The sequence below is a fragment of the Nostoc sp. FACHB-892 genome (genome assembly GCF_014698795.1).
Taxonomy (GTDB): Bacteria; Cyanobacteriota; Cyanobacteriia; order Cyanobacteriales; family Nostocaceae; genus Nostoc.
This window is the reverse complement of record NZ_JACJTR010000017.1, coordinates 57,672-115,342: the sequence shown is the minus strand read 5'-3', so window position 1 is coordinate 115,342 and position 57,671 is coordinate 57,672. Positions and strand designations below refer to the sequence as shown.

The 57,671-nt window shown below is 41.6% G+C and carries 51 protein-coding genes and 1 pseudogene (1 of these 52 only partly in view); 36 read left to right on the top strand and 16 right to left on the bottom strand.

Annotated elements, in window-relative coordinates:
- Together H6G96_RS21820 and H6G96_RS21815 are read right to left on the bottom strand one after the other, a co-directional pair.
- Positions 1 to 276, bottom strand: the 5' portion of a protein-coding gene (locus H6G96_RS21820; RefSeq protein WP_190913388.1) for a DUF1822 family protein. It extends 669 nt beyond the left edge of the window; only the first 276 of its 945 coding nucleotides appear in the window; it begins with the start codon at positions 274 to 276; the stop codon falls past the left edge of the window.
- Positions 277 to 291: 15 nt separating this feature from the next.
- Positions 292 to 942: a sigma-70 family RNA polymerase sigma factor gene (locus H6G96_RS21815; protein ID WP_190913387.1), complete on the bottom strand. Its 651-nt coding sequence runs from the start codon at positions 940 to 942 to the stop codon at positions 292 to 294.
- Positions 943 to 1,486: 544 nt separating this feature from the next.
- Here H6G96_RS21815 and H6G96_RS21810 point away from each other — a divergent pair.
- From H6G96_RS21810 to H6G96_RS21800, 3 genes are all read left to right on the top strand, one after another.
- Entirely contained in the window at positions 1,487 to 1,771 is a 285-nt protein-coding gene (locus H6G96_RS21810) for a hypothetical protein (RefSeq protein ID WP_190913386.1), read from the top strand.
- A 275-nt stretch (positions 1,772 to 2,046) separates the two neighbouring features.
- Positions 2,047 to 2,172 (top strand): hypothetical protein, encoded by a 126-nt coding sequence (locus H6G96_RS41490; protein WP_347242262.1) that lies wholly within the window; start codon positions 2,047 to 2,049, stop codon positions 2,170 to 2,172.
- A 152-nt stretch (positions 2,173 to 2,324) separates the two neighbouring features.
- Complete coding sequence (locus H6G96_RS21800; RefSeq protein WP_190913385.1) at positions 2,325 to 2,924, top strand: class I SAM-dependent methyltransferase; 600 nt, start codon at positions 2,325 to 2,327, stop codon at positions 2,922 to 2,924.
- A 100-nt stretch (positions 2,925 to 3,024) separates the two neighbouring features.
- On the opposite strand, the gene H6G96_RS21795 is transcribed toward H6G96_RS21800, so the two are convergent.
- Complete coding sequence (locus H6G96_RS21795) at positions 3,025 to 3,366, bottom strand: hypothetical protein (protein ID WP_242063357.1); 342 nt, start codon at positions 3,364 to 3,366, stop codon at positions 3,025 to 3,027.
- A 392-nt stretch (positions 3,367 to 3,758) separates the two neighbouring features.
- Here H6G96_RS21795 and H6G96_RS21790 point away from each other — a divergent pair, with 392 nt between their 5' ends.
- The 4 genes and pseudogenes from H6G96_RS21790 (at position 3,759) to H6G96_RS21775 (ending at position 7,944) form a co-directional block, all read left to right on the top strand.
- On the top strand, positions 3,759 to 4,559 hold the full coding sequence (locus H6G96_RS21790) for an RMD1 family protein (protein WP_190913384.1): 801 nt from the start codon (positions 3,759 to 3,761) through the stop codon (positions 4,557 to 4,559).
- Positions 4,560 to 4,740: 181 nt separating this feature from the next.
- Positions 4,741 to 5,079, top strand: coding sequence for a hypothetical protein (locus H6G96_RS21785; RefSeq protein WP_190913383.1), 339 nt, complete (start codon positions 4,741 to 4,743; stop codon positions 5,077 to 5,079).
- A 437-nt stretch (positions 5,080 to 5,516) separates the two neighbouring features.
- Positions 5,517 to 6,788 (top strand): annotated as a pseudogene (locus H6G96_RS21780) (FAD/NAD(P)-binding protein).
- A 118-nt stretch (positions 6,789 to 6,906) separates the two neighbouring features.
- Positions 6,907 to 7,944, top strand: a complete 1,038-nt coding sequence (locus tag H6G96_RS21775) for a GTP-binding protein (RefSeq protein ID WP_190913382.1) — start codon at positions 6,907 to 6,909, stop codon at positions 7,942 to 7,944.
- A gap of 55 nt (positions 7,945 to 7,999) precedes the next feature.
- Here H6G96_RS21775 and thrS read toward each other — a convergent pair whose 3' ends face one another.
- Positions 8,000 to 9,835: a threonine--tRNA ligase gene (thrS, locus tag H6G96_RS21770; protein ID WP_190913430.1), complete on the bottom strand. Its 1,836-nt coding sequence runs from the start codon at positions 9,833 to 9,835 to the stop codon at positions 8,000 to 8,002.
- A gap of 499 nt (positions 9,836 to 10,334) precedes the next feature.
- Here thrS and H6G96_RS21765 point away from each other — a divergent pair, with 499 nt between their 5' ends.
- The 6 genes from H6G96_RS21765 (at position 10,335) to H6G96_RS21740 (ending at position 15,836) form a co-directional block, all read left to right on the top strand.
- A complete protein-coding gene (locus tag H6G96_RS21765) occupies positions 10,335 to 10,652 on the top strand; it encodes a DUF2605 domain-containing protein (RefSeq protein ID WP_190732537.1) in 318 nt (105 codons plus the stop codon).
- 354 nt (positions 10,653 to 11,006) lie between these two features.
- Positions 11,007 to 11,336 carry a DUF2973 domain-containing protein gene (locus H6G96_RS21760; RefSeq protein WP_190913381.1) on the top strand — a complete coding sequence of 110 codons (330 nt, stop codon included), beginning with the start codon at positions 11,007 to 11,009 and terminating at the stop codon, positions 11,334 to 11,336.
- A 299-nt stretch (positions 11,337 to 11,635) separates the two neighbouring features.
- Positions 11,636 to 12,502: an inositol monophosphatase family protein gene (locus tag H6G96_RS21755; protein WP_190913380.1), complete on the top strand. Its 867-nt coding sequence runs from the start codon at positions 11,636 to 11,638 to the stop codon at positions 12,500 to 12,502.
- A gap of 2 nt (positions 12,503 to 12,504) precedes the next feature.
- Positions 12,505 to 13,485, top strand: coding sequence for a 2-dehydropantoate 2-reductase (locus H6G96_RS21750; RefSeq protein ID WP_190913379.1), 981 nt, complete (start codon positions 12,505 to 12,507; stop codon positions 13,483 to 13,485).
- Between the two features lie 142 nt (positions 13,486 to 13,627).
- A complete protein-coding gene (locus H6G96_RS21745) occupies positions 13,628 to 15,109 on the top strand; it encodes an ABC transporter permease subunit (RefSeq protein ID WP_190913378.1) in 1,482 nt (493 codons plus the stop codon).
- Positions 15,102 to 15,836, top strand: a complete 735-nt coding sequence (locus tag H6G96_RS21740; protein ID WP_190913377.1) for an ATP-binding cassette domain-containing protein — start codon at positions 15,102 to 15,104, stop codon at positions 15,834 to 15,836. Before H6G96_RS21745 ends, H6G96_RS21740 begins: the two co-directional genes overlap by 8 nt.
- A 140-nt stretch (positions 15,837 to 15,976) precedes the next feature.
- Here H6G96_RS21740 and H6G96_RS21735 read toward each other — a convergent pair whose 3' ends face one another.
- Genes H6G96_RS21735 through H6G96_RS21725 form a run of 3 tightly spaced genes read right to left on the bottom strand, consistent with a single transcriptional unit; the run spans position 15,977 to position 17,389 of the window.
- Positions 15,977 to 16,312: a XisI protein gene (locus tag H6G96_RS21735; protein WP_190913376.1), complete on the bottom strand. Its 336-nt coding sequence runs from the start codon at positions 16,310 to 16,312 to the stop codon at positions 15,977 to 15,979.
- The gene (locus H6G96_RS21730) at positions 16,300 to 16,716 is read right to left on the bottom strand and encodes a XisH family protein (protein ID WP_190913375.1); all 417 of its coding nucleotides are present in this window, start codon (positions 16,714 to 16,716) and stop codon (positions 16,300 to 16,302) included. The genes H6G96_RS21735 and H6G96_RS21730 overlap by 13 nt, the downstream gene beginning before the upstream one ends.
- A gap of 46 nt (positions 16,717 to 16,762) precedes the next feature.
- Positions 16,763 to 17,389 (bottom strand): Uma2 family endonuclease, encoded by a 627-nt coding sequence (locus H6G96_RS21725; protein WP_190913374.1) that lies wholly within the window; start codon positions 17,387 to 17,389, stop codon positions 16,763 to 16,765.
- A gap of 73 nt (positions 17,390 to 17,462) precedes the next feature.
- On the opposite strand from H6G96_RS21725, the gene H6G96_RS21720 reads away from it, so the two are divergent.
- From H6G96_RS21720 to H6G96_RS21700, 5 genes are all read left to right on the top strand, one after another.
- Entirely contained in the window at positions 17,463 to 18,143 is a 681-nt protein-coding gene (locus tag H6G96_RS21720) for an NAD(P)-binding domain-containing protein (protein ID WP_190913373.1), read from the top strand.
- A 96-nt stretch (positions 18,144 to 18,239) separates the two neighbouring features.
- Complete coding sequence (locus H6G96_RS21715) at positions 18,240 to 18,986, top strand: SDR family oxidoreductase (protein ID WP_190913372.1); 747 nt, start codon at positions 18,240 to 18,242, stop codon at positions 18,984 to 18,986.
- Positions 18,987 to 18,992: 6 nt separating this feature from the next.
- Positions 18,993 to 19,910: a gluconolactonase gene (locus H6G96_RS21710; protein ID WP_190913371.1), complete on the top strand. Its 918-nt coding sequence runs from the start codon at positions 18,993 to 18,995 to the stop codon at positions 19,908 to 19,910.
- 70 nt (positions 19,911 to 19,980) lie between these two features.
- Complete coding sequence (locus H6G96_RS21705) at positions 19,981 to 20,541, top strand: antibiotic biosynthesis monooxygenase (protein ID WP_190913429.1); 561 nt, start codon at positions 19,981 to 19,983, stop codon at positions 20,539 to 20,541.
- Positions 20,542 to 20,558: 17 nt separating this feature from the next.
- Entirely contained in the window at positions 20,559 to 21,272 is a 714-nt protein-coding gene (locus H6G96_RS21700; protein ID WP_190913370.1) for an SDR family oxidoreductase, read from the top strand.
- Positions 21,273 to 21,416: 144 nt separating this feature from the next.
- Here the strand turns inward: H6G96_RS21700 and H6G96_RS21695 are convergent, their stop codons facing one another.
- The 3 genes from H6G96_RS21695 to thrB all read right to left on the bottom strand — a co-directional run bounded on the left by H6G96_RS21695 (position 21,417) and on the right by thrB (position 25,084).
- Positions 21,417 to 23,030 carry an NAD(P)H-quinone oxidoreductase subunit 4 gene (locus H6G96_RS21695; RefSeq protein ID WP_190913369.1) on the bottom strand — a complete coding sequence of 538 codons (1,614 nt, stop codon included), beginning with the start codon at positions 23,028 to 23,030 and terminating at the stop codon, positions 21,417 to 21,419.
- Positions 23,031 to 23,617: 587 nt separating this feature from the next.
- Positions 23,618 to 24,127, bottom strand: coding sequence for a hypothetical protein (locus H6G96_RS21690; protein ID WP_190913368.1), 510 nt, complete (start codon positions 24,125 to 24,127; stop codon positions 23,618 to 23,620).
- A gap of 42 nt (positions 24,128 to 24,169) precedes the next feature.
- Positions 24,170 to 25,084, bottom strand: a complete 915-nt coding sequence (gene thrB / locus H6G96_RS21685) for a homoserine kinase (protein ID WP_190913367.1) — start codon at positions 25,082 to 25,084, stop codon at positions 24,170 to 24,172.
- Positions 25,085 to 25,284: 200 nt separating this feature from the next.
- Here thrB and H6G96_RS21680 point away from each other — a divergent pair, with 200 nt between their 5' ends.
- Both H6G96_RS21680 and H6G96_RS21675 read left to right on the top strand, forming a co-directional pair.
- Entirely contained in the window at positions 25,285 to 25,698 is a 414-nt protein-coding gene (locus tag H6G96_RS21680; protein WP_190913366.1) for a VOC family protein, read from the top strand.
- Between the two features lie 19 nt (positions 25,699 to 25,717).
- Positions 25,718 to 26,530: a MerR family transcriptional regulator gene (locus tag H6G96_RS21675; RefSeq protein ID WP_190913365.1), complete on the top strand. Its 813-nt coding sequence runs from the start codon at positions 25,718 to 25,720 to the stop codon at positions 26,528 to 26,530.
- 132 nt (positions 26,531 to 26,662) lie between these two features.
- On the opposite strand, the gene H6G96_RS21670 is transcribed toward H6G96_RS21675, so the two are convergent.
- Together H6G96_RS21670 and H6G96_RS21665 are read right to left on the bottom strand one after the other, a co-directional pair.
- The gene (locus H6G96_RS21670) at positions 26,663 to 28,351 is read right to left on the bottom strand and encodes an NAD(P)H-quinone oxidoreductase subunit 4 (RefSeq protein WP_190913364.1); all 1,689 of its coding nucleotides are present in this window, start codon (positions 28,349 to 28,351) and stop codon (positions 26,663 to 26,665) included.
- 178 nt (positions 28,352 to 28,529) lie between these two features.
- Positions 28,530 to 29,249, bottom strand: a complete 720-nt coding sequence (locus tag H6G96_RS21665; protein ID WP_190732494.1) for a response regulator transcription factor — start codon at positions 29,247 to 29,249, stop codon at positions 28,530 to 28,532.
- 578 nt (positions 29,250 to 29,827) lie between these two features.
- On the opposite strand from H6G96_RS21665, the gene H6G96_RS21660 reads away from it, so the two are divergent.
- Positions 29,828 to 30,928 (top strand): hybrid sensor histidine kinase/response regulator, encoded by a 1,101-nt coding sequence (locus tag H6G96_RS21660; protein ID WP_190913363.1) that lies wholly within the window; start codon positions 29,828 to 29,830, stop codon positions 30,926 to 30,928.
- A gap of 194 nt (positions 30,929 to 31,122) precedes the next feature.
- On the opposite strand, the gene H6G96_RS21655 is transcribed toward H6G96_RS21660, so the two are convergent.
- Both H6G96_RS21655 and H6G96_RS21650 read right to left on the bottom strand, forming a co-directional pair.
- Entirely contained in the window at positions 31,123 to 31,332 is a 210-nt protein-coding gene (locus H6G96_RS21655; protein WP_190913362.1) for a hypothetical protein, read from the bottom strand.
- A gap of 162 nt (positions 31,333 to 31,494) precedes the next feature.
- Entirely contained in the window at positions 31,495 to 31,677 is a 183-nt protein-coding gene (locus H6G96_RS21650) for a CsbD family protein (RefSeq protein ID WP_190913361.1), read from the bottom strand.
- A 1,016-nt stretch (positions 31,678 to 32,693) separates the two neighbouring features.
- Here H6G96_RS21650 and H6G96_RS21645 point away from each other — a divergent pair.
- The 6 genes from H6G96_RS21645 (at position 32,694) to glp (ending at position 40,009) form a co-directional block, all read left to right on the top strand.
- Positions 32,694 to 34,322, top strand: coding sequence for a hypothetical protein (locus H6G96_RS21645; RefSeq protein ID WP_190913360.1), 1,629 nt, complete (start codon positions 32,694 to 32,696; stop codon positions 34,320 to 34,322).
- 354 nt (positions 34,323 to 34,676) lie between these two features.
- Complete coding sequence (locus H6G96_RS21640) at positions 34,677 to 35,003, top strand: RNA-binding protein (protein ID WP_190732485.1); 327 nt, start codon at positions 34,677 to 34,679, stop codon at positions 35,001 to 35,003.
- 119 nt (positions 35,004 to 35,122) lie between these two features.
- On the top strand, positions 35,123 to 35,311 hold the full coding sequence (gene rpsU / locus H6G96_RS21635; RefSeq protein ID WP_012407716.1) for a 30S ribosomal protein S21: 189 nt from the start codon (positions 35,123 to 35,125) through the stop codon (positions 35,309 to 35,311).
- A gap of 692 nt (positions 35,312 to 36,003) precedes the next feature.
- Positions 36,004 to 37,755, top strand: coding sequence for a serine/threonine-protein kinase (locus H6G96_RS21630; RefSeq protein ID WP_190913359.1), 1,752 nt, complete (start codon positions 36,004 to 36,006; stop codon positions 37,753 to 37,755).
- Between the two features lie 335 nt (positions 37,756 to 38,090).
- A complete protein-coding gene (locus tag H6G96_RS21625; RefSeq protein ID WP_190913358.1) occupies positions 38,091 to 38,726 on the top strand; it encodes a PEP-CTERM sorting domain-containing protein in 636 nt (211 codons plus the stop codon).
- Between the two features lie 44 nt (positions 38,727 to 38,770).
- A complete protein-coding gene (gene glp, locus H6G96_RS21620) occupies positions 38,771 to 40,009 on the top strand; it encodes a gephyrin-like molybdotransferase Glp (RefSeq protein ID WP_190913357.1) in 1,239 nt (412 codons plus the stop codon).
- A gap of 97 nt (positions 40,010 to 40,106) precedes the next feature.
- On the opposite strand, the gene H6G96_RS21615 is transcribed toward glp, so the two are convergent.
- On the bottom strand, positions 40,107 to 41,339 hold the full coding sequence (locus H6G96_RS21615) for a cysteine desulfurase-like protein (protein ID WP_190913356.1): 1,233 nt from the start codon (positions 41,337 to 41,339) through the stop codon (positions 40,107 to 40,109).
- A 466-nt stretch (positions 41,340 to 41,805) separates the two neighbouring features.
- Here H6G96_RS21615 and H6G96_RS21610 point away from each other — a divergent pair, with 466 nt between their 5' ends.
- Complete coding sequence (locus H6G96_RS21610; RefSeq protein WP_190913428.1) at positions 41,806 to 42,027, top strand: DUF4327 family protein; 222 nt, start codon at positions 41,806 to 41,808, stop codon at positions 42,025 to 42,027.
- Between the two features lie 333 nt (positions 42,028 to 42,360).
- Here H6G96_RS21610 and H6G96_RS21605 read toward each other — a convergent pair whose 3' ends face one another.
- Positions 42,361 to 42,612, bottom strand: a complete 252-nt coding sequence (locus H6G96_RS21605) for a hypothetical protein (protein ID WP_190913432.1) — start codon at positions 42,610 to 42,612, stop codon at positions 42,361 to 42,363.
- A gap of 748 nt (positions 42,613 to 43,360) precedes the next feature.
- Between H6G96_RS21605 and H6G96_RS21600 the strand changes: the two genes are divergently transcribed.
- The 8 genes from H6G96_RS21600 (at position 43,361) to H6G96_RS21570 (ending at position 57,659) form a co-directional block, all read left to right on the top strand.
- Positions 43,361 to 47,644, top strand: coding sequence for a PAS domain S-box protein (locus H6G96_RS21600; RefSeq protein WP_190913355.1), 4,284 nt, complete (start codon positions 43,361 to 43,363; stop codon positions 47,642 to 47,644).
- A gap of 318 nt (positions 47,645 to 47,962) precedes the next feature.
- Positions 47,963 to 48,331 (top strand): response regulator, encoded by a 369-nt coding sequence (locus H6G96_RS21595; RefSeq protein ID WP_190913354.1) that lies wholly within the window; start codon positions 47,963 to 47,965, stop codon positions 48,329 to 48,331.
- A gap of 8 nt (positions 48,332 to 48,339) precedes the next feature.
- On the top strand, positions 48,340 to 49,794 hold the full coding sequence (locus H6G96_RS21590) for an ATP-binding protein (RefSeq protein WP_190913353.1): 1,455 nt from the start codon (positions 48,340 to 48,342) through the stop codon (positions 49,792 to 49,794).
- A 73-nt stretch (positions 49,795 to 49,867) separates the two neighbouring features.
- A complete protein-coding gene (locus tag H6G96_RS42430; RefSeq protein WP_277883758.1) occupies positions 49,868 to 49,999 on the top strand; it encodes a hypothetical protein in 132 nt (43 codons plus the stop codon).
- Positions 49,986 to 50,372, top strand: coding sequence for a sulfur transferase domain-containing protein (locus H6G96_RS21585; protein ID WP_190913352.1), 387 nt, complete (start codon positions 49,986 to 49,988; stop codon positions 50,370 to 50,372). Before H6G96_RS42430 ends, H6G96_RS21585 begins: the two co-directional genes overlap by 14 nt.
- A 202-nt stretch (positions 50,373 to 50,574) precedes the next feature.
- Positions 50,575 to 52,983, top strand: a complete 2,409-nt coding sequence (locus H6G96_RS21580; RefSeq protein ID WP_190913351.1) for a sucrose synthase — start codon at positions 50,575 to 50,577, stop codon at positions 52,981 to 52,983.
- Positions 52,984 to 53,201: 218 nt separating this feature from the next.
- Complete coding sequence (pgmB, locus tag H6G96_RS21575; RefSeq protein WP_190913427.1) at positions 53,202 to 56,198, top strand: beta-phosphoglucomutase; 2,997 nt, start codon at positions 53,202 to 53,204, stop codon at positions 56,196 to 56,198.
- Between the two features lie 111 nt (positions 56,199 to 56,309).
- Positions 56,310 to 57,659, top strand: coding sequence for an ATP-binding protein (locus tag H6G96_RS21570; protein WP_190913350.1), 1,350 nt, complete (start codon positions 56,310 to 56,312; stop codon positions 57,657 to 57,659).
- Positions 57,660 to 57,671: the final 12 nt, after the last annotated feature.

The window sequence follows — 57,671 nt, the reverse complement described above, 5'->3', positions numbered from 1 at the left end:
AAGGCACTCGATCTTACCTTGACCAATAACTTCTAAATCAGCGACATTCATTACTGTTTGTATTGCTGAGTTCCAACTTAAACTTGCTGACCAATTTGTTTCAACCCCCATGCAACAAAGGTAGAATTTTACCGCAGATACCGCTAAAGTATTGAGATAAACTTGCTTGGCTTTTTCTGGACTGTTATGCTGAAAGCGAAACTGTTCTGCTAATGTACGATCTGACAAACTAATAGGGACGGTAAAGGTTAAAGATTCTGAACAGTATGTCATCATTTATTAATCTCTGATTTAATTTACATCACTAACACAATACTCTTTTAACTTTGAAGAAAACTTATTTATGCATCGGTAATAAAAGCTGCTGACTGTAGGAATTTTTATTTTAAATTCCGTAGAAATATCTTTCCAGGATTTTCCCAATAGTCGTCGTGTCGCTAATGCTTGAAAGTTGACTTGAGGAAATTTTTCTATATATTCATTTTTAAAAAGATTTTCTGGATCTGATTCTATACATTCTTTTAGGATATCTGTAAGGTTTTTTGGTTCTTCCGGCGAGGCAATAAAATTATCTAGGTCAGTAATTGTTATTATTTGTATATTTGGCGAACTCTGAACTTTTTTAATAGCATTTTTAAAAAACCTCCGTTCTAAAAGCACATTGACCCACGCCATGACACTACCGCGTTCTGCATCGTATTTGTCAATTTTCTCACAAATATAAAGTAAGAGTTCCTGACGTGCCTCATCATAAATATTTTCATAGACAGCAGCTGAAAATTGGCTTTTTTGTGGATGGCAAAGCCTACAGGAGCGCACAATACCATTAATCAGCTTTGTTAAAGCGAGTCGCCGTTCTAGCGATCGCGGTGGGTATTGTTGAGCCGAAATAGCCAGTTGTAGTAGATGTGAATCTAGTTTATCTTGTTCGGGATGATGCATTTGAGACTGCAAAAGCAAAAGTGAATCTCTATTTTTCTCTCGCTTCCCATCTCGAAATTTTACGCCAAACAATTGTTTTCGTTATAAATCTTTACCTTTAAAAGCTTTTGCAAATACGATGAGCTGTTCTATATAGTAATTAGACAGCCAGAGGATATCGCTAAACAAATGTAACCCTCGCGTATCCTTCATAGTTCCATTACTACCATGCTGGATAAAAATAATGGTAATTACCTCACGGGAGCAAAGATTTAGCCACCGCACTAAACCTCATACGTTGAGCAAGTATGATCACCATCGCTCCAGATGGCAAAATACTTCCGATAGATATCTTGACGGATTTTATATAAGTATGCCTTTCAACATAGTCATATATGAATATATTTTTTCGCTCTAATCTCAGCAATTAGACACTTGGAAAGAAAGTTTTGAATATTTTAATATTATTAATAAATTTGCAACTTAGATACAAACCTCTTCTTAAGAGAGGAGCCAGTTGTTTTTCTAAGTTAATTATTTGTTTGTAGCTAGGTAGTAATTAAAAATGACGCAAAATACATTGGTTGATAAAACCTTCCGCGACAACGATGGCAATATTGTTATAGCTCAGATGCCCAATCTACCGCTTATTGTTTGGATAGTAAGTAGTTCACTAACCCTAATTTTTACAAGCGGCAAAATCAATACAGCATTAGACGTAGTAGCAATCGGCTCTTTGTTTACTTGGGCGTGGCTGGAATTATTTCAAGGCGTTAATTATTTTCGGAGAGCGCTAGGTCTTGCCGTATTGATTAGTCTTATCGTTTTCAAAAGTATTTATTCATACTAATCGATTAAGCAACATTAGTATCCCCTCAGAAAATCCGGGTAAGCAGTAAAAGTAGACTCTGCACAGAATAACTCCCTACCCCGGAATTTTCAGGGGCTACACACATAAGATATCGAAACTAAATGCTGACAAAAAAGCAATTATTCAGTCAGTCTTAGAGGAATGAAAGCAGGTCAGCGTTGAGTTGATCTTTGTGCGTGTCGGTCAGCCTGTGGGATGTGCAGATTGGTTAGTGCTTACAGGTTTTAACAAAGCATACAGGCTGTGTTTGGTCAGTGAACTTTAGTCCCGATGGTCAACGGTTGGCAAGTGGCAGTGACGATCGCATAATTAAGCTGTGGGATGTCGTAACCGGACGCTGTATTCGGACGTTAATGAGTGTCTGCTGTATCAAGTTATGAATATTCAAGGGGCAAGGGGATTAACGAACGCTCAAAAAGCGACATTGAGATCGTTCTTGAGATCGTTAGGGGCGATCGCGTAGTTTGTATGTAGAGTGAGGAAAGATTTTAATTGCTCTGAAAATCTTCATCCGCACTTATGAGGTCACTCTATGGAGCCAAATGATACATCTGCCCGTTACGACCGAATTGCCCAATGGTGGCAAACTGAGCATCAAGATTCAACCTACGGGATTGCCCAATTAGAACGAGCGATCAAATTTACTTTTAAGCAGCACGCAGCACTTGATGTCGGGTGTGGAAGTAGCGGGCGTTTTATTAACAGCTTATCCAAGCATGGATTTCAGCCTGAAGGACTTGATATTTCTAGTGAAATGATCAATTTAGCCCAGCGCCTACATCCAGAAATCGTGTTTTACCGGGAAGACATTTGTAATTGGCTGCCGCCAAAACTTTATAGCCTGATTGCAGCGTGGGACAGCACTTTTCATCTGCCACTCAACAGGCAAGTGCCTGTGATAAAAAAGCTATGCGATGCACTTGAACCCGATGGAGTGCTTCTATTCACTTGTGGCGGTGGACATACAAGCAGCGAGATTTCAGGAGCATTTCAAGGTCAGGACTTTGAGTACAGCACTTTGGGCGTAGATACTTTCCTGCAAATTCTGGCGGAGCATCATTGCACCTGCCGCCATCTCGAATATGACCAATATCCTGAAAATCATGTTTATATTATTGCTCAAATATTATGAAAAAGATGCTTCCGGTGATTGAATAAGAAGCTTGAGGGGAGGGGTTCTTGTACCTCATAAGGGCCGAGAATCGCTATATCAGACCTAACCATTTCTTCAGCTAATTTCTCAATAAATCAATCTCTTTATTATATTTGCGATGAAATTTCAATAATTCTAGATAAGCAAATGGTACTATTATTGGCCAGAAAATAGTGATTAAAACTAAAATTATCTTAGAAAAAAAGCGCTTTTCTGGACTCATTTCTTTATCATCCATCAAGAAAAATAACCATTGGCTAAATAAACATCTTGCAAATGCTAAATAAACGATGATGCCAAGAGAAGTCAGAAGTAAATGTAACATTAAGCCTCTAATACTAATAGTAAAGTTTTGGTCAGCATCAAAAATTTTGATTGCTTTGCCAATATCCTTAAACTTAGTGGTAGATAAATATGCCACTAGCAAACACTTATAAGTTCGTTAAGGTTCCTCCAAAGTAAGAACTCTCAACCCTTTATTATCAGGCTAAAATGAGTATAAAACATAAACCTGATGTATGCTAGTTGGATTGGGTAAACCAGGCTGGCAGATTTGTGATATTTAGCTGGATATCCGCGTGGATGATTTCTGTGGGGCAATTACCCTGATGCTCAAGTGTTGCATTGTAGATTTTATCGAAGCCTCTACTTCAAAACTACGGTGATGCGTACTAAGGTAGTACTGGATAGATTTCTTGGTAAGCTGAGATTGTAGCGATCTTCAACAACAGATATGAATTGCGACGCCGAATAGCCCGTCGTAGACATCGCTACTTAAGCAGTTCAGCAGGCAGAATAGAGCATAGGGCGACAATGCAAAAACTCCTTTTTAATGATAGAGATAGATTTAGAGCGCAGGCCCTATTCCTTGGTAAAAATATTAACTTACAGAACTTGGAGAATTACGTTTGCTTGGCGACTATGCCAGTAATAGTTTCAGTCGGTGAACACGGCTGTGCGGTACTGCTCAACTATGGTGCAGTTGTCCTGTTTAACCTTGAGCCTGTGGAAAAGGTAGCCTTTTTGACTAAACTATCCTCTCAAGTTAGCGGCTCTTTCGCCAACCCAGAAACAGAAGAGGTAGAAATTCATCTCAACGTAGCAGAAAGTGAGCGAGTTAAAGAAGGAACAATTTCGCTGCATGAATTTAGTGTAGAACGCTTGCAGATAGTGGCTGATATTCTCGCCAAGAGTGTTGTGCTGTCTCACTATGAAACCAGTCTAGCGGGTGTATTTGATCAAATTGAACCCTTTGCAGCTAGTCTCCAGCGTGAAAACAGGAGTAGACGCCAGAGCCGGGAATTACTACGTCAACTTGGGACTACTTTATTAGTTCAACATAAGATTGTCGGTCAAGTAGAAATTATCGATAAGCCGGAGTTACTCTGGGAATCCCCACAGCTAGAAAACTTATATCTGCGCTTGGAGGATGAATACGAAATCCGTGAACGTCACCATGCCCTAGAACGCAAACTAGATTTAATTGCCCAAACTGCACAAACGGTGCTGGAGTTCATGCAGCATAGCAGTAGCCAGCGAGTAGAGTGGTATGTGGTGATTCTAATTGTGGTGGAGATTCTGCTGTCACTATACGACATCATTTTCAAAAGCTAACGCTAAATTTGGAGAGCGTAAACCTATTGGACTAACTGAAAACCGCTATATTCTACCAGACGATTTATAATCACCTGGGCTAGGTGCAAAATGTTAATTAAAAACATTCTTCCCTACGAACGTGATAGAAAATACTTGTATGATTTATGATTTTTGACTCATAGTGTAAGGATTACAGATAATGCACGTTCTCAAAAGATCCATCAAACCAGCTACCTATATATCGTTCCTCCACATTTACCAAACTACTTGGGGCACTGCTGGTGATATTTGTTTAATCCGTGAATCTGTAGCTAATGAGAGTACAGCAAAGTTTATCGGTCACAAAATCCAACTAGCAATTCCAAGAGGGTTGGAGCGCGATCGCATCGCCAATTGTCCGATAATCAAAGTTGCAGGTAATGTCGGCGACGGACATCCTAAAGAGCATCCATTGGAATGGGAGGTTTATGAAGGCGTAGATCCAGAACTAGCTCTAGCAGCTCTCAAACCTTGGGGCTTCAAGTTAATTGAACTATAATATAGCGATTCTAAATAAATTAGGGCTTACGCAAAATACCTCTCAAACTCTTATTACCCCGTGTTTGCTGTGCATCTGTGGTTTAATTTTTCGTTACCTATGCGTAAGTCCTATAAATTACGAATTTTGAATAATTAAAAAGCGATCGCTCTTTTTCATTTTTCCCTTTATCCTACTGTCGACTTTTGACTTCCCCGAACGCGAAGAGCGTCTCCAAGAGTTGGGGCTTATCTACCTTGGGCGAGTGCAAAAGAAGCGCCAAAGCAAAAGCCAGAAGCGTGGCAGATTAACGGTATCATAATTGCCCTTGATGACGAACACGAGCTGAGTCAAGGGTTAGTATTGCGAGTCATGTCGAAAAACTTTACCTTGCTGGTCTAAGCTTACCCATATAGAATGATAACTATTATCATAAAAGCCAGATTGTTTTTCCAGTAATGCAATTTACGACTACTGTTCCTGCAACAATTGACTTGGCGATTATTGGTGCTGGGCCTCATGCTCTGACCTTGACTACTCATCTGCTGCAAAAACGGCAAAAAATCAAGGGGAAATTTTTAGTATTTGACCCTAGTGGCAGATGGATGAGTCAATGGGAACACCAATTTAAAGCTTTAGAAATTCCTCATTTACGCTCCCCTGCCGTCCACCATCCCGACCCAAACGCTTTTGCTTTAAGGAAATTTGCAGAATCTCGTCCTGATGAGTTATTTCCCCCCTATGATTTACCAGGGACGCAATTATTTGAGGATTTTTGCCAGGATGTAATTCGAGTTTGGCAGTTGCAAGAACAAGTTATTCCTTTAGCAGTCAAGAGTATTGAACCCTTTTCTCATCATTTACGTTCTCGGTTCCGGTTGTGCTTGCAAGACGGACAAGAAATCATTGCCCGGCGGGTAGTGTTGGCAACGGGTAACGCTCAAATTCAAATCCCTGATTGGGTAAACCAGATTCAGACAGTCTACCCACAAGATAGACTTTGCCACTCCCAAACGATTGATTTACGAAAATTGCAGTTGATGGGTAAGAGAGTATTGATTGTGGGTGGTGGCTTGACGAGTGGACATTTGGCAGTGGGTGCTATTTCTCGCGGCGCAAAGGTTCATTTGATGATTCGGCGTAATTTATCAGAAAAATTATTTGATGCTGAACCGGGTTGGTTAGGGCCAAAGTACCTAAAGGGATTTTTTGCTCAACCGGATTGGGAGCAACGGGTAACGATGATTCAGCAAGCTAGAAATGGTGGCTCTATGACACCTGCGTAGGCGTAGCCCGTCGTAGACATCGCTACCCAACTACGGCAACAAACGCGTCGTGGTAAAATCAGAATTAATGAAAATTGTCAAGTAGTAAAAGCCGAATGGTTAGGTGAAAATTGGCGTGTGGAATGTAGCGATGGTAATCAAGATGAGTGCGATTATATTTGGCTTTCCACTGGCACTAAATTCGATGTCACCACTGAACCCTTGTTAAAAGATATTTTAGCGGCTTACCCGATCAAAATTGTTAAAGGTTTGCCAGTTTTAGATACTTGTCTGCGTTGGCCTAGTTGTGAACTATTCATCATGGGTGGCTTGGCTGCAATGCTTGTGGGGCCAACAGCACGGAATTTATCGGGTGCGAGAATGGCTTGTGAGAAAATTGTCCCAGCTATTGTAAAGCCAAGTGTAGCTTTTTCTCATAGGCTCAACGAACTACAAGCAGGCTGACCAAAAACCCTAGTCTACACTAAACCCACGCCGGGAATAGGGAAGTAAAAATTTGGTTAGTAAGACTTTTAAAAACTAACTACTAACAATTTTGAATTTACAGGAGGTTGAATTGATTATGGCTCAACTAACAGCATTGACTTCAAGCCCAAGTTTTGATATTCCTAAACAGGGAATGCCTGTTACGATTATCACAGGATTTTTAGGTAGTGGCAAAACTACGCTACTAAATCAAATTCTCAAAAACAAACAAGATTTAAAAGTTGCCGTACTCGTAAATGAATTTGGTGATATTAATATAGACAGCCAATTGCTAATTTCTATAGACCAAGATATGGTCGAACTAACTAATGGCTGTATTTGTTGTACTATCAATGATAATTTAGTTGATGCAGTTTATCGAGTTTTAGAACGAGAAGACCGCATTGATTATCTAGTCATTGAAACAACTGGTGTTGCTGACCCTTTGCCAATTATCTTAACTTTTTTGGGAACAGAATTAAGGGATTTAACAAACCTAGACTCGATTATAACTGTAGTAGATTCTGAATCATTTGATGAAGCTCATTTTGAGAGCGAAGCTGCTTTAAAACAGATTACATACGGAGATATTATTCTTTTGAATAAAACAGACCTCGTTACTCCAGAAAAACTAGAAAGCGTAGAAAATTTTATCAATGATATAAAAAATGGTGCGAAAATTTTGCACACCCAACATGGAGAAGTGGCGTTAGCATTAATTTTAGATGTAGGTTTAACTCCAAAAGATGAGTATATTGCTAATGATGGGGAAGATACTCACGAGGATGAACAGCATCATCATGATCATAATCATGAACATCATCATCACGAACATCACTCACATCATTTAGAAAATGATGGATTTGTTTCGATTTCTTTCCAAACTGATAGACCATTTGATGTGCATAAATTTGAGAATTTTCTTACCGAAGGAATGACACAAGATGTATTTCGAGCTAAGGGAATTTTGTGGTTTAGTGATAGTGAGTTACGCCATATTTTTCAGATGAGTGGACTTCGCTATAGCTTACATGGTGATGAATGGCAAACTCCACCTAAAAATCAGACAGTTTTTATTGGTAGAAAGCTGGATATTAGCCAAATTTACTCACAACTTCACAACTGTTTGGCATAATTAAACTAAACAAAACGCACACCAAATATAATTAGTGTGCGTCTGCGGTTAGATTTTAGAAATTCTCGAACTTAGCGATCGCATCTTTCATTTTATCCACCACCTCATCGACAGAGATAACTCCCAATTCCCCAGAGGCGCGGGTACGGATACTTAAGGTGTTTGTTTCCACTTCCTTAGCTCCCACCACAGCCATCACGGGTATTTTTTCTTTCTCTGCATTGCGAATCTGTTTACCCAAGCGATCGCCACTGGTATCAACTTCTGCACGGATGCCCAACGCTCTCATCTTCGCCACCACATCTTTAGCAAAGTCTAGCTGTGTATCACCCACTGGGAGTAACCTAGCTTGCACTGGCGCTAACCACAAAGGAAAATCGCCGGCATATTCTTCAATTAAGATCCCAATCAGCCGTTCTAGCGAACCAAAAGGCGCACGGTGAATCATCACTGGACGTTTGCGAACACCATCTTCAGCGACGTATTCCAACTCAAAGCGTTCTGGCAAATTGTAATCTACCTGCACAGTTCCTAATTGCCACTCCCGATCTAGGGCATCACTAAAGATAAAGTCAAGTTTGGGCCCATAAAAAGCCGCTTCCCCAATTCCTTCAAAATGTTCCATCCCCAAGGTTTCAACTGCACGGCGAATTGCACCTTCGGCTTTGTCCCAAACTTCATCGGAACCCATGTACTTATCACTAGTAGGATCGCGGAAACTCAGTCTAGCTTTAAAGTTCTTTAGTTGCAGACTATTGAATACCGACAAAATCAAGTCCACTACACTGAGGAATTCGCTATCTAGCTGTTCTGGGGTGACGAACAGGTGAGAATCATCCACAGTAAAACCGCGCACCCGCGTTAAACCGCCCAATTCGCCTGATTGTTCGTAGCGGTAAACAGTACCAAATTCCGCCAGTCGCATAGGTAATTCTCGATAAGAGCGTAACTCACTCTTATATATTTGGATGTGGAAAGGGCAGTTCATCGGCTTCATAACGAAGCCCTGTTCCTGTGCAGCCGATTCTTGATCATCTGCCATTAAGGGGAACATATCTTCTTTATATTTCTGCCAATGTCCAGAGGTTTTAAATAAATCTACTCTGGCAATGTGAGGTGTTACTACAGATAAGTAACCCCGTTTTAGCTGTTCTTGCTTAAGGAAATCTTCTAAAGTACTCCGCAACAAAGTACCTTTGGGTGTCCACAAAGGTAAACCCGGCCCCACTTGGTCAGAAAATATAAATAAACCCAATTCCTTACCAAGTTTGCGGTGATCTCGCCGCAGCGCTTCTTCTTTCCGTCGCTTATATTCAGCGAGTTGTTCTGGGCTTTCCCAGGCGCTGGCATAGATGCGTTGTAGTTGGGCTTTGGTTTCATCCCCACGCCAATAAGCGCCAGCAACGCTTTCTAATTCAATTGCCTTGGGGTTTAATTCACTGGTATTTTCCAGATGAGGCCCCCCACACAAATCCCACCATTCATTGCCCAGATGGTAAATCGTGATTGGTTCGTTTTTGATATCTGCCAGGATTTCTAACTTGTAAGGTTCCTTAATTTCCTGAATCCGGCGTTCGGCTTCTTCGCGGCTAACTTCTTCTCGAATAACCGCCAATTTGCGATTGATAATCTTCACCATCTCTTTTTTGATGGCTTTGAGATCATTTTCGCTAAATGGTTCTGGATTGTCGAAGTCGTAGTAAAAACCGTTTTCAATCCAAGGGCCAATTGTAACTTGCGCCTTGGGAAACAGCTTTTGTACTGCCATTGCCATTACATGGGAAGCAGTGTGGCGAATCTTCTTTAAGTTCTCCGATTCGCTGGTACGCGGTAAATAAATTTTTTCAACTTGTTCTGACTGTTGTGACTGATTTGATGAATTTGACGACATTGGCTGCTGAACCGTTGGCGAAGTGATTACAAAAGGTGATTTATCTAAATCTGTAGGCTTATTCAACTATAACGACTTTGGTTTTTGCCAGTTCAGCTTTATTCAAGAAAGAATTCAGGAGTCAGAATTCAGCATGAATTGGAGTCTGATGGTTACTGAGCTTGTCGAAGTACTGGCAAACGCAGCCCGTTCGCTCTTAGCGTCTTAAAAAGAAGGTGTCTGCGACACGCTTTTGCGAATGTAGAGAGCGTCTGAATCAAAGAATTTAAGCCTCCCACTGAATATGCAGATTTAGTGGTTCTTCTTCAGCTATACCTATAGACGCCTCTCTAAAGGATCTGTACAAACCCATTAGGAAGATTATATAATAAATTCTGTATCCTTTGTTACATAACTGTACATATTCTAAAATGATAAAATAAATAATTAATAAGAAATATGTTAAGAAACGTAAATAAGGTTAATATTAGTAAGAAAGTTGGAAATATGCTTCTCATTTATGTCAGACTCAAATTTACCAGGGACTGAGTTGCTGAAAACGGTTTTAGAACCCTTGCTGGAAGATTTTCATCATTGGTTTGTGCGATCGCGCCATTTACTCGAAACTGAACAGCTATCATTTATGAGTGACCAAGAAAAATCTGACTTGCTCTTACGTGTTAAACAAGCGCAAGATGAACTAAGTACGGCAAAGATGCTATTTAATGCTACTGATAAACAAGTCGGGATTGATATGGCAACGTTAATGCCTTGGCATGAATTAGTAACAGAATGCTGGAATGTGGCAATGCGCTTTCGTCAAACGCGTGAAGCATAAATCGTTGATGGCAGTATCTGCTATATTTTGCCCTTGACTTTGAATTTTGAATGAATTCGGAGCAAAGCTACCTGACTTACCTCTTTGCGTCTACACCAGATGACAAATAACCCATTCATTAAAGAAATAGTACAAATCTCTTAAGATTTTCTTAACATTATTTGGATTAACAAAGTAATGTATCCTATGCTACCGTAAGTGGAATAACGGTTGACAATTAGCTCCATATAAATGTAAGCGCACAAAGAGTGCCAAAAATGCTTGTCCTAACTGTAAGTTACAGTGTCGGCGAGACAAAACGTTACAAAATAAAAGATAAAAGTTTTAAAAATTGCTGTCCTGGAGGAAAATTCAATGTTACACCTACTTTACATTCTTGCTTTTACAATCCTTGCATTTATAGCTGTTGGCAACTTGATTCGTAACCTGATCATGTTCAGTTTTGATCGGGAGCGAACTTATCCGACGAATTCCTCGTCAGTGAATAATCAAGGCAGCTATGGTTATTATTCATCAAAAAAACAGTTTGTACCCCATCCAGAATTATTAGATAACGCGGGCAACTTAATTAAAGAGCCACTTTTGGTAATGCGTTCGATTAACGTTGAAGATGCGCGTCAACATCTCGATGCACTTTACGAAGCATCCCCAGGACATAAAAGAGAGAATTCTGAAGAAGCGTAAAAGTTAGGTATTAGAAGTTTGGATGTAAATTATTGTTGCTTTTACATCCTTAATCTTTCTCTTGGCAGAAATTTATGAGAAGTGATGCATAAAACCCCGAATAAAATTTGGGGTATATAAAATCGATGGATGAATTTGTGCATCCATCGATTTTATATTTAAAGCTTAACCAGATACACAGATTAGAGTAATATAACAACGATGGTATCATTGCGTCAAAATGATACCGTAATTTTGTTTAGATATAGAATTCTATCGTCCTGCCAACGGTAGATTACTTCTAAAAGGAGTTTGCTGCAATGCCCATAACACCTACTACTCGACTGATTTTGGAGACTTTACTCCCCCATCTCAAAGTAGCAGCAGGCTATGCCCGTTTTCTTCAACCAAAAATTGCTGCACTTCCTGCTAAAGAACAAGGAAACTTTTTTAGTGCTGCGCTTACTGATGCGGATGTGGCGATTCAAAACTTAGTAGAAGTAGTACTACTGGGCACTTTCCCAGATATTCGCTTTTATGGTGAAGAGTACGAAAGTTCTAACAACACCAAGTATTTTCGTGCTACCGAACTCGGTTTAGAAGGTGATTACTTAGTCACACTCGATCCAATCGATGGTACTAAGTTTTACATGGATGGGCATTCTAATTATCAAATTATTCTCAGTATTCTAAATTCAGATGACTTTGAAGCAGTACTCGCTATTTCCCCTGCCCAAAATATTTATTTTTACGCCCTTCGAGGTGAAGGTGCTTTTAAAGGGACTCTGGAGATGAGTTTAGAAACCTGTGCCCCATTACACATAACATCCACCAAACCTTCTATTTTGTTGGGATGGGGAATGAATTTTATCGCACATTTACTAAAAGATCGATATCAAGTAATCGATATAGAGACTGATTATTCTAGTGATATTCAAATTCCCAACCTGAATGGTATTCTGAGTGGCGACTTGAGTGGAGCAGTCATCAAATCGGGTAAATTTATTGATGGTGCTGCACTTGCTTTTATTGCAAGAGAGGCTGGCTGCATTGTAACTACTCTGGACGGTTCGACTTTACCGCCACTGCATACTTGTCGAAACTATAGCCTGCCTGGATTGATAATAGCTGCCTCAAAATCTGTTCATCAAGACCTACTGAAAGCGATGCAAAGCGTACCTGTTTGAGGATGAAAATTTGTATTGTTGGCGCGGGTGCCATCGGTGGATATTTAGGAGCAAAATTGGCGTTGGCAGGTGAAGCAGTGACGCTAATTGCGCGTGGTTCTCATTTGAAGGCAATTCAAAAAGATGGGTTGAAGTTGCTGATGGCAGATGGTTCTGGCCAAATTGTTACTCCGTCTCTAGCAACTAGCGAGATTCAGGAAGCAGGGGTACAAGATGTAGTAATTTTAACTCTCAAGGCTCACAGTTTGCCTGCGATCGCTCCTTCTCTCCCGGCACTCTACGATGCTCACACGATGGTGGTAACAGCCCAAAATGGCGTTCCTTGGTGGTACTTTCGCAAGTATGGCGGTGAGTATGAAGGTACGCGGATTCAATCTGTTGATCCAGATGGGATTATTGAAGCTAGTATCGGTGCTGACCGCGCCATCGGTTGTGTTGTTTACCCGGCAACTGAGATAATTGAACCAGGTGTGATTAAGCATATTGAAGGCGATCGCTTTACTCTTGGTGAAATCAACGGCACTAAAACCGAACGCATCCAATTATTGGCACAAACTCTCAAACGGGCAGGATTCAAAGCACCAATCCGCAATCAAATTCGCACAGAAATTTGGATTAAGTTGTGGGGAAATGTGGCGTTTAATCCGATCAGTGCGCTGACTGGTGCTACTCTAGAGGATATTTGCCGTTATCCCCTCACTCGTGAACTAGCACGGCAAATGATGACAGAAACTCAAGCGATCGCTGAAAATTTGGGTATAAAGTTTGGCATCACTTTAGAACAGCGAATTAATGGGGCAGAAAATGTGGGTGCCCATAAAACCTCTATGCTACAAGATATTGAAGGCGGACGCACAACGGAGATAGATGCTATTGTTGGTGCAGTCGCAGAATTGGGAAAACTCACTCAAACTCCCACACCTTATATTGATGCTATTTATGCCAGCGTTAAGTTGTTGGAGGCGACCAAAGTAAGAATTTGACACTCGCTAATTACAACATTTCATTACTCTGCGTACCTCTGCGCTTACCCCCGCGTTCCTCTGCGTTTAAATTTCACCCCTCAATTCCCCACGATTTTACGCGTTTCAGGTGCAGAATTGAAATTATATAATTATCAAGTTCATGAAGAAAAAGAAAATATGGCTATCAACCATACTAGTTGTAGCATTAGTAATCAGCATCATCGGACATAGTAATTCTCTAAAAGCTGTCTCATCTTTAGGTAAAGACACGCTAACAATGATTACTTCCCCAGATTACCCTCCTTATGAGTTTTATGATACGAAAGGAGGCGATCGCCAAATAGTTGGCTTTGATATAGATATTGCCAAAACCCTTGCTCAAAAACTAGGGTTTAAACTTCAAATAATGGAATCTGATTTTAATGGATTGATTCCTGCACTCCAAGCAAATCGCGCTGACTTTGTAATGGCTGGGATGACTCCGACTCCAGAACGTCAGAAGAATATTGATTTTTCAATTATTTATTACGAAGCTAAAGATACCATTGTCGCTCCTAAAGGCAGCAACTTAAAGCAGCCCCAAGACTTATTAGGAAAAAAGGTTGGGGTACAACTAGGAACGATACAGGAACAAAATGCTCAGAAAATAGCTAAAAAATTTGCGGGTATTCAGCTAAAGCAACTCAACAGAGTCCCGGAAGTAGTTCAAGAAATCAAATCTGGGCGAATTGATGCAGCAATTATTGAGGATACCGTCGCTAAGGGATTCGCCCAAGCTAACCCAGATTTAGAATTTAATACAATTCCCTCAGAGGAAGCAAGTGGATCAGCGATCGCTTTTCCTAAAGGTTCTTCTTTAGTAGAACCGTTTAACAAAGTCCTTCAACAAATGAAGAACGATGGCACATTGAATAAACTTGTAGCCAAGTGGTTTTCACAGAATACCGCCGAGCCTGCATTATCAACTCCTGCCAAAGGTGGATTGAATCTCGACTTCACCAGAATTCTTCCAGACATTCCCTTTATTCTTCGGGGAATCCCTTTAACTTTGTTGTTTACGCTATTATCTGTATCTTTGGGCTTAATCTGGGGAACAATCCTGTCTCTATTAAAAATTATCGGAATCAAGCCGCTTACCTGGGTTGCTAACGCCTATACCTCTGTTTTTCGAGGCACACCTTTGTTATTACAGTTGGCGTTGGTTTACTACGCAACACCCCAGCTTACAGGCTATGACATTTCAGCATTGCAGGCTGGGGTGCTAACTTTTACCCTGAATTCTGGTGCTTATATGTCAGAAACCATCAGGGGTGGAATTCAGGCGGTGGATAAAGGGCAAAGTGAAGCGGCGATGTCTATGGGTGTTCCCTATTGGTTGATGATGTGGGATGTGATTTTACCCCAAGCATTGAAGAACATTCTGCCAGCATTGGTAAATGAAACTATTGGATTACTCAAAGATTCCGCGCTAGTGTCAACGATTGGGGTGGTGGAAATATTACGCAGCGCCCAAATCGTTGGTGCAAATAAGTATATTTATTTTGAACCACTGCTATTTGCAGGGTTAATTTACTATGTTTTAGTAATGGGTATGACCTTGGGTGCATCCGCTTTAGAAAGGAGGTTACGGGAAAGTGAATAATGTAGTAATTCGCACGGAATTCTTATGTAAATCCTTTGGTAAACTCGACGTACTCAAAGATATTTCTACTGAGTTTTATCAAGGGGAAGTGGTTGCCATACTAGGCCCTTCTGGCTCAGGTAAGTCTACCTTTCTGCGATGCATAAACTTGCTAGAACAACCCACCAGAGGAAGAATTTACTTTCACAAGCAAGAAATCACCAATCCCAAGGCGAATATCGCTAAGGTGCGCCAGCAATTGGTGATGGTATTTCAACATTTTAATTTGTTTCCCCACATGAATGTGCTGCAAAATGTCACCTACGCACCGATAAAGGTGAAAGGAATCAACAAGCAAAAAGCACAACAACATGGCTTAGAATTGCTTGCCAAGGTAGGTTTAGAGCCAAAAGCGTCTGTCTATCCTTCCAAACTATCCGGGGGGCAAAAACAGCGAGTAGCGATCGCTCGGGCATTAGCAATGGAACCTGAGATGATTTTGTTTGATGAACCCACCTCTGCGTTAGATCCAGAGATGGTCAAAGATGTGCTAGAAGTGATGAAAGCTTTAGCGCTATCTGGAATGACAATGGCGATCGTTACCCATGAAATGGGCTTTGCCAGAGAAGTTGCTAATCGGATTATGTTCCTCGACCAGGGAATTTTAGCAGAAGATAGTACCCCTGGGGAGTTTTTCCAAAATCCTAAGTGCGATCGCGCCAAGCAGTTCTTGGAAAAAATGCTCTAGAACAATTAAAATTCGCCGCTTTTTTTGTATTCTTGAACTTTTCTAAAACAGGGCGATCGCTCAGAGTTACATACCATGATGCAGGTCTATCAAGAAGGACTTAAAAGCCACTGCCTTAAGCGAAGCAAGAAGAGGCCATCTTAACCAACAGCAAACTCAGTAAATTGTCGTTTAAAAGGAGAATGAAAAGCCAAAACGATGTCTTTTTTGGGTATACCTCGACTAATAAGTTCATTGGCAATACCTCCTTCTGTACCATCGTGTTGAATCCAAATTTTTTCGTTTTTAATATCTAAATGTAAAACACAGCCATATACGCGGCGCTTATTTGACCACCCCGCGTGAACAACTTGATAGCGGTCGCGTTCTCTATCAAAAATAACTTCTGCTTCGACTTCTTCGTTGCTGGCTTTGATTTCGCTGTAAGCTAGCAACAGTTCTTGAATAAGTTGACGGTACTGTTCTACTTTTGCCATTTTACGATCGCCTCCTCTTCTGGATCGAAAACAATCAGCCAAACTTGGTAACGTTGGATTAATAAGCCTGGCAGTTCTAAAGTGAAAAAAGAACGATAGGTGTCTAAAGGAACTGCTAAATATAGAAGTCTCTCAGGTTGTTCTTCTTCAAGTGCTAATTGATATTTGAGATACTGTCCTAAAGCAGTACTAAATTCAGTTGTAGTAGATGGAGCAACAAAGCTTTTAACTTCAACCGCAATTTTTTCTTGATTTCGTTCAGCTGCTAAAACTTTCTCTGCACCAAGGTCGATGTACATATCCAAACCACCAAAACGCAGAAAAAGCGGGTCATTAGTGATGAGCCAACCCTCTTTCTCTAAAGCGCGTTTTACTGCATCATGGAATATGTCTTTCGCCGCCATAGATTCCTAGAATTTTGATTTCGGTACTATAAAACTAGATTACTCCCTACCAAACCTGACTTAAATCCAAAACAAACCCAAGTAGCAAAGGTTCACCATAAAGTGTCTTAGGATTATCTAGTTGTTCAACTGCAATATTAGGACGATAAATAAAAACTCGGTGCTGTTTTCTATCAATTAACCAACCAAGTTGCGTGCCATTATCAATATACTCTTGCATCTTATCTTGTAAAACTTGCAAGCGATCGCTTTCAGAACGCAATTCAATCACAAACTCAGGACAAATCGGTGCAAATTTTTTTCGCAGTTCTGGTGGTATGGCTTCCCAGCGATCGCGTTTTATCCACGCCGCATCTGGAGAACGCACCGCACCATTCGGCAAAGTAAACCCACCACTCGAACCAAACCCTACACCTGTAACATTTTGCTTTGTCCAAATACCTAACTGACCAATAATTTCAAAGTTACGTTGGCTAGTTTCCGCATCTGTTAGAGACATAATCACTAATTCTCTCACAGCATTACGTTCGATGCGAAAATCACCGTTTAGTTGACAAAGTTCATAAAACTGGTCGTCGGTTAGTGCGTAGGCGTAGCCCGTCGTAGACATCGCAGGTTGCAATTGCAAAACCACTGGTATAATTTCTGTGGCTACAGGTAAGTTGGTGGTCATAATGGCTTTGTGGCTACTTCACCTGCTTTAACTATAATCTTTTCACAATCTACGGTGGAATGAGGGTTAACTCATGAAGATTGGAATTATTGGCAGTGGAAACATGGGGCGCTCTCTAGGTATACTCTGGGCAGAGCAGGGGCATGAAGTATTTTTTGGCTCTCGTGATGCCGAAAAAGGAAAAGCAACAGCAGAGTTCGCCGGACGCGGAACGCAAGGTGGTACAAATGATCAGGCGGCGGCGTTTGCTGATGTAATTTTGTGGACAGTACGCAGCATTATGCCAAAACAGTTGCTTTCTCATCCTGAAGTTCTCAACAATAAAATTATTATTGATTGCAATAATCAGGATATTCCTGAAGGATTTGCTTATCCACCAATAGTAGAATCTCTAGCCGAAAAGCTTGCTAAAGATATACCTCAAGCGCGGGTGGTAAAAGCTTTTAATACGATGGCGCAGGAAGTCTTTGAATTAGCACCTGAACCACTAAAGGATTATGGAGTTTCTGTTTTTGTTGCAGGAGATGATGAACAAGCCAGAAAAATAGTGATGGGACTTGCCCAAGAAATCGGATTTTTAGCAGTAGATTCTGGTGTTTTACGTAATGCTCGATTGGTAGAAGGCTTAGGAGATTTTATTCGCCTGATCATGATTGGTCAAAAACAAGGTGTTTATGCAACTATCTCTGTCAATGTCTTACCTACAGCGTCAGAACAACGCTTAGGTGGACGACAAGCTTCGAGTTTGAAGTAAGTCAAAATCATTGATTGAATACATTGCTGCAACCGACTTGCTTAATTCATTGCATCTCAGTACAGTAAAATCAAAAGCAGTTTTAAGGTCATAAAAATGACGACTCAAAAAAGGATTGCTGTGGTAACAGGCAGTAATCGAGGGCTAGGCTATGCTATTTCCCGTCAATTATCCCAAATTGGCAACCGCGTAATTCTGACGAGTCGTAATGAAACAGATGGTCTTGCTGCTAAAGGGCAGCTTACCAATGAAGGGCTTGATGTTGACTATCACACGCTGGATGTCACGAATGATGGAAGTGTGCAACAGTTTACAGAGTGGCTGCGTGAAACTTACGGCAAGGTAGATATTCTGGTCAATAATGCAGGCGTAAATCCCACAACTAAGCCGGAGGAGTCCAGCTTACTAACTGTGGAACTGGAAACGATGCGATCGACCTTTGAAACCAATGTTCTAGCGGTACTCAGAATTTCTCAAGCATTAATTCCGTTGATGAAGATGCAAAACTACGGTCGCATTGTCAATATCTCAACGGAAATGGCATCTCTAACATCAGTTCCCACTGATTACTACCCTTTAGCGCCTTCTTATCGACTCTCAAAGGTGGGGGTAAATGGACTAACTGTGCTTCTTGCCAAGGAACTCCAAGGTACTAATATTCTCGTAAATGCCTATTCTCCGGGTTGGATGAAGACAGACATGGGGGGAGATGATGCCCCGTTCACGGCAGAAGAAGGAGCCGAAACTGCTGTCTATTTAGCAACACTTCCCGATGGGGGAGCGCAAGGATTGTTGTTTGCAGAGATGCGAAAGTTTGGTGGCCCCATTCAATTACAATGGTAGGTTAATATGGGAAATTCCACAGGTTTACCGTCTATTTACGCAGATAAGCCGATTGAATTAGCACGTGCTAAAATTATTACCTCGTTCCCGGTCAATACTTTTTTGGAAAATCTAGCAATCGCAACAGATGGCACGATTTTTGTAAGCAATCACGAAGTTGGCGAGATTGTTCGCATTACCCCAGATGGTAATCAGCAGATTCATGCCACTGTTGAAGGCAAAGTAAGTGGTCTTGCTTTTACTACCAACGGCGATCTGGTGGCAACAGGCTGGAATGCTGATTCTATACCCGTGGTTTCTCTAGTTAAAAGTGATGGCACGGTGGAAACGTTGCTGACACTCCCAGACGCAATGTTTCTCAATGGCATCACGCCACTTTCCGACACTCAGTATTTGACAGCAGATTCCTATCGTGGTGCAATCTGGCTAATTGATGTTGCTCAACCCAGTGGATCAATTTGGCTAGAACATCCAATGCTTGCTCGTAGCAATTCAGAGAGTATGTTTCCGGCTGCTAATGGCTTGAAGCGTTTTGGTGATTTCCTCTACGTTTCAAATACAGAAAAAATGTTGCTGTTGCGGATTCCTGTTGATAGCACTAATAATCCAGGTGAGCCGGAAATCTTTGTTGAGCAAACTAATATTGATGACTTTGCCTTTGATGTGGAAGGCAACCTTTATGGAGCAACGCACATTTACAACAGTGTGATCCGAATTGCGCCCGATCGCACTACTACTATCATTGCTCAAGGCGAGGCAGGTGTAATTGGTAGCACAGCAGTGGCTTTTGGTCAAAGTAAGGGCGAACGTACTGCAATTTATGTTGTAACTAATGGTGGAATGTTTTTACCTCCACCTACTGGTGTCCTTCCTGCTAATGTTGTTCGGCTTGAAGTTGGAAAAACTGGGTATTCCTTAATTTGAGAATGACTCAACCATGCTACGGTTGCAAAAACTTACAACTATTAACTTGATGGTGACATAACTAATGGAGATGGAACAGGACGAGCAATTTGTAACCGTGGTCATTACACAAGTTGTAAAGCCAGGATGCGAAAGCGCTTACGAGGCTTGGTTGAAAGATATTACCAGAGTTGCCAGAACCTATATAGGTCATCTGGGAACAAACGTGATTCGTCCCCAACTTGGAGTGCGAAATGAATATGTGATCATCTTCCGGTTTGACGGTTATGAAAATTTAAAGGCGTGGATGACATCGCGCGATCGCGAATATTGGCTGAATCAAGGTAAACATTTGGTTGAATCTGATCCTGATGTTCAACAAATCTGTGGATTAGAAGCTTGGTTTTCTCTTCCCGGTCAACCACTGAAAACTCCACCACGCTATAAAACAGCATTGTTAACTTGGGGAGCTGTATTTGTGTTGATTAATTTGTTGAATACATTTATAACGCCCCTGCTTCGCGGCTTACCTCCCTTAATTATTTCGTTGATCATTACCATTACTATGGTTTTGCTATTAACCTATGTTGTCATGCCTAAAGTTAGCCGTTTGTTTAGTTCTTGGCTATATCCTAAATTACGAAAAGTTTAGGAATTTAAATTACTTATATGGATTCACAAAAAGTAGCGATTATTACGGCTGCTAGTCGAGGGATTGGCGCAGGTTGCGCGCGAGAGTTAGCAGCGCAGGGTTATAGGGTTTCACTGATGGCGCGATCGCCACAGATTCTGGATTTAGCAGATGAATTGGGCGGTATTGCTACTCAAGGATCAATTACTAATTTTCAAGACTTACAGCGATTAGTAGAGACAACTTTAACTCAATTAGGTCGTATTGATGCAGTAGTAAATAGTTTTGGAGATCCACCCCGACCAGATTTACTATCTATTTCTGATGAAATGTGGATAGAAAACTTTGAAATGCTGTTTTTGAGTGTTGTCCGCATCGCCAAACTAGTTACAGAAGCAATGCAATATTCAGGAGGCGGTGTCATCGTGAATATTTCCGCGTGTGACTCCCATGAACCAGAATTAGGGACACCCTTTAGCGGTACACTCCGCGCCGCAATGGAAGGGTTTACAAAACTTTATGCCAAACGTTACAAAGCAGATAGAATTCGCATGGTTTCCGTAGCGCCTTTTTTTGTCGCAGATTCAATCGCAGAGTTAGAGGGATGGAATGTGCCTTCGGATTTGATGCTTGGTCGTCCTACTACCTATGCAGAGTTTGCTAAAATAATTGCTTTTCTGATTTCTGATGATGCCAAGTTTATTACAGGCACAACTTTGAAGGTGGATGAAGCCTATTCTTCTGCTATTTAGTTTTATTTCTAGGTCGGGAAATACAAGCAATCGCACCTGATCGCCCCTCCAAAAAGCCAAAATGTTAGGGGTAGTTAGATAACTACCCCTTTATTGCCCTAATAATTTAGAATTTACTTGCAGACCCCTTAATGGGAAGTTAATTTACTCAGAAATATTAATCGAACTTTCAACTTCAGAAGTAGCCAATGTTGGTGCAGATAAAATCCGCGAGTACAGACTTGATGGTTGCTGATGAGCAACAACTGGTAGAACTTCACGAGCATGGGCGGCTAATTCTACTGCCTTCACATCATAAGTCTGCGTTGCCAATTTGGGATAAAACCCGATACCGATGATTGGCAGCAGCAAACAAGCGGTAATAAATATTTCGCGGGGTTTGACATCAGATATTAAAGCATCCAAGTACAACTCTTGACTTTGTTCGCCGTAAAACACTTGACGCAGCATCGACAGTAAATAAATAGGTGTCAAAATCACGCCAACTGCTGACAGTAGCACGACTACAATTTTGAAGCTGGAACTATAAACATCACTGGTGGCGATACCCAGAAATACCATCAACTCACCCACAAAACCACTCATTCCGGGTAAAGCGAGAGAAGCCATTGAACCGATGGTAAACAGAGCAAAGGTTTTGGGCATTACCTTTGCCATTCCACCCATTTTATCCATCATCAAGGTGTGGGTGCGATCGTAAGTTACGCCAGACAGGAAGAACAAGCTAGCAGCAATCAAGCCGTGGGAAACCATCTGTAACACTGCACCGCTTATACCTAGTTCTGTGTAAGAGGCAATCCCAATCAGCACAAACCCCATGTGGGCAATTGAAGAGTAAGCCAAGCGGCGTTTGAGATTGGTTTGGGCAAAGGCACAGCAAGCACCGTAGACAATGTTAACCACACCCAAAATTGCCAGCACTGGGGCAAAAGTCACATGAGCATTGGGTAACATTTCCACATTGAAGCGGATGAGGGCATAACCACCCATTTTTAACAAAACACCAGCCAAAATCATCGAACCGGGTGCTGATGCTTCACCGTGGGCATCAGGTAGCCAAGTGTGTAAAGGGAAAATCGGTAATTTTACACCGAAGGCAATTAAGAAACCTGCATAAACCAACAATTCCAAGGTTTTGGGGTATTCTTTCATTCCCAGAGTCGCCATGTCGAAGGTGACGGTATCTCCAGAGAATGCCATTGCAAAACCGGCAATCAAGATAAATATTGATGCGGCGGCGGTGTAGAGAATGAACTTGGTAGCCGCATAACGGCGGTTTTGTCCTCCCCAAATGGAAATCAGCAGGTAAACCGGCACTAATTCGATTTCCCACATTAGGAAGAACAGCAGCAAATCTTGGGCGACAAATACGCCAAGTTGGGCGCTGTACATCGCTAACATCAAACCATAAAATAATCGCGGCTTGGTAGTAACTTTCCAAGCCGCGAATATTGCGAGGGTATTTATTAAGCCTGTTAGAAGCAGCAAGGGCATCGATAAACCATCAACCCCCACAGCCCAATGCAAACCTAACTGCGGTATCCAAGGATAGTTTTCTACAAATTGAAGTCTTGAACTTTGGAAGTCGTATTTATACCAAAAGGCATAAATCATCAGTGCAAAGTCGGCGATCGCAACTCCCAGACCATACCACCGGACAGTTTTACCTTCTTTGTCTGGGATTAGGGGAATGGCTAAGGCAGCCACCAAGGGTAAGAGGATTATGGCTGTTAGCCAGGGAAATTCAATAGCATTCATCACTTCTGACAATCAATTTGGCTTCTCGCTTTTAATTTCATTATATTAAGGAATCAATACTTTTGTAAACATTCCTTAACCCTAGAATATTAAATTTTTGGCATAGATAAGAATATATACTCATCGAATTCCAAATTCTCAGGATAAATAAGAATAAATACTTATCGAATTTTGCCGATTCCATTCTAAATGTAAACTTTTGCAACGTCAACAAAAAACGGCAGCTAAAGCCACCGTTACAAAACCGTCATATTTTCTAGCCCAATTGTCAGGGCTATTTAGTCTACGCTTCTAAGTTGAGTCATAGACCTAACCCCCAGCCCCTTCCCTTATAGGGAAGGGGAGTAAGATTCAAAGCCTCTCTTCTCTTAGGCTACGCTGTACACACATCTCTCTAAAACCAAAATGTCGTAGATCCTCCTAAATCCTCCTTAAAAAGGAGGACTTTGAGAGGTTTTTGCCCGCCAATTTATCGGGGGGTTGGGGGGATCAAAAGGTTATGGGGCAACTCTTAAAGACTTGTGTGTACACCGTAGTCTCTTAGGAGAGAGGTTTGGGGAGAGGTTAAAAGTACTTGGGGCTGACCATTAAACAATCCGGTTGACAATTGTCCACACTTCCCCATCAGAGCGGACATAAGGGACGGAGATTGTCTTAAACCCAGTGATGAAGGGCTTGTAATAAATCCGCCAATACATTGGACTCAATTCATTGGCACAACGTTTAAGGAGGCGGACTTCTGTTGCCAGTTCACTTGCTAGTTGATTAATGCGTTGAGCATGAATCTGTGCTATTTCTTTGGCTTCTTCTAGCTCCTGCTGTTGGATAAGTTCTTTTGATACAACTTGCGATCGCACTAACTTACCTTGTTTTTGTTTTATCTGGCCTTCCAAAGCTGCGATCGCTGCATCTATGCCTTGTAGTTCAACAGATAATTGGGCATTTTCCCTGGCTTGACGGCGATACGCTTCAACCATTGCTTGGGGTGAATCATTCTCGCTAGAGATTACATTATTAATAGTGAGTGCAGCGCGTTCTTCTAGGAGAATCTGAATTTGAGATTTAAGCGCCGCCATTTCATCCTGAATTTGCTCCATAAATCGAGTTTTAAGTGCTGAGTAAAATAGTCATCGGATTTTTTAAAAGCTTTTTGCGCCTTGGGTATCGAGAGAAAGCGATCGCACCTCGGCTGTAATTCCTTCTTCTTGCCAAGCAGCTAACATCGCCGCCTCCACAGCCTTTGAGTGTAATTTATCTGCCAAAGCTAACAGTGTCGGCCCCGCACCACTAATCACCATACCATAAGCACCAGCACTAACAGCTGCTATGTTGAGAGCATCATAACCAGGAATCAAAGCTTTACGATAGGGCTGATGCAACTTATCTTGCAAAGCTGTCTTTAGCCATTGTCCGTTACCAGTTTCCAAACCGCGCAACAATAAGCCCAAATGTGCTGTATTAAAAATTGCATCGGCGCGATTCACTTCAGTTGGAAGAACACCCCGCGCTTCTGAAGTGGAAAGTTCAAAATTAGGAATAGCTATAACTGGTACAACATCTTTATGCCAGGGAATATCACAAATTTCCCAAGCTGCGCCACTGGTAGCAGCAAGACGACATCCTCCCAACAAAGCTGGAACTACATTATCAGGATGTCCTTCCATTGCGATCGCTAACTCCATCACCTGTGACTGAGAAAGAGTTGCACCTTCAAGTTGATTAGCAGCAACTAAGCCACCAACAATTGCTGTCGCCGAACTACCCAAACCCCTCGCCAACGGCACATCTAACTTAATCTCTATTTTCACAGTCGGCGGTGTCTGCTCTATATGTTGATAGAACTTGACAAAGGCTTGGTAGAGGAGATTGCTTTCATCAGTTTGGACACGTTCAGCTTCGGTACCAGTGACATGAATAGTTAACCCACCCTCTTCTTGGCGAGTAAACTTAAACTCGTTGTACAGCTTTAAAGCTGCACCGATGCAATCAAAACCAGGCCCCAAATTTGCAGTTGTGGCAGGAACGGTAACAGTGATGGCAGAAACAACAGACATTGGCAAAACTCACTAATCAATCAACAAGCATCTCATGTAATAGGAATTCGTAATTCGTAATTCGTAATTCGTAATTAAGAAAGTTGTATTTGCTGACAACCAATGTTGTGGTTTTTACAACTGCTTTTCCAATCGCTCTTGACTCTACCCTTACGGGATAGTGTTTAGTTTAAAAAGCTAAGGATATGAGGCAAAAAATTATGAAATTGGGAGCTATCAATCACATAGCCCTAACTGTATCTAATTTGAAGCGTTCTGAGGCTTTTTACAATACTCTACTTGGATTCTTGGGTTATGAACAAGGAGAAAAAACAGAGCATTTAATCCTCTGGGCAAGCTATAATGGTGTGATCACCATTTCCCTAGCAAATCCGCGATCGCTCAATAAAAATCACGATCGCTATTCTCCTGGATTACATCATTTAGCTTTTAGTGCAGATAGTCGAGAAGAAGTGGATCGGCTTTACCAAAATCTGATGGAGTGTGGAGTAGAGATTTTAGATCCTCCTGCTGAATACGATTATTTGCCGAGTTACTATGCTTTCTACTTTTTAGACCCAGATGGCATTAAGCTCGAATTAACACACACTCCTAATTGGCCGCCTGAGTTGTAGTCAGTAAGGAGCAAGAAAAATGCTAAAAATCGGCGACTTTTCCAAACTTAGCCTGGTGACAGTGAAAGCACTACGCCTCTATGACCAACTAGGATTGCTTAAACCAGCGCATATAGACCACTTTACAGGCTATCGCTACTATTCGGCGAACCAATTACCAAGACTCAATCGCATATTAGCACTCAAAGACTTGGGTTTTTCTCTAGAGCAAATTGCCAAGTTACTAGAAGATAACTTGCCATCAGATCAAATTCGCGGAATGCTGCGACTCAAACAAGCAGAACTTCAAAGGTTAGTTGAAGAGGAACACGCAAGGCTATTAAGAGTCGAAGTGCGACTCAAGCAAATTGAACAGGATGATAGTATGCCCAACTACGAAGTTGTTTTGAAAAAAGTTGATCCGATCAAAGTAGTATCGATTAGAGAAATATTACCAGATTACCCAAGTGTCGGTAGTCTTTACGATGAGTTATTAGGATATCTCAAGCAGCAAGGAGCTAAAGAAGGAAGTTACTGCGCGGGGATTTGGCACGATCCAGGATACAAAGAGTCTGATGTCGATGGTGAAGCTGTACTTTCAATTGAGAGTTCAGTACAAGGCAATGAACGGATAAAAATATATGAATTACCAGGCTGGGAAACAATTGCTTGCTTAGTTTACAACGGTAGTTACAAGACTATTAACCAAGCTTATGCTGCTCTAGTATCTTGGATTGAAGCTAACGGCTATAAAATTATCGGCCCTAACCGTGAGGTTTATATAATTGGTGGCAACCAGCAAGATAACGATACGTATGTAACGGAGGTGCAGTTTCCAGTTTCCAAAGCTTGATGCATAAAATATTAATTTATGGCTTAGAGATAAACACTGTGTATGAATAAGTGTTTATCTCTAGTCATATTGCCATAAGTTACTGAAGTTAGCGATCGCTCTTTTCCACAGAAGAAATAGATTTCGAGAAGATTACTTGAAAGTTCCTAAAACTGGAGCTACCTCGACCTCAGAAATTTGCGGAACCAAGAATCCCTTAGCATAAATCTGGGGATTTGTTTGCGAAACTATGGCATAAGACTGACGAACATTTGCATTGACTGCAACAGTTTTCACATCGTACATTTGCATTGCCATCTTGGGATACAAACCAATGCCAATAATCATCAGCAGGAAACAAGCGGCGATAAACACCTCACGGGGTCTAGCATCCTCGTAGACTGCATCTTCTGGCACGAGACAGTCTGTACCAAAACAAACTGTTCCCTCATCTTCTTGATTTTCTAAGCTGGCATTATTAATGTCGCATAGGAGTGCTGCACCTTTACCATAAAATACCTCTCGCAGCATAGAAAGTAGATAAATCGGCGTAAGGATAACTCCAACTGCGGCGAGAAAAACCGTGACAGTGCAGAAAGTCGAACTGTAAACATCACTGCTTGTCATCCCAACAAATACCGAGAGTTCGCCAGCAAAGCCGCTCATACCGGGAAGTGCTAGGGATGCCATTGCTCCAATTGTAAATAGGGCGAAGACTTTGGGCATGGCTTGACCGATACCGCCCATATCTTTCATTACCATTGTGTGGGTGCGATCGTAAGTAACGCCGGCTAAGAAGAACAGCACAGATGCAATCAAACCATGTGAGAGCATTTGCAACATCGCGCCGTTGATTCCCAAATCAGTGAAGGAGGCAATCCCAAGCAGCACAAATCCCATGTGAGAAATTGACGAATAAGCCAAACGGCGCTTCATATTCGTCTGAGCAAAGGAGTTCAATGCACCATAGATGATGTTGACAACACCCAGAATGGCTAAAACAGGCGCAAAGTAAATATGTGCATCGGGAAGCAACTCAAGATTCAGGCGAATCAGCCCGTATCCGCCCATCTTCAGCAATACACCAGCTAAAATCATCGACACAGGAGAGGATGCTTCGCCGTGGGCATCAGGCAACCAAGTATGCATCGGGAAAACAGCAAGCTTGACACCAAATGCAATCAACAACCCTGCATAAAGTAGGAGTTGTAGAGCAACGGGATATTCCTTCTTGGCGAGGGCGGTGATATCAAATGTCATATCACCACCGCCGTATAGCCCCATTGCTAGGGCTGCCACTAAAATAAATATAGAAGCAGCTGCGGTATATAACAAAAATTTCGTAGCCGCATAACGCCGTCTTTGTCCACCCCAAATGCAGACTAGTAGGTAGACGGGAATTAGCTCTACTTCCCACATAATGAAAAATAGCAGCAAGTCTTTGGCAACGAACACCCCTACTTGTGCAGAATACAGCACCAGCATCAAAAAATAGAAGAGGCGAGGGCGATGATCAACTTGCCAAGCCGAAAACATCGAGAGTGTGGTGACAAATCCTGCTAGCAGCACAAGTGGTACTGATAGTCCATCAACTGATACCGCCCAGTTCAAACCCAACTGAGGCATCCAGGCATAATTTTCCACCATTTGAAAACTAGCACTACTGGCATCGTAATGCTTCCAAAAGGCGTAACACATCAAGGCGAAGTCTGCGATGCCTATACCCAATGCATACCATCGAACGCGCTTACCATCTTTATCAGGCAGCACAGGGATAAGCAGGGAAGCAATGAGTGGCAGCAAGACAATTGCGGTAAGCCAGGGAAATTGATCTGCTATCATGTATATGAGAAAAAATACTTATTTGGGATGATGTCATTGTACTAAACTTTGTAACAATTTCTTCATAAGCATTTGTCCCAGTTAACCATAAAGATTTGTCCCAGTTAACCGCTTTGACTCAAAGACAATTGACTTGAAAATGGCGACTGGGGACTGGGGAAGAAAGATTTTTAGTTGCTCACGGTACTAATCCAGCCCGCAAGGCACGGACGGCAGCCTGTGTCCGGTCAGCAACACAGAGTTTATTGAGAATACCTCGAACATGAGTTTTTACAGTACCGACTGTTAAATAGAGCCTTTTAGCAATTTCTGCATTGTCACACCCAGCGACAATCAACTCTAAAACATCCATCTCCCTATGAGTTAAAGGATAGCTGACTATACTTTTCTCAGTATCTGGGTCAATACCTTCAATCAAGACTCTTTTGCCAGATGCCCCTCTGCTACCATCGGGGAAATCTTGACGTATTTGCTGTAGTACAAGGTCTGCGATCGCAGGATCGATCCATGAGCTACCTGCAAAGGTCATTCGCACAGCCTCAACTAGTCTCTCAGTTTCAATATCCTTCATGCAATAAGAATCTGCACCTGCTGCAAATGCCGCTAAAACTGCCTGTTCGCTATTTTGCATGGTTAAAATTAGCAGCTTTGTAGTATAATCTTCATTCTCTGCTTGATATTGCCTAAATGTGCGTGTTAGCTCAATACCATCCATGTCAGGCAAACCAATGTCAATAGTGGCAACATCAGGCTTGAGAGTTTTCAGAAGGTTAATGCCGTCGGCTGCATTGGCTGCTTCACCAACAATGTTAAACTCTGGCTGGGTTTGTAGGGCAGCCCGTAAGCCAATTCTTGTAAGGTTGTGATCTTCAATCACGAGGATCTTGATTTCATTCATAGTTGCTTAACTTTACTGTTATCTATCTAAAGTACACATTAAAATAATCTCGTTCTTTTATTCGGGATCTTATACAAAAAGCAATGCAGTTGGTATTGTTACCCGAACTTCATCTACCATTAGACATAAATAACCTTATCTCGGAAGTTTTTCTAAAGCAAGAGTTTCGATATGACAATAATAAGTTAGTAAAAAAATATTTTTATACATTAATCTCAGGATAAGTATTTCATGGTAAACAATTTTTCATTGAAAATCCGGTAGCGAGTAAGAGTCGGGAACCATTAATAGTTGCTCTTGTAGTGGCTATGATGATTTATATAAAAAGGACTAAACTATCTTACCCTTAGACCCAGACATAGATATTGTTTGGATAATCAGACGGCTAAGATATTTAAAAAACAATTTATTTAATACATAAATTAAATAACCGCCCAGTACAATTACTTAGAAAAGTAAGGTGTAAATTCAGAAAACTTTAAAGGAAAATGTGAATCCTTAATAATCTCAGTGCCGATAAAGTAAGCTATTACTAGATTTGCGAGGGATAGCCAAGCACTTCTTTTTTTTATTTACCCATGTCTTTAACTAAAACTGTCAAAAAAGATAAAATTCTCGCTGTCGATGATGTTTTTGACAATCTACTGGTCTTAGAAGCAGTCCTAGAAGATGAGGACTATGAAATTAGCTTAGTGGAAGATAGCAAAATCGCTCTGGCTATGGTTGAGGAATCACCGCCAGACTTAATTCTCTTAGATGTAATGATGCCAGAGATAGATGGGTATGAATTTACTCGACGCATCCGGCAGAATCCGGCGTTGCCATTTATCCCCATTCTACTGCTCACGGCTCACTATCAGTCTAGCGTTGTGGAAGGACTTGATGCTGGTGCAGATGACTTTATTCGGAAACCATTCGATCCTGATGAGCTTCATGCACGAGTGCGATCGCTCCTGCGTCTCAAACATAGCATCGACGAACGAGATCAGATGGCTAACCTGCGGGCAGATTTTGTCTCCCGTTTTACTCACGATTTACGCATACCCCTGGTAGCCTCCAACCGCGTATTAAAATTATTGTTGGAAGGCAGGTTTTGCGAAGTTTCGCCACAATTGCAAGAAATAATTGATACCATGATTGGCAGTAATCAAGACCTGCTGGAAATGGTAAATACTTTACTAGAAGTTTATCGTCATGAAGCGGGCTGTAAAACTTTAAAGATTTCTCCCTGCAATATTCAGGAATTAGTTGGTGAAGTTTCGCAAGAATTAACTCCTTTAGCTGAAGAAAAAGGATTAACTGTAAATATTGATCTAGGTGAAACGGCAAGCAGCGTCATGGGCGATCGCCTAGAACTGCGGCGAGTTTTGACAAATATCATTGGTAATGCTATCAAATTTACAGATGAAGGTTCTGTAAATATTCACTGTTATCCTACTCCGGTAGCTGTGACTATTGATATCCAAGATACAGGGCCGGGAATTTCTAAACAAGACCAGGCAATATTATTCGAGCGATTTCGCCAGGGTAAACACCAGCGTTCTGGTAGCGGTTTGGGACTATATCTATCTCGCTGCATTATCGAAGCACATCAAGGCACAATCGATGTAACATCTGAACCAGGTCAGGGTAGTACATTCACGATCCGTCTACCTGTAGCTAGTGAAAACCAAAAGTAGGGATTCATCGGAAAACCCGATCTGGGCTAAAAGTCTCCTTTGTTAAAATGAATTTAGCGGGATCTGTGTATGTAGCGGATTCTTTTTTGAAGTTGATCCCAATGCACAAATGGGTATTTTGAATCAAAAATAGTGTTCACAGATAAAATCCGTGAACACTAACACTAATATATGGGAGTCAGACAAAAATATCTTTAGTTATCAATTTCTGGAATAATATCGGGACGCTCTTTATCTTCCCAGCCTACAGGACGTTTGGAGTTGTACCAGGCAATTGAACCTATAGTTACAGCAGCGATAAAGCCCAATCCTAATAATGCTGTCAGCACAACAGAATAGCTAGAATTACCTTGTGATGCCACAGATATGTCTGTTAAAAGATAGGTAAATAGAAGATTAATCATGAATCTACACCTTTATAAAAAACCAGTGATTTGAGTAAATGTTTTAGAAACAGTATTGTAAAAATGCCTAAAGCAAGGGAAAAAGCAGATTTGATAAATGAAGAAGGATCAGTAAATTAAATAATTATTTTACCTACACCTTCTTCATAGATAAACTTCAGCCTAGTCTAAAGTCTTTTTAACTTCATCTTTGAGATTTTCAGCAGTGTGGCGGACTTGGGCTTCAGCTTGTTTAGCTTTACCTTCAGCTTTATCATTAGGGTTGCCAGTTACTTCGCCAACTCCCTCTTGTACTTTACCTTCTACGTTTTTAGCAAAAGCTTTTGCTCTATCTTCGATACTCATATTTTTTGTTCCTAAAGTATGTTAATTAGTGATTATTTATTGCTTGCTTGAGAAGCGCTGCAATATCTATAGATTACTTTTAGACAAATTTTAATGCTTCTATCTGACGATGTTTTTATGAAGAATATTTGTATCCGTTGTACATAGTTATTTAAAGTTTAAGTTCATCTTTGAGAATTCAAGCAATATCCAAAAGATAGAAAGGAATGATTCTATTGTTCTATCTTGAGAGAAAATCATTTACTATAGCAGTCCTAAATCAGTCGTGAACAATAAGATCCCCGACTTCTCTAAGAAGTCGGGGATCTGAGTCTCTCGTGCTATATCTCAGCTAAAACACCAATTCAGTGGTCACTAGTACTATTATAGTTATGAAGTCACTTCTTATACTTTAAAAAGTAATTACTTAAGCCATAGTTAGGAACAACTGGCACAACAAAATAGCTTAAATATCGGCAAATCTTCTAAGATTCGGTGCTTGCGGCACAAAAAGTTGTCACAAATCTTATGCAGAAATCAACATAATTTTTCAAGTTTTAACTGAAGAGTACTTTAGCTAGTGCAAAAAGGCAGAGAGAAGTCCAAAAAAGAGGCAGCAACAAAGCTTGTAAATTAAGCTTTTGTTACTTCTTTCAACTGGATAGCTATTTTCGTAATGCTGCACTAGTAAAACTTGTGACTAATTTCTGAGCAAAGACAGCAGGAACAAGTATTTAAGTTTATTTTTGGCTTCTTACTTACAGCTATTGATGAAGGGATTTATGCGATCGCATTCTACTACTCAACTAACGACCAGTTCCCAATATGTAGACTCTAGGATGCAAACTAATGAATCTGTTAACATTTTTTTCGGATTTTCTATTTTGACTCTAATAGTTGTATATGCGGGGTTTAATATCATATAAGAAACACTGGGCTGCTGTTCTTTGCCAGCAAATTGCCTCATTAGAGAAACTGTGGCATTTAAATATAAAGAAAAAAAAGCTTGAAAAAAAGAAAAGAATATAAATAATGAAATGAAATACTTATTTATAATTTGGGTGCTTATACTCTCTTTAGTCGCTCCTAATGCGGCAATAGCTCAAACAAGACAGCCCTATACTTTAATATCTGGAGTTGGGACAATCCACCATCCAGTTTCCACTGCTAATCCCCAAGCGCAAGAGTTTTTCAATCAGGGATTAAATTTAATTTATGCTTTTAATCATGATGAGGCGGTGCGTTCTTTTCAATACGCTGCCAAACTCGATCCGCATTTGGCGATCGCATATTGGGGTATCGCTCTAGCTCTAGGCCCTAATATTAACTTAGCAATCGACCCCAACCGAGAATTAGCTGCTTACCAAGCGGTACAGCAAGCTTTAGCACTTTCCACTCAAGCATCTGCTCAGGAACGAGACTACATTACCGCCTTAGCAAAACGTTACTCCCAAGATACTGGTGCAAACTTGTATCAGCTAGCGGTAGACTACGCAAAAGCAATGGCAAACCTAATCGAGCGCTATCCTGATGATTTGGATGCAGCGACGCTTTACGCTGAAAGTTTGATGGATCTGCATCCTTGGCAGCACTGGACTAAAGATGGCAAACCACAGCCAGATACAGAAAAGATTGTAGCTATTTTAGAATCTGTTCTCAAACGTAACCCGAATCATACCGGAGCTAATCATTACTATATTCATGCAGTGGAAGCCTCGCTTTCCCCAGAACGGGCCCTTGTGAGTGCCAACAGACTAGGAACCCTAGCGCCATCGGCTGGACATTTGGTACATATGCCTTCGCATATTTATTTTCGCGTGGGTGATTATGAAGGGGCAATGCAAGCAAACGAGCAAGCGATCGCACAAGATGATATTTACATCAATAAATATCAAGTTCAGGGCACTTACCCCATGATGTACTACAACCACAACATAGATTTCCTTATGGTGGCTAGCAGTATGGCAGGAAGATATGAAGATGCTCTCAAATCGGCAGAGAAGTTAGTTGCAAATGCTACTGCTATTGACCCATATGCACCTATGCTTGAGGGATTTCTGGGTAGCAAAATGCTGATTCAGACACGCTTTAGTGACTGGGATGCCATCTTAAAAACTCCTGCCCCCGATGCTAAATTGCCTACTACCACAGCACTTTGGCATTTTGCTCGTGGCATGGCGAGAGCAGCCACAGGCAAACTTGAAGATGCAGCACGTGAAAGTCGGGCATTACTTGCCGCCAAACAGGGAATTTCCTCCGAAGCAACCATTGGATTTAGTCCTGCCAGTCGCATTTTAGACATTGCTTCAGAAGTTCTAAACGCCAAAATTGCTAGAGAAAAGCATGATTATGAATCTGCTATTCAATTGTTAGAAAAAGCGGTGGCAGCAGAAGATGCCCTCGATTACATGGAACCACCAGATTGGTATTTACCCACACGGGAGTCTTTGGGCAGTGTGCTTTTAGCTAAGGGTGACTATGTACAGGCTGAGAAAGTCTTTCGTGCTGATCTAAAAAAGTATCCCCATAATGGGCGCTCTCTATTTGGCTTACAGGCAAGTTTGCAAGCACTGGGTAAAGATGAGGCTGCTCAACTTGTCAAAGCCGAATTGGAAACAGCTTGGAAAGGTGATAATAAGCAACTTGACATAGCCAAAATGTATTAAACCTCTTTACTTGACATCCCCCACTTCCCCTGCCTCCCCTGCCTCCCCTGCCTCCCCTGCCTCCCCTGCTCACTTTATTTGTTGCCTGACTTTGCCTTTCATATTAAAATTTGGGAGTAATACTTTGTGGTTAATGCAGTCAAACGTTCAATTCGGATATTAAAGCATCACTGCTTAATTATCTGTTAACTATTTACAGGATGCAGAGAGTTGGCTCATATGTCATCCTAGATTAGGAGAGTTAATTTAGTGATGTCTTTGGTTTTAGTATTGAAAGGCTTTTTTCCTTTTAGTATTTACAGACTTATCAGAGAAATTAAAATCTCTACACAGTGATGATTTTGGAGAGAATCGATGTCAATTTATGTAGGTAACCTCTCGTATGACGTTACACAAGAAGATTTAAGTGGTATTTTTGCAGAATATGGTACTGTAAAGCGAGTTCAAGTACCTACTGACCGTGAAACAGGTCGTCCACGAGGCTTTGCTTTTGTGGAAATGGGAACTGAAGCGGAAGAAACAGCTGCTATTGAAGCCCTTGACGGTGCGGAGTGGATGGGTCGTGACCTGAAAGTGAATAAGGCTAAACCCAAGGAAGATAGAGGTGATAGAGGTTCCTTTGGTGGTGGAAACCGAGGAGGATACGGCGGTGGCGGTGGCGGACGCGGCGGACGCTACTAACCTTGGAAACAAAAAAAAATTACCAAGAGTCTTAAGGTCAGACAAACAAGAGTCTGTCTTTTTTTTGTAATGTTACCGCCTGCATACCCATTGATTAAGTCAACTTAGTAGGAGAAATAATGACCCAAGTAATTGTCGGTGACAATGAACACATTGAATCAGCTTTACGACGATTTAAGCGAGAAGTTTCCAAGGCTGGAATTTTTCCAGACATGAGAAAGCATCGTCATTTTGAAACACCCTTAGAAAAACGTAAGCGCAAAGAAGTTGCCAAGCACAGACAGAGTAAGAGAAGTTTTCGTAACTAAGGGCTGACATAAATATAAAGCAATAGACTTGGGTTAGTGATATTTCGTCTCGGAAGCTCCCCCCAACCCCTCTTTAAAAGGGGGCTTAATCCCCATTTTAAGGAGGGGAGGATAAAGCCTTAATCCAAGCAGCGTATTCAGATATAAACGAAAACCCTCATAAATTCTATGAGGGTTTTCCTTTGCCTATTTAAAAAATCAGGAAACTTAAAGAAACGCTAAAATCAAGTCAGCCTTTGTATTGTAGCGGTTGTGTCCCACATCACTTAAAGTGCGGTTCAGTGGAAAAATCTTGATTTTATAGCATAGTGCCTGTAATTCAGTTGATTTTCGACTAAAGTTCAATCCGAATCAGAATGTAAAGAAGTAGTAACTGATGTAGGAGCTTTTTTAATGTTCATTTTCTCACTCACCTTTACCCTGCCTAAAACGGTTTTTCAATTTTTTGGCTATTTTCCTTAAAAAATCGAGTTTTTTTCAGTTCTGACTCTCATATTCCTAGTTGTTTAACAATTTATTTAACAACTAAAAACATAAGAGATAGAGTGAAGTATGACTGTTAAAAACGAGCATTCAATGAGCATCAAATTTGAGTATTAATTTATACCAAAAGCGGTATTCTATCATTTAAAGTTGAGCTTTTGAGCATCTGTTGAGCATTTTACTACGAAAAATGCCTAAATTTATTGATTATGCGTTCTCTCTCGGTTCACTGCATAAATCCTGATTGTCAACGTCCTTATCCCCAGCCTTGGGGAAACAAATTTTGCAACAGTTGTGGCGCACCGCTAGAGCTGTTAGACCGCTATGTTCCACTTCAGCCTTTGGGATCAGGAGGATTTGCTCAAATTTACACGGTTTGGGATGAAAGAACTCAAACAGAGAAAGTGCTGAAAGTGTTGGTAGAAGATTCATCGAAGGCACTGGAGTTATTTACCCAAGAAGCGGCGGTTTTATCTAATTTGCACCATCCAGGTGTCCCCAAAGTTGATGCAGAAGGGTATTTTCAGATACAACTGTTTAACCCCAAGCCGCACCAGTTACCTTGTCTGGTAATGGAAAAAATCAATGGGCGGACTTTAGAGGAGATATTAAAAAAGTTTCCCCAAGGCTGTCCAGAGAGTTTGGTTGTAAACTGGTTTGCCCAAGCTGTAGAGATTTTACAAGAATTACACAAACGTCAGATTATCCACCGGGATATTAAACCTTCTAATTTAATGCTGGGCAACTCTTCGCCAACTGTAACCCCCCCTCAAGGGCAAATAGAGGGCGATCGCTTGGTACTAATTGATTTTGGCGGAGCAAAACAATTTAGCCCCTCTAAGCTGCGTTCTCAGTCTAGTTCCACGCGATTATTCTCTTCTGGCTACAGTCCACCAGAACAAGTGACTGGAAGTATTGTCGGGCCAAGTGCCGATTTTTATGCACTTGGTCGAACGATGATTGAACTACTCACAGGTAAATACCCGCTAGAGTTAGAAGATCAGCAAACAGGGAAATTGAAGTGGCGAAATACGGTAAATGTCAATCCCCAATTGGCAGATTTGCTGGATGAGATGGTGCAAGAGGATGTGCGATCGCGTCCAGCAAATGCAGCTATGATTCAAAAACGTTTGGCGAAGATTTCTCAACCATTACCGCCGCCAAGATTATTTGCCCAACTAGGAAACAAAGGGAAGCTTGCTTCAACGCAAGTTTCTCAGAGATATACACAGTTAATACAAGCTATTAAACAAGGTTTAGCTAACTTTAGCCAAGCTGTAACTAAAACCGTTACTTTCATCGCTCAGGCAATCATCAAAATTTTGCAAGCTTGTTTGGCGACGATTTGGGCGATGATCCTGGCTTATGTTGGCGCTTGTTTTGGTGCGATCGCAGGTTTTATTTTGGCATATCGCACAAATTTGGGTCGTCAGATTGTGGAATTTATTGGGAGTCAGCTAAACCAATTAGTGCCAAATACTCAACCCGTTTTCGGGACAGATATTTTGGTGTACGTCGCAGCAGGCTGGGGAACTGCTTGGGGACTGACAGTATCCGGGTGTTTTGGTCAACGGCGGCGCTTTTTAGTAGCATCGCTGATGGGCATAATTAGCTATGGCTTCGGCTGGTTTATTTTACAATTAATCACACCAAAAGATAGCGGTGAGGGCTTAGTAGCAGTAATTTTAGTAGCAGTTTGCCTACTCACCTTGAGTTTAGGTCTTCGTAGCCATCACATAGTGTACGCTGTCTTCGCTGCCTTTGGTAGTGCAATCGCCTATGCAGCTATGATTCTTTTGAGGTTAGCACCTCCGATCTTCCAATTCTCTAGTCAACCAGGCTGGTCAGAGTTGCAGTTACCTCTGATTTTTTTTGGTTCTGTGGGCATCTTTATCAGCTTTTGGTTAGCAGTGACTTACTACCTAATCGTCCCTGGATTGCGTTTTTTAGGGTGGCGATAAAAGAGATATACAATATGCTGTGGGTTGTGAGACTCCCACGATATTGCATTGGTGTCCATTGGTGTAAACTTAAGCTCAAACGTTTATTCCCCGGATTTCTCACCAAATTTATGAAACCCAAGTCCAGAGGCTGTAGGGGCGGGTTCACAAATATGCTTCAATCATTCACGAATACCTCGTGAACCCGCCCCTACCGTTTTGTGAGAAATGCGGGATTCCACAATTTCAGAATGAAAGCTTAAGCAACCAAAGATTAACCTGAGCTTTCATTTTATTTTTGGGAAATATTGTATTGTTGTAGAAACTTAATTTTAATAAATTTGGAAATTGTATCTATGACACATCTATTTGCTAAAACAACTATTAGTATGGCAACCACTACTGGTTTAATGTTAGCGATCGCCATAACCACTAACGACCTAGCTTATGCTACTGAGTTCCAATTTAACTGGAAAGGAGACACTGGTTATTCAGCTAAAGGTTTATTTAACTACGATACTACAACTGCTCCAAACGTCATTTCTGAAGCAGGTTTGGGAGCTACCAACAATTTGCAGTCCATCTCAATTTCCTTCTTTGATCCCTTGAATAATCTAATAAATAGTTTCACTCCAGTGCTTAGTGGTGTATCTAACTACAGCTTTTTGAGATTCAACTTTGATAGCACTAAAGAGCAAATCTTTGGCCCATTTGATGTCGGCAAGGATGATGAACTTCCTGGCGACACATGGCTTAATAATAATCTTGCACTTATAGACGAAGGTTTTAGCGATGAAGTTTTAGCTAAAGAATTTGGTTTTAATAATAGAGATGCAGCAGGCACAAAGCAAATATTAGATTTAAGTAACAATTCTGTTCAGGTATCGAAAGTCCCCGAAGGAAGCATAATTATAGGTTTACTAGCAGTATGGAATTTGGGATTTACCTTCAAGCAGAAATTCAATCCAAAATCCAAAATCCAAAATTGCTAAGTGTTACTTTACAGGGATAAAGAAAAAAGTCGGAGGCGATCGCTATGGTATCAGTCAGCGATGCACAAGCAATTATTTTAAATTTAGTACAACCGTTAAATCATCAGCGTGATACAGAAGTTATCGATTTATTAATAGCCAATAGCCGGATTTTGGCAAAACCTGTCACCAGTCCCCTAGATTTTCCCCATTGGGATAATTCGGCAATGGATGGCTACGCAGTTCGCTACGAAGATGTACAGCATAGTAGCGAAAACCCAGCCATTTTAGAAATTGTTGAAGATATTCCGGCTGGGTATCAGCCTAAATTTACGATTCAACCAGGGCAAACTGCGCGGATTTTTACAGGTGCAGTGATCCCAGCTGGTGCGGATACTGTAGTCATGCAAGAAAAGACACGCCGGGAGGAAAACCGCGTATTTATTCTAGATGCGCCAAAACCGCAAGAATTTGTCAGACACAAAGCATCTTTTTATCAATCTGGAACACAATTACTACCAGCCGGAATTAAGTTAAATGCCCCAGAAATAGCCGTATTGGCGGCAGCACAATGTCCACAAGTAAGTGTTTACCGCCGTCCGCGTGTGGCAATTTTTTCCACTGGTGATGAGTTGATGACAGTTGATCAACCGTTGCAACCAGGGCAAATTGTGGATTCTAATCAGTATGCGCTAGCAGCTTTGGTGAGACAAAGTGGTGCAGAACCAATACTTTTAGGCATTGTCAAAGATGATCCAGTTGCTTTAGAGAAAGTCATTGCCCACGCTGTTGCGATCGCTGATATAGTTCTCTCTTCTGGTGGTGTCTCAGTGGGAGATTATGACTATGTTGATAAAATTTTAGAGTCACTAAGAGCAAAAATCCACATTCGATCTGTGGAAATGAGGCCAGGCAAACCCCTCACCGTCGCCACTTTCCCAACTCAAAACTTTCCACTCTATTTTGGTTTACCAGGAAACCCTGCTGCTGTACTGGTCACATTTTGGCGCTTTGTGCTACCAGTAATCAAGAAACTTTCGGGAATTACTGAAGGTTGGGAATCAGTGTTTTTGAAAGTGCGATCGCATCATGAATTGCGATCAAATGGCAAGCGCGAAACTTACCTTTGGGGTAAATTGCATTTAATTGATGGAGTATACGAATTTCATCAAGCTGACGGTAGTCAAAGTTCCGGCAATTTAATTAATTTAGCTCAAACCAACGCTTTAGCTGTTCTCCCGGTAGGTAAAACATTAATTTACCCGCAAGAAGAGGTGCAAGTTTTGCAGTTGAGTAATGGGTAAGAGGGAGTGGGGAGTAGGGGGATGGAGCAGGGGAGGCAGGGGGAGAAGAACAATTTATGATTATTTACGATTATTCACCCATGCCCAATCCCCAATTTTAAAATACTTTCTCAAAAGCTTCAATCAAGCTGTTAACTTCCTCAAGGGTGTTGTAATGCACCATACTCACCCGAACTATTCCACCTTGGGACGCTAAACCCAGGTAATCAATCAGCCGTTTAGCATAAAAGTCTCCGTAGCGAATTGCAATATAATGTTGGTCGATTTTTACCGGAATGGTTGAGCTATTTACTCCATCTACTACAAAAGATATAGTTGGCACACGAAATTGACGGTCAGCTTTTGATTGACCAATTACTCGCACATTAGATTTGCTGTTGAGGTAATTTAAGAGGCGATCGCTAATATGTTCTTCATGTATGCTAATTAAATTAAACGCCTGTACCATTTGATTTCTCAAATCAGGTGCAGTTTGATTGTCGTAGTGCAGTTGTGCTAACTCACTTAAATAATCACATAAACCCAACATCCCATAACTTAATTCAAAATTGACATTCCCTAACTGAAATTTATAAGGTATATCTGTTTGCTCAATAAAATAATGATTAAGACCAGGTAATCTTAATAAATGTTCTTCTTTGCCATAAAGTAAAGCATGGTGTGGCCCATAGACCTTATAACAACTAAAAGTATAAAAATCAACATCCAAATCTTGGACATCAACTAATCTATGGGGTGCATAAGCTACACCATCCACACAAATCATCGCGTTGCGATCATGTACAAATGCAGCAATTTCTTTAATAGGATTGATTGTTCCCAAAACATTAGAAGCATGAGTCAAGGCTACTAGTTTTGTACGCTGACTCATCAATGGTTCTAAATCTGCTAAATGAAGTTCTAAGGTATCTGGGCGAATTTGCCACACTTTAACCTTCATTCCTTGTTTTTCAAGAGCGACCCAAGCACCAATATTAGCCTCATGATCACAATTAGTAACAATAATTTCATCACCAGGCGTAAAGGTTTGACCCAAACAAATCGAAAGAACTTTCAACATCATTGTGGTAGATGGGCCCATAACCACTTCTTTATAAGAATTGGCGTTAATGAAAGTAGCCATTCCTCTAGTTGCTAAAGCCAATCGTTCTCCTGCAAGTTGAGAAACTGCATAAGAAGCTCCCAACTGGACATCAGAAGTCAAAAGAAACTCGCTAATTCTATCTACTACTTTTTTTAGGGTTTGTGAGCCGCCAGCATTATCAAAAAAAGTCCATTCACCAGCTAGGGCCGGAAAATATTGCCGAACTTTATCAAGATTCAGAAGCATAGTATGAGTTTTTTGGAGAATATTCTTTATCTTTACCCTAGCTTACCTTTTGGCAAGCCGCCCAGAGAGCATCTAGATTCTCTCTTGATGTTTAGAGCTTGTTGTGCCAGTCTTCTGACTCTGCAATAATCTCTCTAGAGGGGGTATATTCGGAGACTCAAAGAAGATATTACTAAAATATAGTAGTTCCAGAATAGGTAAAGTATATAAAAAATAATTAACCACGGATAAACACGGTTACTCATAGGGACAAGGCATTGTCGTGTACCTCATTCAAGTGAGAATCACTATATCTAAGTTCTTGTAAAGATTAATGTCTTGATTCTTCACAATTCTCGCCAGTTTTATTTGATAAGTTTAAGGTAGGGTCAAAGCAACTATTGTTTTGATTCAGGCAAAGATCGTTGAAGCAGGAATCACACGACTCAAAGTCGGGTGAGGTTCAATGAAAACAAAGGAACGAGCTATGAACATTACGGTTGAATACGACATTGAGGTTATCAAGGAAGAAGCACTTCAACTTGTTAAAAAGAGACTTGTTAACCGTCAGCAGCCAATTTATACCCTCTGTAAATATATTCCTTATCGTGACTGGGTTAATTTTGAACTTGAGTTAGAAAAAAACGAATTTCTGCTTAGAGATAGAATTATCGATCTACTGAATCACGAATCGTGGGAAGATGATTAAGGCTACATTTAAAAGCTGAATCTTATTAGCAGCATTACGATAAAATTAAAATTAAAAATTCGTTTTTCAGCGTTAAAAACCCTCGAATTAAATCGGGGGTTATAAACAAGAGATTATTAAAGTTAGCAATAAATATTTATAAAAAGGCATCGGGAAAACTCACTCTTTTTAAAGATGGGATGAGAGACACCCCGACGCAGTTGACGGTTAACAGTCGACAGTCAACGTGAAATTCCATCCCCAGAATAGGTAAGGTGTTTGAAAAGAAGAGAGAACCATAACTAGTACAGTTCAGTGTAAATAAACATAACACATCCTATCAGCGACTTAGTATTAGGCAGACATCTCTTCTAACCCTATCCATTCGGTGATAGATTGCCATTGCCTTGCGTAAACAGTAGTATTTCTACGTTTTTCTTTTTGAGGTTTGCTAGATATTTTACCTATGACAGCTTCGGTGAATGAACTGGATTGGTTCAGATTATAAACAGGCATTTCTTGCCAGCAGTGGCGGCAAAACCAGTAACTCTCTGCACCGCGTATATGCTCTAAAAGTAGATTTGAACAGCAAGGACAGTAATTCATATTTTTCTCAAATCCTGTTAATAAAAGTGTTATTGCAAATCAGGGCAGCCAGTTGACAAACCCATAGATATTTAAAACTAGGTGTCTATACTTGGACTATAAGGTTTAAATATGAGGAACTTGTGAAGAAAGTTAAAATATTTAATAGTCTCGTATAAATTATGTTTTTTCTTTAAGTAATCTTTTCAAGAAGAAGCAGGGGGAAGGGGGCAGGAGCGGGGGTAAATGCCCCCTGACTCCTACCGTGCAATGAAGGGGAGAAAATGGGTTTGAGTCCCCCACTTCTATTAAGTGGTTCTCTTACCCTACAGGAAGCTAGCGCAACAGGTGGGGTTGAATCCCCATCTCACCTATCCCCCTTGCTCCCTGCTCCCCTGCTTCTTTGTCAAGATTTACACTCACCAATTAATTGCAAAGGTTTCAGACTAACAAAACTACCAAAACCATTAATTAAGGTAATCTATTGAGATGGATGGTCTGCTGTCTCTAATTTGACAATAAAATGAGTTTAGTGGCTCTAAAATTCTATCCACTTACTGCTTTAGTTACTAACTTACATTGTGTCCAGATATATTAGGCGTTCTAATATTTAAAGGTGTATTTATCAATATAGTTAATCAAAAGTTGATTGATAGTTAATTGCACCAAAATAATTCTTGATTTTCAACAGTTTACTTTTTCTGGTTCTCACTAGCTTTTGCTAGTTCGTTTTGATATCAAAAAGATCATTAAAATCGACTAATTAATTATGCGGTTCAACGATCAACTGATTAACTTACCTAGCTTAAATCATGTTATTAATCGTTCTCCCTTAACGATTAAACCTGAAAGTTTTGTAGTTGAAGCTATTGTCTTGATGAGTCAGGAAAAATGTAGTAATTATGCACCTACTAGTTTAAATTCGTCATTAGATTTAGGCTCCAGAAGTCAACCATCTAGTTGTGTCTTGGTTTTGGAAGAAGCAAATTTATTAGGCATTTTTACTGAAAAAGATGTACTGAGACTTACAGCTTCTGGAATGGACTTATCCAAGGTGACAATTGCTGAAGTGATGACGCAGCCAGTGGTTACCCTTAAAGAATCAGAAATTGAGGATATTTTCATTGCCTTATCTTTATTGCGTCAGTATCAGACTAATTATTTGCCCGTTTTGGACGATCACGGACAACTCGTAGGAATCATTACCCAGGCTAGCTTGCTACAAGCCTTCGATATGGTAAAAATAGTTGGGGTCGTTGAAGGGTTGCAGCAATATTTACAAAAACCTAGAGATGAATTCAGGCAGGTTAATCAGTCAATTGAGATAGAGCAAGTCTGCTATCAAACTCAAAATAAATTAAGATTATGGGTTGACGCACAATCGGCTGAGATCATGCAAGTTAATCAGGAACTTCAGCAAGCTCTTGAAGAACTCCAGGTTGTGGAAGAAGAACTGCGCCAACAAAACGAAGAGTTGGCCGCTGCCCGTGAGCTAGTAGAATTGGAGCGCCAACGTTACCAGGATTTGTTTGAATTCGCTCCAGATGGTTATTTGGTCACTGATACAGCAGGGATTATTCAAGACGCTAACCGAGCAGCAGCCATCTTGCTGGCTGTACACCAAAAATATTTGGTAAACAAACCATTAATTTTATTTATTGCTCACCAAGACCGCAAAACTTTTACCATTCGACTAAATAATGAACAGCAGCAACAGCAGTGGGAAGCTTACCTAAAACCACGGGGAGGTACAGCTTTTCCGGCTAGTATAAGAGCCTCTGCCATGTACGATTCAGAGGGTAAGCAAGTTGGCTGGCGCTGGTTACTGTGCGATATTAGCCACCGCCAGCAGGCAAAGGAAAGGCTGTGTAAAGCTTACGAAGAGTTGGAACAACGAGTGGCAGAACGGACGGCAGAACTTGTTATGTCCAATATCCTGTTGGAACAAGAGATTACCGTTAGCGAAGCTGCCCGAAAGGAACGCCAACGCGCAGAAGTTGCATTACAACAAAGCGAAAACCTCTATCGCCATCTCGTGGAAAGCCAAATTGACATAATTATTCGCATTGATTTGCAAGGGCAAATTACCTTTGCCAATGCGGCTGCTTGTCAAACCTTTGGTCGGAAAGAAGATGAGTTTCGTGGTCAGTCATTTTTCCAGTTTCTTCATCCAGATGACTTGCCTGAAGCGATGGAAGATATAACAAATTTAGAATCTTCATCCCATCCCTTGACTAATCGTGAGCGACGTGCATTCACAGTCAACGGTATCCGTTGGTTTCAATGGAATGCGATCGCAATTCATAATGACAAAGGAGAGGTTGTTGAAATCCAAGGGGTAGGCAGAGATATTACCGAACAGCAAGCCGCACAACGCGAACGCCAACTTGCCGAAGCAGCACTGCGCCAAAGCGAGGAGAAATTTCGCAATTTTGTCGAAAACACCCACGCCATCATTAGTATTGTTAGCCCAGATTCATTCCATCCCTTGTACGTTAGTCCTGCTTACGAGAATATTTGGGGCCGCTCTTGCCAAAGTCTTTACGACCAGCCAGACTCTTGGCTAGAGGCAATTCATCCAGACGATCGCGATCGCGCTACCAAATCAGTAGAGCAACTACTTAGTGCTAAATCTAGTTCAGCAGAATATCGAATTTTGCGACCTGATAACTCGGTGCGCTGGATTTGGAATCGGGGTTTTGCTGTCTATGATGACCAAGGAGAAGTTGACTACTATGGTTGCATTGCCGAAGATATCACAGAGCGCAAACTGTCTGAGGATTCATTGCGCCAGAGTGAGGAGAAATTTCGCACTATTGCCGAAAATATCCACGCAGCCATCTGGATTGCTAATCCAGATTCATTCCGAACCTTGTACGTTAGTCCTGGTTATGAAAAAATTTGGGGTCGCTCTTGTCGCAATCTATTAGATCACCCTGAGTCTTGGATAGACAGCGTTCATCCAGACGATCGCAACATTACAACCATTGCAGCAAAGCAACAGCTTAATGGTGAATCCGCTTCAATAGAATATCGAATTTTGCGACCTGATGGATCGATGCGCTGGATCTGGGATCGGAGCTTTACTGTTTATGATGACCAAGGAAAAGTTCAGTACTATGGTGGCATCGCTGAAGATATTACCGAACGCAAACTGGCCCAAGAGTCACTGCAAGAAAGTGAAGCGCGATTGAGTTTAGCTACCGAAGCTGTTCAAATAGGGATATGGGATCGGAACCTGATCGCCAATACTGGTGTTTGGTCTGCCAATATGGGACCACTTTATGGTCTGCCTGCCAACACCTTGTGTCCAACCTTTGAAGACTATCTTAATTTAGTCCATCCAGAAGACCGTGAATCTGTAGCTGCGAGTATAGATCGGATGATTAAGGAAGGAAAAGGATCTATAGAATATCGGATTGTCTGGCCCGACGGCAGCCTACACTGGTTAAACTGCAAAGGTCAGGTTTACTATAACGAAATCGGTCAGCCGATTCGGATAATTGGCACAAATAGGGATGTCACTGAGAGCAAACTGGCAAAACAAAAAATCTCCGAACAAGCCGCCTTACTTGATATCGCTACTGACGCTATATTAGTTCGAGATTTCCAGTCTCAACTCTTATTCTGGAATAAAGGTGCAGAGCGGATGTACGGTTGGCTTTCTACAGAAGTTATAGGAAAAGACCTCCAGGAGATTTTGTACTCAGCAGAAACTCAGCAGCAACTAGAAATACCGTTAAAAAAGGTAATTGAGAGTGGTTCGTGGCAAGGCGAGTTATGTCAAGTTACCAAATCCGGTAAGGAAATTGTTGTAGAAAGTCGCTGGACATTGATGCGTGATGCTGAGGGAGAACCTAAATCTATCCTTACTGTTGATACTGACATCACCGAAAAGAAACAACTTGAAGAACAGTTTTTTCGCACCCAGCGATTGGAAAGCCTTGGTACTCTTGCAGGTGGTATTGCCCACGACTTGAACAATATATTGACACCAATTTTGGCCGCAGCTCAATTGCTACAGGGAACATTTTTCCAAGACGACCAAGAGCGTTTTAGGCAAATGTTGGCACTTGTAGAAACCAACGCCAAACGTGGAGCAGCTTTAGTGAAGCGAATCTTGTCCTTTGCGCGAGGATTTAAAGAAGAGCGAACAATTATCCAAATTGAGTACCTGATTTCAGAAATTATCCAAATTGCTAAACAGACATTTCCCAAATCTATTAAATTTTCCACCATTATTCCAGAAGACATTTGGGCTATCAGTGGAGACACTACACAATTGCATCAAGTGTTGATGAATCTGGTAGTAAATGCCCGCGATGCTTTACCAGATGGCGGCAATATCAAAATTTCTGTGGAAAATAAGTTTATTGATGAAGCTTATACCAGAATGAATCTCGATGCTAAAGTTGGGCCTTATATTGTGATTACCGTTGCAGATAACGGAATTGGCATACCACCAGACATATTAAATAGAATTTTTGAGCCATTTTTTACTACAAAAGATGTCAATACAGGTATGGGTCTTGGCCTTTCAACAGTGCTTGGCATTATTAAAAGCCATGATGGTTTTATCAAAGTGTCTAACAATGTTAGTAGTGGCTGCAAATTTGACTTATTTTTACCAGCAGTGGCAGCAACCCAAGGCTTAAGTATAGAAGAGATAGATTTGCTACCAGGACAGGGAGAATTGATTTTGATTGTAGATGATGAAGCCCAAATTCGAGAGATTGCCACAATAATCCTGGAAAACCACAACTATAAGATACTAACTGCCAGTAATGGCATAGAGGCGATCGCGCTTTATGCCCAACACAAGCATCAAATCAATGCCATATTAATGGATATAATGATGCCGGATATGGACGGAATCACCGCTATTCGCACTTTGCAAAAAATAAACAAGCAGGTTCAAATTATTGCCTGTAGCGGACTGAACTTAATTCAAGTCTTTGGTCAAGCTGCTGATGCTAATGTGCAAGCAGTTTTATTAAAACCCTATACGGCTAAAGAATTATTGAAAAGTTTACACCACCTATTTAGAGGCTAGTACCGCAAGGCGGAAGTCAAAAGTCAAAAGTATTATGGAATAAACTCTTTAAAGATTTTCAATGATTGTTCTATTTACGCGGCCGTGAAATATTTAGTGGGACTTAGACAAAAAGTAGCCAGAAAAAACCATAAAACGTAGATACAGAGAGACTTTGATATCGTTTTGACTAGTTTGTTGATATATCTAGGTTTTAAGTATTTTTGAGCCTTTAGTGTAATCCTGTTCCTCCCCCCAGCAATCTTTGTGCCCTGAGAAGGATGCCCCAGAAGCGATTCCTTGACAAGGTAAAATTAGGACTTAATGCTAATCTAAAATATGGCGCATATATTACTAGTGGATGATGAAGCACCCCTACGCGAAAGCCTGACTTACACGCTGCAAAAAGAAGGCTATACAGTGACAACAGCAGCAGATGGGCATAGTGCGATCAAACAGTTCCACAAAGAAGTACCCGATGTAATTTTGCTCGACCTCATGCTACCGGAGGTTGGCGGCATGGAAGTATGTTGGCGAATTCGGGCATTTTCGGATGTTCCCATTGTCATGCTGACAGCAAAAGATCAAGATATCGATAAAATTTGGGGCTTGGAAGCAGGAGCAGATGATTATGTCACCAAGCCATTCAACACCCGTGAACTACTGGCACGGATAAAAGCAGTGTTGCGCCGTCGTTCTGGGGATTAATTTCAAACATGAACTGGTTGCCTCGCATCAAAGTAAATTCCATACATGCTAGGCTGCTAGCCACTTATTTGTTGCTGATCACCTTGGGAACCTCCGTAATGGCAGGCTACATCCTGTGGTCGTTCCATGCCTACTTCATGCGATCGCGGCAAATGGATCTGGAGAACTGGACAGCTGCCTTAAGCGAGAGTGCAGCAGATGCTTTAGAAACAAAAAATCTGCAAAGGGTAGAATTACTGGTGCAACGGTATGGAGCACCACAAAATGTGACACTTCGCATTTTTAATCAAGAAGGTCGTCTTCTGGCAACTTCTGACCCACGGCTAGATAAACAGGTTAAAGACTGGTATAAAGTTACCGGCATATCGGAAGCTCTACAAAATCGTCCGGCGCAAGGGGTCGCAAAAGGGGTTTTATCAACCGAAGATCGCCTCTACATCGCTAGACCAATTGTGCGTAACGGTCAATTACTGGGCGTGCTGCGAATGTCCATGACTTTGGATCAGCTTCAGCGTCAGTTCGCTAGGGTGATTTGGAGCGTTTTAGGAACGCTGGCACTGACAATCTTGATATGTGCGCTCATCAGTACTCGCTTTGCTCGGAGTCTCTCAAAACCAATTGAAACTATGCAAAACTTTGCAATTCGCTTAGGTAGTGGTCATTTTGGTGACAAGCTGATTATCCATGAAAACAATGAGTTGGATCAGTTAGCAGCAGAGTTAAACCGAATGAGTGAACGGTTGGCTTCGTTAGATCAGGAGCGCCGGGCTTTTTTAGCAAATGTCTCCCATGAACTCCGCACACCCATCAGCAACGTTCAGGTAACGGTAGATGCACTTAGAAGTGGCGCATACGAAGAGCCGCAATTGCGCGATCGCTTTTTTCAAACTATCGAGAACGAAATCAAACGTTTATCAAGGCTGATCCATGACCTGCTGGATCTCGGACGATTGGAAGCAGGAGTTACTCAGCTTGAACAGCAGAACTTTTCACTACAAGGTTTGATTAACCGTGCTGTCAATGCAATGGAACCTCGAATGCAAGCTATTGGTGTATCTGCGCGCGTAAATGTGGTTGATTTACAACTAGAAGGCGATCCAGAACGACTATTACAGGCGATTTTAAATGTGCTAGACAACGCTATCAAACATTCAGTAACCGATTCTCTGGTGTTTATTTCTGGGTACAGCGAGGGTAAACAAGCAGTTGTGAAAATTCAAGACCAGGGAACAGGTATTAGTGAGGGTGATTTGCCCCGAATTTTTGAACAGTTTTATACAACAGATCCCTCCCGTAAAGGCAGTGGCAACGGTCTGGGGTTAGCGATCGCCAAGCGCATTGTAGAAGCTCATCAAGGCAGCATCACAGCCAATAGCGTCGCCAGTCAGGGCGCAACTTTTACGATTTGCCTGCCGTTAAAAGCAACGGCAAAGTTCAATCAGGAAGGAGATAGCCAGGAGTAATAGGTTGTTGCTCTGCGCCTGGGGAGCAGGGAGCAGGGGAAAATTCCTCTCCCCTGCCCTCTGCCTCTTCTGCATGCCCAATCCTCGATCCCCAATTTCTTATACTTTGGTGATTTCCTCACAAGTTCCTCAAATTGCTTTGCTAAATTTAGAGCCTGAGCAACGTCGGCAAAATGGGGTTAATCCGGCTGATGAACATTATTAGGAAAATTAATGATGAGTTAGCGATCGCTGGACAAATTACACTAGATCAGCTGAAACAAATCGCTGATGAGGGTTATCAGTCTGTATTGAACTTACGTTTGCCCGACGAAACAGGCTTGCTGGCTAATGAACAGGAGAAAATAGAGCATTTGGGATTGTACTACGTTAACTTTCCAACTAAACCTGAAGACATTAATCATCAAGTTACGCTCCAGATGTATCAGATAATCACTGAACTACGCAAACCGATTCTGATACATTGCGATAACTCAATTCGTTCAGCCGCAATAGTATTGTTGTATATCTGCATAAAGCAGGGAATAACATTTGAAAAAGCCCTGCAAAAAGTTATTACATTAGGGTTGATAAGCTGATGCGCGCCTAAATTATATAAACACTGTTTACGGTCGTTAACTGTTGACGAATAGATTTGAAGCTCTTGTAACTTTTCATCCTAGAGCTAGACGCGGCTGGTTTTCATGGTCACATACCATTCAAGTAGGAATCTGCCTCACAGAACTGGAGACTGAAAAAAAATGAGGTCGTGACCTAACTAAAGTTCTGGGATTCGTCATCATGTATGAACTAGTTCAAGCTGTCTTCAACGGTGATGAAAAAACTGCTCTACATCAGTTGATTTATACGTTGAGTGCTTCAGGTAAGCATTACTTCCTGAGAAATGAGATTTTACAAGCTTTTGCCGATTACTGTCATCAATCGCAAAAGCCTGCTTATTTTTACTACTCTTCTTCTGTTGGCAAACTGATACAGTACACCCACGAAATAATTCTTGAAGAACAAAGTACCTGGTTCGTCGTTCGCCCCAAGATTGCTAACCAGGAAGTTTGGAAACTGACACCTGATAGTAGGTTTGAGCAGATGACACCTCAAGCGCTGCTAGATGTCAGAGATCGTTTAGTCAATCGCTACCAACCCCACATTCTCGAAATCGACCTCCACCCGTTTTACGAAAGTTCCCCAAGAATTGACGACCCCAGAAATATCGGTCAAGGTTTAGCCTTCCTCAACCGTTACCTGTGCAATCAATTGTTGACTGACCCCCAATATTGGGTAGAAATGTTGTTTCAAGCATTACAGGGGTTGCAAAATAATGGGATTCGGCTGCTGTTGAGCGATCGCATTCCTTCAGGTATTCACCTCGCCAAACAAATTAAGCTAGCGCTCAAATTGCTGAATCAGCTTGAGCCTGATGAACCTTATGAAAAATTCCGCTTCGATGTCCAAAAACTCGGCTTTGAGCCGGGTTGGGGTAACACTGCGGCGCGAGTTTCCGAAACCCTAGAACTCCTCGACCGACTCATTTACTCTCCAGAACCTGGCATCTTAGAAACATTTGTAGCCCGCGTCCCCGCCGTTTTTCGCGTCGTCCTCATTTCCATCCACGGCTGGGTTGGACAGGAAGATGTTTTAGGAAGAGATGAAACACTTGGTCAAGTTATCTATGTCCTTGAACAAGCCCGCAGCTTAGAAAACGAACTGCGTGAACAAATCAAACTCGCTGGTCTGGATGTGCTGGGTATGAAACCCCATGTGATTATTCTCACCCGGCTAATCCCTAACTGCGAAGGCACATTTTGCAACCTGCGTTTAGAAAAAGTCCAAGATACTCAAAATGCTTGGATATTGCGCGTTCCTTTTGGTGAATTCAATCCTGAAATTACCAACAATTGGATTTCTAAATTTGAGATTTGGCCTTATTTAGAAAACTTTGCTCTAGATGCAGAAAAAGAATTACTAGCTCAATTTCAAGGTAAACCTAATCTTCTTGTTGGCAACTACAGCGACGGTAATTTAGTAGCCTTTCTTTTATCTCGCCGAATGAAAGTTACCCAGTGTAACATTGCCCATTCCTTGGAAAAACCTAAACATCTATTTAGTAATTTATATTGGCAAGATTTAGAAGACAAATATCACTTCTCGGTACAATTTACTGCTGATTTAATTAGCATGAATGCAGCCGAATTTATTATCACATCATCCTATCAAGAAATTGTCGGCACACCTGACACCATAGGCCAATACGAGTCGTACAAATGCTTTACGATGCCGCAGCTTTATCATGTGGTTGATGGGATTGATTTGTTTAGTCCTAAATTCAACTTAGTACCACCGGGAGTAAATGAAAAGATTTTCTTTCCCTATAGCCAAAAAGAAGACCGAGATTCTAACCTTCGCACACAAATTTACGACTTCCTCTTTACCCGCGAAGACTCCCAAATCTTTGGTCATTTAGATAACCTTAACAAGCGACCAATCTTTGTCGTTGCTCCCATCACTTCAATCAGAAATCTCAGTGGTTTAGCTGAATGTTTTGGTCGAAGTCAGGCGTTGCAAGAGCGCTGTAACCTAATCCTTTTAAGTAGTAAACTGCATCCAGATGAAGCTACAAACCCAGAAGAAGCAGAAGAAATCCGAAAACTCCACGACATTATTGAACAATATCATCTCAATGGCAAAATTCGCTGGGTGGGGATGCGTATCCCTAGCAACAACATTGGCGAAGCCTACCGAGTAGTTGCAGATTATCAGGGAATTTATGTCCACTTTGCCCGCTTTGAATCCTTCGGTCGGTCTATTTTGGAAGCGATGATTTCCGGCTTGCCAACTTTCGCTACTCAATTTGGCGGCTCTTTAGAAATTATCGAAAACCAAGAGAATGAATTTAATGTTAATCCTACAGACTTAGAAGAAACAGCAAAGAAAATTTTAGGCTTTGTTGAACAATGCGATACTCATCCTGAACATTGGCATGAAGTCTCAGAATGGATAAGCCTGCGAATTCATAATAGATACAATTGGCATTTACATAGTAAGCAATTACTACAGCTTACTAAGATATTTAGTTTTTGGAACTTTGTTGCTCCAGAAAATAACGAAGCCAGAGATCGCTATATGGAAACCTTATTTCATCTCATTTATAAACCTAGAGCCGAAAAGATTTTGGAAAAACATAAGAGGGGATGAGGGAGTAGGGAGTGGGGAGTGGTGAGTGGGGGATGAGGGGACAAGGAGAATTAGAGACTGATTTATCACCTCAAAGACTTTTTCATCCACTTTAGAACTCTGTTCATCTTCCTCAAAGACTGATTCATCCACCTCTGAACTGGATGAATCCACCTCCGAACTCCGTTCATCCACCAAATTTCCTAATTCCCAATTCCCTATTCCCCATTCCCTACTTTATGCAAACAAAAGGTCATTCTCGCAATTTTATTTACACAGACTGGCTTTTAATCGAAACCCAGTTTGACCCCGATCAATTACACTCTAAAGAAACCGTCTTTACAATCGGCAATGGATACCTGGGAACAAAAGGTAGTTTTGAAGAAGGTTATCCTCATGCATTGCCAGCTACTTTTATCCACGGTGTCTACGACGATGTGCCGGTGGTGTACACTGAACTGGCAAATTGCCCTGACTGGCTACCTCTGGTAGTGATTGTAAATGGCGATCGCTTCCGTCTCGATCAAGGTGAGATATTGCGCTATGATCGGCAGCTTGATTTACGCTACGGACTTCTGTGCCGTTACTTGCGTTGGCGCTCTCCCAGTGGAAACACTATAGATATTAACTTTGAACGCTTTGCTAGTTTTGCAGATCAGCATGTGTTGGCGCAACGCTGTCATTTAACGCCAGTAGATTTTGATGGAGTAATCGAAGTTCAGGGAAGTATCAACGGCTATCCAGAAAACCAGGGTTTTAATCACTGGGAAGGACTAGATCAGGGCAAGACTGACCAAGGAATCTGGTTGCAACGCCGCACCCGCCACTCCCGGATTGAAATCGGTATGGGCGCAACCATGAAAATATCAGGCACTGAAGCATCTTTGCAAGTCAGTACCGCACCTGGTTATCCAACCTTGAGCATGACCTACCTAGCTAAATCAAAACAGACCGTAACCCTAGAAAAAATCGTGACAGTTTTTACCTCGCGAGATACTGAGACACCAGTTTCAGCAGCTACAGAAAAACTCGCGCACCTGCCAGACTACGCAACACTACTAAAAGCCAATGAGCAGGCATGGGATGAGGTGTGGCAGCAAAGTGACATCCTCATTGAAGGGGATAGCACAGCTGCTTTTGCTGTTCGCTACAATTTGTTTCAGCTGCTGATTGCTGGGTCACGCCATGATGACAAGGTAAGCATTCCTGCTAAAACTCTTTCTGGGTTTGGCTATCGCGGTCATATCTTTTGGGATACAGAAATTTTTATGTTGCCCTTTTTTCTGTTTACCCAACCAGCGATCGCCCGAAATTTACTTAGTTACCGTTGGCACACCTTACCAGGAGCTAGACGCAAGGCTTCCCATTACGGCTATAAAGGGGCAATGTTTGCCTGGGAAAGTGCTGATACTGGAGATGAAGTAACACCACGTTGGGTACTTGAAAATGATTTTTATGGTGAAGATGTGCGGATTTGGTGTCGCGATCGCGAAATTCATATTAATGCAGATATCCCCTACGCCGCTTGGAACTACTGGCAAGCCACTGGTGATGATCAGTGGATGCAACAACGCGGTGCAGAGATTATTTTGGATGCCGCTATTTTTTGGGGGAGTCGGGTAGAATTCAATCCTGAGCTACAACGGTATGAAATTCGGGGAGTGATCGGAGCAGATGAATACCATGAATTCGTCCACAATAACGCCTTTACAAATCGCATGGCGCAATGGCATCTACAGAAAGCGATCGCAATTTATGATTGGTTGGCTCACAAGTTCCCCGAACGAGCTACTGAACTAGAACAGAAACTCAAACTCACCCCACAAGAGCGATCGCACTGGCAAGACATTATTGCCAAAATCTTGTTTCTCCATGACCCATTAACAGAACTAATCGAGCAGTTCGAGGGATTTTTTCAATTAGAAGATATCAACTTAGCAGATTACCAAGGGCGCGATCGCTCCATGCAAGCCATTTTGAGTATTGAAAAAACCAATAAATGTCAAGTAATCAAGCAGCCAGATATATTAATGCTTCTTTATTTAATGCGGGAATCAGCAGATTTTCCCTACAACGAAAAAGCATTGCAGACCAACTGGGACTACTATGCACCCCGTACAGACATTACTTATGGTTCGTCCCTTGGCCCAGCAGTTCACGCCATTTTAGCTTCCGATTTGGGCAAATCAGCAGAAGCTTACGAAGTGTTTATGCAAGCGTTAATGGTGGATCTTGAAGATAACCGAGGTAACACCAGCGATGGAATTCACGGCGCTACTGCTGGTGGCGTTTGGCAAGCTGTAATTTTTGGATTTGGCGGCATTCAACTAACCGAAAAAGGCCCCATAGCCAACTACCATCTCCCTGATGGTTGGACACGCTTGAAGTTTAAACTGCACTGGCAAGGAAAATGGCACGACTTCGATCTACGCAAAGAACAAGTCACCCAAGATATAACTCGTCAACTAGAATATCTCCAACTTTCCCTCTCCCCAAATCCCCCAAATTTCCCCTCAGAAGTTTCTAAAAACCAGACTTCCCCCCCTGCCCTTTCATCTCCCCACTCCCCTAACATCCAAGGATTCATCTTCGACCTAGATGGTGTGCTAACAGATACAGCAGAACTTCACTATCAAGCTTGGCAAAAGCTAGCAGATGAAGAAGGTATACCCTTTAATCGGCAAGCTAACGAAGCGCTGCGGGGTGTATCCCGTCGTGCTTCACTGATGCATATTATTGGAGATAGGCCATATTCGGAAGCACAAATCCAGGAGATGATGGAGCGTAAAAATGGCTACTATGTGGAATTGATCCAAAACATGACATCTAAGGATTTATTACCAGGTGCGATCGCTCTCTTAGATGACCTGCGACAAGCTGGGATTAAAATCGGTATTGGTTCAGCTAGCAAAAATGCCCGGACAGTAATCGAGCGATTGGGGATTGCCGATAAAGTAGATGCGATCGCTGACGGTTATAGTGTACAGCAACCTAAGCCAGCACCCGACCTATTTCTCTACGTAGCCAAGCAGCTAGGACTCAAACCAGCGCAATCTGTAGTTGTAGAAGATGCCACAGCAGGCGTTGAGGCGGCTCTAGCCGGTGGTATGTGGGCAGTAGGACTCGGCCCTGCCGAACGAGTTGGAGCCGCTCATATTGTTTTGTCCAGCTTAGAAGGGGTCAAATGGGCAGATTTAAGAGCCAAATTAAGCAATATTGCCAGAAAAAAACATTGAGGCTCCAAAAGTTAAGCTTGTCCAGGTATTGAGGTTCCAAAAGCTAAGATTGTCCAAGTAGGGAATCTAAAATAAAACGGAAGTTTAGATATCCAAATTAGGAGTCAAAGCGTGAATTTGGACGAATTAGCCTTACAGATACAGAATATGCGTAAGCGCGTCGCCCTTTTGCAACGCCAGAGTGAACAGGAAAAAACACAGGAAGATATTGAAGTTGTCACCGCAGTATTAAAAGAAGTCCACTTAGCTTTGGAAAAACTGCAAAGAGCTAATGAAGAGCTACAGCAGCAGAATGAAGAATTATCCAACACTCAACAATCCTTGGTAGCAGAACGTCAACGCTACCAAGAATTATTTGAGGAAGTACCAGACGCTTATTTTGTGACTGATACAAAAGGGTTAATTCAGGAAGCTAACTCTGCCGCCACAACTCTGCTCAACATTTCTAAAAGTGGTTTGTTGGGTAAACTCCTAGGGATTTATGTGCTTGAGAAAGAAATAATTGCTTTTCATCTGAAACTAACTCATCTGCGCGATCATGCCGAAATTCCAGACTGGAAAATGCAAGAGTGGGAAGTCAACCTAAGACCATATAACAGAACGCCAATTATTGCTGCGGTTAAAGTGGTTGCTATCCGTAATCAACAAGGTAAGTTAGTTGGTTTGCGCTGGATATTACGAGACATTAGCGAAAACAAGCGAACCCAAGGCAAGCTGCAATGGGCAGAACAGGCGATGCGACAAGCGCTTGCCAAAGAAAGGGAGTTTAGCGAACTTAAATCCCGCTTGCTCACCATCACCTCCCATGAGTTTCGCACCCCTTTGGCTACCATCCACTCTTCTGCGGAATTACTAGAATATTATCGCCATCTCTGGAGCGATGAGCGACAAAATACCCACCTGCGTCGCATTCAAAAATCTGTGATGCACATGACTCAGTTGTTGAATGATGTATTGGTGCTGAGTCAAGATGAAACAAGTAAATTAGAATTTCATCCAACACCCCTGAATTTGGTGGAATTTTGCCGCGATTTGTTAGAAGAATTAGAACAGAGCGATCGCTCACAACATGTGATCGCTTTTAGCAGTAAGTGCCAATGTACCCCAGCTAACTTAGACGCGAAACTACTGCGGCAAATCTTGAGTAATTTACTCTCGAATTGTCTAAAATACTCCCCCATTGGTAGCACAGTTAAGTTTTCTGTCACCACTGCCAACGATCAAGCCATATTCCAGACTCAAGATTCTGGTATTGGCATTCCTCCTTCTGACATTGAACACATCTTTGAACCATTTCATCGTGCCAGTAATGCAGACAATATCCCAGGAATGGGGTTGGGAATGTCCATCGTCAAGCAGGCTGTAGATTTACATGGCGGCGAAATTTTTGTCGAAAGTGCGATCGGTGCAGGAACTACCTTTACAGTCATTCTGCCATTTTCGACAAATTTGCATGTATAACGGCACTAAGAA

What these genes read in the sequence shown, in the direction of transcription:
- H6G96_RS21815 (WP_190913387.1), bottom strand. Translation starts at nt 942, where the DNA reads ATGCATCATCCCGAACAAGATAAACTAGATTCACATCTACTACAACTG.
- H6G96_RS21810 (WP_190913386.1), top strand. Translation starts at nt 1,487, where the DNA reads ATGACGCAAAATACATTGGTTGATAAAACCTTCCGCGACAACGATGGC.
- H6G96_RS21800 (WP_190913385.1), top strand. Translation starts at nt 2,325, where the DNA reads ATGGAGCCAAATGATACATCTGCCCGTTACGACCGAATTGCCCAATGG.
- H6G96_RS21790 (WP_190913384.1), top strand. Translation starts at nt 3,759, where the DNA reads ATGCAAAAACTCCTTTTTAATGATAGAGATAGATTTAGAGCGCAGGCC.
- H6G96_RS21785 (WP_190913383.1), top strand. Translation starts at nt 4,741, where the DNA reads ATGCACGTTCTCAAAAGATCCATCAAACCAGCTACCTATATATCGTTC.
- H6G96_RS21775 (WP_190913382.1), top strand. Translation starts at nt 6,907, where the DNA reads ATGGCTCAACTAACAGCATTGACTTCAAGCCCAAGTTTTGATATTCCT.
- thrS (WP_190913430.1), bottom strand. Translation starts at nt 9,835, where the DNA reads ATGTCGTCAAATTCATCAAATCAGTCACAACAGTCAGAACAAGTTGAA.
- H6G96_RS21765 (WP_190732537.1), top strand. Translation starts at nt 10,335, where the DNA reads ATGTCAGACTCAAATTTACCAGGGACTGAGTTGCTGAAAACGGTTTTA.
- H6G96_RS21760 (WP_190913381.1), top strand. Translation starts at nt 11,007, where the DNA reads ATGTTACACCTACTTTACATTCTTGCTTTTACAATCCTTGCATTTATA.
- H6G96_RS21755 (WP_190913380.1), top strand. Translation starts at nt 11,636, where the DNA reads ATGCCCATAACACCTACTACTCGACTGATTTTGGAGACTTTACTCCCC.
- H6G96_RS21750 (WP_190913379.1), top strand. Translation starts at nt 12,505, where the DNA reads ATGAAAATTTGTATTGTTGGCGCGGGTGCCATCGGTGGATATTTAGGA.
- H6G96_RS21745 (WP_190913378.1), top strand. Translation starts at nt 13,628, where the DNA reads ATGAAGAAAAAGAAAATATGGCTATCAACCATACTAGTTGTAGCATTA.
- H6G96_RS21735 (WP_190913376.1), bottom strand. Translation starts at nt 16,312, where the DNA reads ATGGCAAAAGTAGAACAGTACCGTCAACTTATTCAAGAACTGTTGCTA.
- H6G96_RS21730 (WP_190913375.1), bottom strand. Translation starts at nt 16,716, where the DNA reads ATGGCGGCGAAAGACATATTCCATGATGCAGTAAAACGCGCTTTAGAG.
- H6G96_RS21725 (WP_190913374.1), bottom strand. Translation starts at nt 17,389, where the DNA reads ATGACCACCAACTTACCTGTAGCCACAGAAATTATACCAGTGGTTTTG.
- H6G96_RS21720 (WP_190913373.1), top strand. Translation starts at nt 17,463, where the DNA reads ATGAAGATTGGAATTATTGGCAGTGGAAACATGGGGCGCTCTCTAGGT.
- H6G96_RS21715 (WP_190913372.1), top strand. Translation starts at nt 18,240, where the DNA reads ATGACGACTCAAAAAAGGATTGCTGTGGTAACAGGCAGTAATCGAGGG.
- H6G96_RS21710 (WP_190913371.1), top strand. Translation starts at nt 18,993, where the DNA reads ATGGGAAATTCCACAGGTTTACCGTCTATTTACGCAGATAAGCCGATT.
- H6G96_RS21705 (WP_190913429.1), top strand. Translation starts at nt 19,981, where the DNA reads ATGGAACAGGACGAGCAATTTGTAACCGTGGTCATTACACAAGTTGTA.
- H6G96_RS21700 (WP_190913370.1), top strand. Translation starts at nt 20,559, where the DNA reads ATGGATTCACAAAAAGTAGCGATTATTACGGCTGCTAGTCGAGGGATT.
- H6G96_RS21695 (WP_190913369.1), bottom strand. Translation starts at nt 23,030, where the DNA reads ATGAATGCTATTGAATTTCCCTGGCTAACAGCCATAATCCTCTTACCC.
- H6G96_RS21690 (WP_190913368.1), bottom strand. Translation starts at nt 24,127, where the DNA reads ATGGAGCAAATTCAGGATGAAATGGCGGCGCTTAAATCTCAAATTCAG.
- thrB (WP_190913367.1), bottom strand. Translation starts at nt 25,084, where the DNA reads ATGTCTGTTGTTTCTGCCATCACTGTTACCGTTCCTGCCACAACTGCA.
- H6G96_RS21680 (WP_190913366.1), top strand. Translation starts at nt 25,285, where the DNA reads ATGAAATTGGGAGCTATCAATCACATAGCCCTAACTGTATCTAATTTG.
- H6G96_RS21675 (WP_190913365.1), top strand. Translation starts at nt 25,718, where the DNA reads ATGCTAAAAATCGGCGACTTTTCCAAACTTAGCCTGGTGACAGTGAAA.
- H6G96_RS21670 (WP_190913364.1), bottom strand. Translation starts at nt 28,351, where the DNA reads ATGATAGCAGATCAATTTCCCTGGCTTACCGCAATTGTCTTGCTGCCA.
- H6G96_RS21665 (WP_190732494.1), bottom strand. Translation starts at nt 29,249, where the DNA reads ATGAATGAAATCAAGATCCTCGTGATTGAAGATCACAACCTTACAAGA.
- H6G96_RS21660 (WP_190913363.1), top strand. Translation starts at nt 29,828, where the DNA reads ATGTCTTTAACTAAAACTGTCAAAAAAGATAAAATTCTCGCTGTCGAT.
- H6G96_RS21655 (WP_190913362.1), bottom strand. Translation starts at nt 31,332, where the DNA reads ATGATTAATCTTCTATTTACCTATCTTTTAACAGACATATCTGTGGCA.
- H6G96_RS21650 (WP_190913361.1), bottom strand. Translation starts at nt 31,677, where the DNA reads ATGAGTATCGAAGATAGAGCAAAAGCTTTTGCTAAAAACGTAGAAGGT.
- H6G96_RS21645 (WP_190913360.1), top strand. Translation starts at nt 32,694, where the DNA reads ATGAAATACTTATTTATAATTTGGGTGCTTATACTCTCTTTAGTCGCT.
- H6G96_RS21640 (WP_190732485.1), top strand. Translation starts at nt 34,677, where the DNA reads ATGTCAATTTATGTAGGTAACCTCTCGTATGACGTTACACAAGAAGAT.
- rpsU (WP_012407716.1), top strand. Translation starts at nt 35,123, where the DNA reads ATGACCCAAGTAATTGTCGGTGACAATGAACACATTGAATCAGCTTTA.
- H6G96_RS21630 (WP_190913359.1), top strand. Translation starts at nt 36,004, where the DNA reads ATGCGTTCTCTCTCGGTTCACTGCATAAATCCTGATTGTCAACGTCCT.
- H6G96_RS21625 (WP_190913358.1), top strand. Translation starts at nt 38,091, where the DNA reads ATGACACATCTATTTGCTAAAACAACTATTAGTATGGCAACCACTACT.
- glp (WP_190913357.1), top strand. Translation starts at nt 38,771, where the DNA reads ATGGTATCAGTCAGCGATGCACAAGCAATTATTTTAAATTTAGTACAA.
- H6G96_RS21615 (WP_190913356.1), bottom strand. Translation starts at nt 41,339, where the DNA reads ATGCTTCTGAATCTTGATAAAGTTCGGCAATATTTTCCGGCCCTAGCT.
- H6G96_RS21610 (WP_190913428.1), top strand. Translation starts at nt 41,806, where the DNA reads ATGAACATTACGGTTGAATACGACATTGAGGTTATCAAGGAAGAAGCA.
- H6G96_RS21605 (WP_190913432.1), bottom strand. Translation starts at nt 42,612, where the DNA reads ATGAATTACTGTCCTTGCTGTTCAAATCTACTTTTAGAGCATATACGC.
- H6G96_RS21600 (WP_190913355.1), top strand. Translation starts at nt 43,361, where the DNA reads ATGCGGTTCAACGATCAACTGATTAACTTACCTAGCTTAAATCATGTT.
- H6G96_RS21595 (WP_190913354.1), top strand. Translation starts at nt 47,963, where the DNA reads ATGGCGCATATATTACTAGTGGATGATGAAGCACCCCTACGCGAAAGC.
- H6G96_RS21590 (WP_190913353.1), top strand. Translation starts at nt 48,340, where the DNA reads ATGAACTGGTTGCCTCGCATCAAAGTAAATTCCATACATGCTAGGCTG.
- H6G96_RS42430 (WP_277883758.1), top strand. Translation starts at nt 49,868, where the DNA reads ATGCCCAATCCTCGATCCCCAATTTCTTATACTTTGGTGATTTCCTCA.
- H6G96_RS21585 (WP_190913352.1), top strand. Translation starts at nt 49,986, where the DNA reads ATGAACATTATTAGGAAAATTAATGATGAGTTAGCGATCGCTGGACAA.
- H6G96_RS21580 (WP_190913351.1), top strand. Translation starts at nt 50,575, where the DNA reads ATGTATGAACTAGTTCAAGCTGTCTTCAACGGTGATGAAAAAACTGCT.
- pgmB (WP_190913427.1), top strand. Translation starts at nt 53,202, where the DNA reads ATGCAAACAAAAGGTCATTCTCGCAATTTTATTTACACAGACTGGCTT.